Source organism: Variovorax sp. 54, from assembly GCF_002754375.1.
Classification (GTDB): domain Bacteria; phylum Pseudomonadota; class Gammaproteobacteria; order Burkholderiales; family Burkholderiaceae_C; genus Variovorax.
On the sequence record NZ_PEFF01000001.1, the window covers coordinates 2562501 to 2618789 of the forward strand.

Sequence of the window (56289 nt, forward strand, 5' to 3'; positions counted from 1 at the left end):
CTTCGAAGGCGACGGCCGCTGGCGCGAGTACGAGGGCAGCGTGGAAGACTGGCTGATCCAGTCCAAGCGCGCACGCGAGATCGCCGAGCAGCGCCTCGCGTCGGCACCACCACCGGCTCCTGCCGCCGCACCGGCCCCGGCGCCCGCGGCTGCACCCGCCGCCGCCCCCACGGGCGGCCCCCGCAAGAAGCTCTCTTACAAGGAGCAGCGCGAACTCGAAGGCCTGCCCGCACAGATCGACGCCCTCGAAACCGAGCAGAAGCGCATCAGCGAAATGCTCGAACTCGACGGCGGCGCCATCTACGCGAGCGACGCCTCGCGCGCGGTCGAGCTGAGCGAGCGCCACGCCAAGATCGACGACGAGTTGCTCGCCGCGCTGGAGCGCCAGGAAGAACTCGGCGCCGGGCGCTGAGCGGCGTCTTCCTGCGCCGGTTGGCCGCCCGTCCCACCCACGGCGGGCGCCAACTCGGCTATACATGCGGCACCGCCTTCCCCGGCTCCCGGAAAGATCCCGCCGCATGCCTTTTTCTTCTTCCTTCCACGCGTTGGTCCGTCGCAGCGTCGCTCTGCTGGCCCTCCTGGTGCTCGGCGCCTGCGCGCAGCTGCCGAAGGATGTGGACCGCCCCGTCTCAAGCGCGCTCGCCTCGCCCAACGGCACGGCGCTGGCCACACTGCTGCAAGAGCGGCGACAAGCCGACAAGGCCCGCTTCGACTCGGGCTTCCTCTTGCTGGGCGGACCGCAAGCCGCCTACGGCAGCCGGCTGGCGCTGATCGAGAGCGCACAGAAAACGCTGGACCTGCAGTACTACGCCATCCACGCCGACGCCAGCACCGGCCGGCTGGTGCGCGGGCTGCAGGCGGCGGCCGAGCGTGGCGTGCGGGTGCGCATCCTGCTGGACGACTTCCACACCATCGGCCGCGACGCGCTGGTGCTCGGCCTGGCCTTCATCCCCAACATCGAGATGCGCCTGTTCAACCCGCTCGCGGGCTCGCGCGGCACCGGCTTCAACCGCATGCTCAACGCCATCGGCGAGGTCTCGCGCATCCAGCAGCGCATGCACAACAAGCTGTTCCTGGCCGACAACGTGATGGGCGTGACCGGCGGGCGCAACCTGGGCGACGCCTACTTCGGCAATGCCACCACCGGCAACTTCGTCGACGTCGATGTGCTGGCGGCCGGCCCGATCGTGCAGGACCTCTCGCGCAGCTTCGACAGCTACTGGAACAACGAGCGCGCCTACCCCGTGCAGTCGCTGGTCTCGCGCGAAGAGTTCCAGCGCATCCGCGAGCGCGCGCGCCGGGTCGACAAGGAACTCGACGACGAAGCGGCCGAAGCCCGCAACCGCTCGAAGCCTGCGGACGACAAACCCCGGCCTGGCGGGGCGCCCACGGCCGAGCAGCGCGCCCGTGCCTGGGACGAGAAGCCGCTCGACCTGCGCAGCGCCGCCTTCGTCTGGGCCCCGGCCCTGATGCTGGCCGACGCGCCCGGCAAGATCCCGGCCGACAGCGGCCCCGGCGCGATGCGCAACCCCGACCTCGTGGTGAGCCGGCCCGACATGCCCTCGCGCAACGCCGCGGCCCTGGCCGACCTGGCGTCCAGCGCGGACACGGTGGTCGAAGGCCTGCTGCAGCTGATCGGCCAGGCGCGCACCGACCTGCTGATCATCTCGCCCTACTTCGTGCCCGGCCCCGACATGCAGCAGGCCTTTGCCGCCGCGCGCGCGCGGGGCGTGCGCATCCGGGTGCTGACGAATTCACTGGCCTCGAACGACGCCCCCATCGCCCACGTGGGCTACGCGCGCCACCGCAAGGCGCTACTCGCCGCAGGCGTCGAGCTGTACGAGTTGCGCAGCGAACAGACCGACTTCGGCAATGTGTTCGGCTCCTCGGGCGGCAGCGGCGCGGGCAGCGTCAGCGGCGAATCGCGCGCCATGCTGCACTCCAAGGTGCTGGTGATGGACGGCCGGCTGCTGGTGGTCGGCTCCATGAACCTCGACCTGCGCTCGCAATTGCAGAACACCGAGATCGCGCTGCTGATCCGCAGCGGCGAACTCTCGCGCATGGCGGCCGAGCAGATCGAACGCGGCATGCGCGAGCGCTCGTGGCATGTCGCGCTCGAGAAGGGCACGCTGGTGTGGCACGCGCCCGAGGGCAGCGGCCTGCAGGACACGGACACCGAGCCTGACGCGAGCGCCACGCTGCGCTTTTTGCTGCGGCTGTTCGGGCCGCTGGCGCCGGACCAGTTGCTCTGACGGGTCCGGCGAGACCCCGACGGGGTCAGTGCTTGTGCTGGTGCGCACCGCCCGCCGCGGGCGCCGGCGCTGCAGCGGCGCCTTCCGGCGCACCGACCGGCAGCTTCAGCTCCAGCGTCGTCTTCGCGCCCTTGGCGTCCTCGAACTTCAAGGTCATGGGCACGGTCGCGCCCTTGGTCATCGCGCCCTTCAGGTCCATCAGCATCACGTGGTAGCCGCCGGGCTTGAGCTCGACGGTCTTGCCGGCCGGCAGGTCGAGGCCGCCCGTCAGTTCGCGCATGCGCATCGTGTCGCCTTCCATCTTCATTTCGTGCACCTCGGCCACGCCGGCGGCGGGCGTCGAGATGCCGACCAGCTTCGTGCCGGTGGGCGCCGTGAGCTTCATGAAGGCGCCCGTGCCGCTCTGGCCCGGCACCGACTGGCGCACCCAGGCGTCGCGCACGTCGACCGTGGCCACGCCCTGCGCGACCACGTCGAGCTTGGGCGCGGGCGTCTTCAGGCCGGCCGTGGCGGTGCCCGACGCAGGCACTTCGGCCCAATCGACGCTGCCGACGTCGCAGTCCTGGCGCACCTTGAACCACAGCGGGCCCGGCGTGGCGGGCACCTTGCCGCGCAGCACGAACTCGCCGCGCTCGCTGCCGGGCAGCGCGTTCTGCGGCGTCTCTGCGGTCCAGCGCACTTCGCCTTCGGCGCTGCCGGCCTTGGGGGCGTCGAGCTTCCAGCCCTTGCGCGCCTGCGCGTCGGTGAGCACGAAGCCCTTGGGCAGGCGCACCGCGAGGCCGGTGGTGGTCTTGGCGCCTTCGCAGGCGTGGCCGACGCGGAAGGCGGCGTTGTACTCGCTGCCGACGGTGGCGCCGCCCGGGGGCAGGCTCACGTGGGCGCCGGCGGCGCTGGCACCGGCCAGCAGGGCGCAGGCGGCGAGGGTGTGGAAGGTGGGGGTCGAAGGCTTCGTCATGGCGTGTGTCCTTGGGTAGGAAAAGGTGAGGGTCAAAGGTCGAACTTGAGTTCGGCCACGAAGGTGCGTTGCGGGTACGGGTGGAAGGCCCAGTAGGTCCGGTTGTTCAGGTTGTCGATGCCGACGGCGGCGCTCCACTGGCGGTCGATGCGGTAGCGGATGCGCGCGTCGACCACGAAGAACTTCGAGAAGCCCATGAAGGCCATGCCGTTCGGATCGCTGTTGTCGAGCGTGCCGTACTGCCGGCCGCTGTAGCGCGCGCCGACCGTGTAGCTCCACTTGGCGTCGGGCCGGTAGGTGGCGAGCAGCGAGGCGCGCACCTTGGGCACGCGCGGCTGGTCGCGCCCCACGCTGGCCGGGAAGCCGCTGTTGGCGGTGATCTTCGAATCGGTCAGCGTGAGGCTGCCGCTCAGGTCGAGTCCCTGGATGCCCGCGTCGACCGTGTTCAGCGCCACCTCCAGCCCGCGCGTGCGGATGGCGTCGACGTTCTGCACCGTGCTCACGAGGTTGGTGAGCGCCTGGGTGTAGAGCGCGTCTTTCGTGTGCTCGAAGAACAGCGTGGTGCGCAGCACGCCGTCGAGCCCCCAGCGCTTGAGGTCGCGCTCGGCGCTCAGCTCGGCGGTCCATGAACGCTCGGGGCGCAGGTTCGGGTTGGTGTTGACGATGCGGCTGCCCTCGATCGAGCCCTGGTAGAGCTCGCTCACGGTGGGCATGCGCACGGCGCGGCCGGTCGAGGCCTTGAAGAGCCAGTCGGGCGTGGCCTGCCAGGCGACGGCCGCCTTGGGCGAGACAAAGCTGTTCTTGCGTGGCGCGAAGTCGAGCAGCTTCGCCGCGTTGCCGAGCTGGCCGCCGTACGCCTCCCAGCGCTCGTGGCGCAGGCCCAGCGTGGTCTTCCAGTCTTTGGCGAAGCGCCAGGTGTCCTGCACGTACAGCGAGCGCAGCCGCGTGTTGCCGTTGAAGGCGGAGAACGGCGACACGGCCGGCCCGCCGATCCAGTCGCGCGTGGTGCCGATGGCGCTGCGCAGCCGCGCCGTGTCTTGCTGGACACCGAAATCGACCACGTGCGCGCCCACGCCCTCGGCCGAGCCGGTGGGCCGCCAGGTGCCCGCGGCCTTGAAGGTGTGCCAGCCGGCGCCGCCCATGTCGGTGGTGCGGCCGGGGCCGCCGTAGAAAGTGCCCGGCAAAGGCGCGGTCGGCGTGCGCGAGGTGTCCTTGGCGTAGTCGAACAGGCTCGCCGCCACTTCCCAGTCGAACACGCCGCCCGTGTGGCTCTTCACCGAGAGGCCGTGCATGTAGTGCGTGAGCGCCGTCTCGGTCGGTGCGAAGGCGGCGGCCGGCGCATCGAGGGTGTAGGTGCGCCCGCCGAGGTTCACGCGCCCGCCGTACACGGGCTGCCCGAAGGCGTCGCGAAGGTAGGTGTCGGTGCTGCCGTGCGTGGTGTTGTGCCAGGCGCCCAGCGTGTAGGTCGCGCGCACGGTGGGCGAGAAGTCGTAGGCCAGCTTGAGCTTGGCCTGTTCCTGGGTGGTGTCGTAGGCGGTGGTGCCGCCGAGCAGCCACCACGGCTGGTTCGACGGGTTCAGCCCGAGCACCGCGCCGGTGACGGGCGTGCCCGCAGTGCCGACAGTGCCCGCACTCACGAGCCGGTTGGCGAACGACAGCGCCTGCCCCTTGCTGTGGGTGCGCGAGGCGCCGAGCCACCACGACCAGTCGCCGCTGCGGCTGCCCAGCGACAGGTCGAGCTGCTGGCCGCCCGGCGACGAATGGCTGTTGTACAGATCGAAGTTCGAGGCAAAGCCGCTGAGCTTGACGTGCGCCTCGAGCTGCATGGGCATGCGCGTCACGTAATCGACCACCGCGCCCACCGAGTTGCCCGGGTAGGCGGCCGAGAACGGACCGTAGAGCACGTCGACGCGCTCGATCTCGTCGGGCGACACCATGCCCCAGCGCGGCGCGAAGGTGGCGCCGTTGCCCAGCGGGTTCGACAGCATGATGCCGTCGGCGTAGACCATCGCGCGGGCGCTGTTGCCCGTGCCCGAGGCGCGGGTGGCGAGCACCGCGTGGTTGAAATCGCCGATGTAACGCTTGCGCACCAGCAGGCTCGGCAGGTACTTGAGCGCGTCTTCGGCGTCGGTCGCGTTGACCGTCTCGGCGATCTGCTCGGCGGTCACGCCTTCGATGGTGGTCGGGATCTGCGTCGGCAGCGAGGTCGGCCGGCCACCGCTGATGGTGACGGTGCCGAGCGCGCGACCCGGGGCCGTCGCCTCAGGCGGCGATGGCTGCTGCTGCGCCCACGCGGGCGCGCCGAGAGGAAATGCCATGGCGATCGCCAGGGCGCGGGAATGCTTTTTCAAGGGGAACCGACTCCACGAACTTCAAGCCAGGAAGGCCGCCTGTGGGCACCCCGGGGGCGCAGACAGACGGCGATGGTTGGATCGCTCAGGCGAAGTACGGGGGCCCGCGCGCCGGCAGAGGCGCGGCCGTGGCCACGGCATGGCGCGCGGCGGGAATCGGTTGGAGCACGCGCCCCAGCGGCAGGGGCGCATCGAACGCGGCCGCCACGGGCGGCGGGGGCGGTGCGCCGGTCAGCACGCACAGCGGGCAGTCCATGTGCGTGGCGCCCATGTCCTGCACACCGTCTTCGGTGTGCACCACCACCTTGATGGTGCCGGCGCCGGAACACACCAGTTCCATCGCCTGCGGATGCACCACCGGCGACGCCACTGCCACGCCCAGCGACAGCACGAACCACAACAGCACCCACCGGCCGAGACGGCCGATCAGGCGGGGGTGGGGGCGCAGCGCGTGCATGGCGGTCGCGATTATCGGCGCACTTTGGGGTTGGTGGCCTTGGGGGCGGCACGGGGGGCGGCCTTACCGCCCTTGGGTGCGGCTGCGGCTTTGGACGCCGGCTTGGCCCCGCCCTTCGCGGTCGCCTTCTGGCCCGTGCCCTTGGCCGCCTTCTGCCCCTTGACGTTCTTGCCGCCACGCACGGCCTTGCGGGCCGGCGGCTCGGGCGCCGCGAGTGGCGGCATCGGCAACGCCATCTGTGCCTGCGCCTCGGTGAGCACCGGCGTCACGGTGAAGCCGCGCGCCGCCATCAGCGTGGGCAGCCCCTGCGCGCCGACCATGTGCAGCGCGCCGACCGCGGCGAACGCGCTGCGCCCGCCCGCATGCAGGCGCTCGATGCCGTCGGCCAGGCCGGGGTTGCGGTCGTCGAGCAGACGCTTCATGAGGCGCTGCTCGGCCGGCGTGTTCAGGCATTCGCACCACTCGGGGTACCGCGCCAGCCGGGCCGCGTCGCTGCGCGCCCAGATGTCGGCCAGCGTCTTGAGCTGGCCACGCAGCCGGCCCGATTCCAGCTCGTCGAGCATGGCGTCGATCTGCTCGGCCTCTTCGGCTTCGGAGCCGCCGGTGAGCCAGCGCAGCTGGTCGGCAGCGTTCTCGAGCGCGACGATCGGCTTGTTGCTGTTGCGGGCCGAGACGGCCAGTGTTTCGTCGACGCCGAACTCCGCGTACAGGCCGTCGGCGCGCGCCGCCAGCGCGGTCAGCGCCGTGACCTGCAGGATGGGCGGCAGCCTCGCGGTCGAACCCGGCGGCACGCAGGCCTCGGCGTTCTGGCGCTCGAGCCGGCGGGCGCGTTCGCCGCTGAGCACGCGCGCCACCGCGGCCGGGTCGGCGGGCTGGCTCAGAGCGCGCACCGTGGCGTCGTCGCGCGAGTCGAGCTCCAGCGCGAGCGTGTCGCTCTGCGCCATCGCCTTCTGCACGGTCGGGCCGGGGCGCACCCATTCGCCGCGCCCTAGGTGCAGGGTGCCGTAGAGCCACGAGGTGCGGCCGTCGCGCTCGATGCGCCACAGCAAGCCACGGTCGACGCCGTTGCGCAGGCCGATGCCGGGCTTCTCGAGGCTCGCGATGGCCGAGGGCGGGCAGGCGGCGGCATGCGCCGTGACCGTGAACACGGCGATGAAACAACCACCGACACCGGCCAGGGCCTGGCGGGTCAGACGTGCAAGAAGGCGCTGGGGCGCCGGCCGGTCGGTGCCGCGCGACAGCAGGCGCAGCGGTGCGACGAGGGCTCGGAGTATCCGCAAGGCGAGCTCCATGATTGAAAGAAAGTCCGGCATTCTCACAGCACCGCTGCCCATAATCCAAAACCATGCAAAGCATCTTTCACCTTGCCATTCACGTGCGCGACCTGGACGGCGCCCGCCGCTTCTACGGCGACGTGCTCGGTTGCGCCGAAGGCCGCAGCACCGACACCTGGGTCGACTTCGACTTCTTCGGCCACCAGCTCTCGTTGCATCGGGGCGAACCCTTCGCCACCACCCGCACCGGCCGCGTCGGCGATGCGATGGTGCCCATGCCGCACTTCGGCATCGTGCTCGCGCTGCCCGACTGGCAGGCCCTGGCCGGTCGCCTCGAGGCCGCCGGCACCGAGTTCGTGCTGAAGCCGCAGGTGCGCTTCGAAGGCCAGCCGGGCGAGCAGTGGACGATGTTCTTCTGCGACCCCTTCGGCAACCCGATCGAGGTCAAGGGCTTCCGTTCGCTCGACACGCTTTACGACAAGTGACCCTGCGCCCGCGCGTTCCCGCTTTTCGGGCGCCCCGGGCGGCCGCGCCCCTCCTCGGTCTGGCAGCGATCACGCTGGCCGCGCTGCTGGGTACCCCGACGGTCCACGCGCAGCAGGAGTGCGAGCTCAACGGCCAGCGCGTGAGCCCGGCCGACGGCAACAGCACCGCCGGAAAAACCGGCCTGATGCGCTGCAAGGACCGCGGCACCGGCGAACTCCAGCGCGAGCAGCAGGTGCAGAACGGCGTCTTCATGGGCCTGGTGCGCTTCTACGAGAAGGGCAAGCTCGCGCGCGAGCACACCGTCAACGCCAAGGGCAACATGCAGGGCCGCGCGCGCGAGTTCGCGCCCGGCGGCCAGGTGCTGCGCGACGCCACGTACGACGACGGCCAGGAGCGCGGCCTCGTGCGCAGCTTCTACCCCGGCGGCCAGTTGCGGCGCGCCATCTTCTACCCCGACCGCGGCAGCGAGCGCGCCATGGTCGAGTTCACCGAGCGCGGCCAGATGTCGATGCTGCGCTGCGCCGAGGCGCCCGTGCTGGCGCCGGTGGCCGACGATGCCAGGCTGTGCGGCTTCACGGGCGGGCCGTCGAACGTCGACCTGTTCGACGCGCGCGGCACCCTGCGCTCGAAGCTCTCGTACCAGGCGGGCAAGCGCGTGCGCACGCAGGAGTTCTACGACAACGGCAAGCCGTCGGTGCTCGACGAGACCAGCGGCAACCGCCGCGTCGAGCGCAGTTTTTCGTCAGAAGGCGTGAAGCGACGCGAAACCGCGTGGCTGCTGGTCGGCCGCTCGTCGATCCGCCAGCGCGAGCAGGAGTTTTCCGATCGCGGGTCGCTGGTGCGCGACCAGCGCTGGAACGCCTCGGGCGAGCCCGTGAGCGACGACAGCTTTCACCTCAACGGCCAGCCGCGCAGCAAGGCCGTCTACAGCGGCGCCGGCAGCGAGCGCACGGTCGAAGTGACCGAGTTCTACGACAGCGGCCAGCGCGCCGCACAGGGCCGCTACCTCGCGCCAGGACGCGGCCGGCAGGTGCCCGTGGGCACGCACCAGCGCTTCAATGAAAAGGGCGAGCTGCTGGCCGAGTCGAGCTTCGACGACAAGGGCCGCGTGACGCGCGAACGCAGCTGGGACGAAAACGGCGAGCTGCAGCGCGACGACGAAGTCTTCGAAGACGGCTCCAGAAAAGCGTTCACCCGCTAAGGCGAACGCTTCGGCGGCATCAGTCCAGCTTGATGCCGGCCTGCTTGATGATCGGGCCCCAGCGCTTCGATTCCGCGCGCGACAGCGCCGCGAACTGCGCCGGCGTGCCGGGCATCGCTTCCATGCCGAAGTCGTCGAAACGCTTTTGCACGGCCGGCGTGCTGAAGGCCTTGTTCAGGTCGCTGTTGAGCTTGTTCACCACGGCGGCGGGCAGGCCGGCCGGGCCGAGGATGCCCTGGAACGCGAACACCTCGGTGTTGGGCACGCCCACTTCGGCCAGCGTCGGCACGTCGGGCAGGCGCTTGCTGCGCGCGCCCGAGCCGATGGCCAGCACGCGCACCTTGTTGCCCTGCATGATCGGCAGGCCCGAGGCCAGGTCCAGGAACATGCACGGCACCTGGCCGCCCATCACGTCGGCCATGGCCGGCGCCGCGCCGCGGTACGGAATGTGGGTGATGAAGGTGCCGGTGCGCGCCTTGAACATTTCCATCGCCAGGTGGTGCGGCGAGCCGTTGCCCGGCGACGCGTAGTTGACCTTGCCTGGGTTGGCCTTCACGTAGGCCAGGAACTCCTTGAAGGTCTTGGCCGGGAAGTCCGGGTGCACGACCAGCGCGAGCGGGAACTTGCCGATGGCGCCGATGTAGGTGAAGTCTTTCTCGGGGTTGAACGGCAGCTTGCCGAACAGGTGCTCGTTGAAGGCCAGCACGGCGTTGTCGGCCGAGAGCACCGTGTAGCCGTCGGGCTTGCTCTTGGCGACCAGGTCGGCGCCGATGTTGGTCGACGCGCCGGGGCGGTTGTCGACCACGATCTGCTGGCCCAGCGTCTGGCGCATGGCCTCGGCCAGCACGCGTGCGATCACGTCGGTGCCGCCGCCCGCGGGGTACGGCACGACCCACTTGATGAGCTGCGCGGGGTAGTCCTGGGCGTGGGCGAAGGGAGCAGCGGCCACGGCGGCGCCGGAAGCGAGCGTGGCGAGAAGGGTGCGGCGATCCATGAGATCAATCTCCATGTTGTTGTTCGGAAGCGGACAGCGATGGTACGGGCAGCGCGCACAACGCGTCGGCCAGCGCGGCGCGGCAGCGCGACTCGTCGCCGACCTGCTCGAACAGCAGCAGCGCGAGCCGCGCGAGGAACAGCGATTCGCGTTCGGCGCCGGCCTCGGTGATGGCGCGCGCGCACTCGGCGTACAGGCGGTCGCGGGCGTCGGGGTGGAGCGAGGGGGCGGTGGTCGTCATGCGGAAATGTCCTGTGAAGTGGTGACGGCGGCGCGCGCCAGCGCGGCGGGCAACGCGCCGGCCGAGAGGCGGTGCCAGCGCGCGGCCACGTGGCCGTCGGGGCGCAGCAGGTAGACCGCACCGTCTTGTGCGCCGAGCGCCGCGAAGACGGCGGGGGACGCCTGCGCATCGGCGCCTTCGGTGCCCAGGCTGCCGATGGTGCGCACCGCGAAAGGCAAGGCCCCTTGCTGCGCCTGCGCGATGTCAGCGACGGGCAGCGACACCATGTCCGGCCGCAGCACCAGCAGCGTGAACACGGGGCCGATCCAGTCGGTCAGGTGACCTTGCGCGAGCGGTTGCTCGGGCATCGCCTCGCCCGGCAGCGGCCCGGCGGGCAATGCATCGCCTTCGCTCGACAGCGCCGAATCGTCATAGCGCACGGCCTGCGTCTGGCGCGGGTTGATGAGCTGCGCGATGCCGCGGTGCGCCTCGGACAGCGACAGTGCCGCCTCGCGCAGCAGGTCGAAGCCGCGCGAAGGCGGCGACATGAACTCCGTGCTGCGCATCGCGGCCTCGGCGTTGATGTGAAAGGCCGCGATGCGCTCCTGCGAGTACGCATCGAGCAGCGCCGCGCCCGACAGGCCCTTCGCCACGCAGGCCAGCTTCCAGGCCAGGTTGTCGGCATCATCGAAGCCCGAGTTGAGCCCGCGCACGCCGAAGATCGGCATCGCGTGCGCCGCGTTGCCCGCGAACACGACACGGCCGTGGCGGTAGCTGTCGAGCGTCATCGCGCCCGCGCGGTACACCGAGGTCCACACCGTCTTCCACGGCAGGTGGCCTTCGCCGATGGCGTCGAGGTGGCGCTGCACGAACTCGGCCACGGCCGCGGGCTGCAGCGCGTCTTCGGTGCTCTGGCCAGCGCGCAATTGGTAGTCGATGCGCCAGATGTCGTCGGGCTGGCGGTGCATCAGCACGGTCGAGCCGGGGTTCCACGGCGGGTCGAACCAGGCGCGGCGCTCGGTCGGGTGGCCGCTGTGCAGCTCGATGTCGATGATCACGTAGCGGCCTTCGTAGCCCGTGCCCTCGAGCGCCAGACCGAGCGACTTGCGCACGAAGCTCTGGCCACCGTCGCAGGCCGCGAGCCACTGGCCGCGCAGGCGGTAGGCGCCTTCGGCATTGCGCACGTCGAGCGTCACGCCCTTGCCGTCCTCGTCCTGCGCGAGCGCCGTGAGCTCGGTGCCCCAGCGGATGTCCACGAGCCCCGGCGTCGCGACGTTGCGGCGTTCGATCTCGTCCAGCAGGTACTGCTCGATGTAGTACTGCTCCAGGTTGATCATCGGCGGCAGCTTCTGCTGCGCGTCCTGCGGCATCTCGAAGCGGAACACCTCGGCCGTCTTGTAGAAGCTGCGCCCGACGCTCCACGGCAGGCCCTTGCCCAGGAAGGCCGGCAGCGCGCCCAGCCGCTCGACGATCTCCAGGCTGCGGCGCGAGATGCAGGCCGCGCGGCTGCCCACGCAGACCGTGTCGTCGGCCTCGAGCACCACGCTGCGCACGCCGTGGTTGGCGAGCCCCAGCGCCAGCGCCATGCCGACCGGGCCGCCGCCGGCGATCACGACGGGGTGGCAGCCGGGCTCCATGCCGTCGGCGTCGAGCGACGGCAGACGGGGTGCGAAGCGCCTGTAGTGGAAGGCGCCGACCGAAGGCGGCAGCGCGGTCGCGGAGGACGGCGGCGGCACGGGGCCGGTGGCGGCGTCGGCGGTACGGGTGGTGGTCATGGAACGGGATTGTCCCGATGCAGCGCCCGCGCCAATGTCATAACTTCGTAGGAGGTATTTACCCTAGCCCCTCCTTCCGAACCCCATGAAACGCTGGCGCCTCCATCCCGCCGCCGACGCGCAGTTGTCGGCCGCCGTCGTCGGCGACGTGCTGGCGGGCATCGGCACGCCGCACCTGGCGGCCAGCTGCCTGGCGGCGATGCACCGCGTGATGCCCGTCACCTTCTGCACCGTGTTCGGCGTCGATGCCACCGGCCGCATCGAGACCGTCTCGGCAGCCAGCAGCTACGGGAACACGGCCGAGCGCACCGCCGAGCGCTACGTGGCGCAGCGCTTCGACCTGCTCGACCCCAACATGGCGTGGCTGGCCGCGCGCAAGCTGCCGAAACGCGCGCAGCTGTGGATGGGCCACCAGCACGGCGACGAGGTGGCCGACCCCGCCTACCGCGCCGCCTGCTACGGCGACGTGGGCATCCGCGAGCGCACCTCGGTGCTGTTGCTGCGCCCGAGCGGCCAGCGCGTGGCCGTGAGCTTCTACCGCAGCCTGGCGCAGCCCGAGTTCGGCGAGACCGACTTCGCCGTCATCGCGGCCCACGCCACGCTGCTGGCCGACGCCGCCAGCGCCCACAGCCGCAGCGCGGCGGCCGTGCACGAGGCGGCCGCGCCCACCCTCGCCTCGCGGCTGCTGACGCTGAGCCTGCGCGAGCGCGAGGTGATCGGCCACCTGATGGCCGGCCGCACCGCGAAGGACACGGCGCGCGCGCTCGGAGTGGAACTGAGCACGGTGCGCACGCATCAGTACCGGGCGTTTCGGCGGTTGGGGATTCGGACGCTGAAGGAGTTGCTGCGGGGCGGCGTGGTGGCTGCCGCCTGACCAGCGCCCTCAACGGCGCTCAGCGGCCCAGCATCGACGCCGCGTGGCGCACGTGCAGTTCGAACACCTGCGTCATCTTTTCAAGCACCCGCACCTCCGCCTCGACAGGCGCATGCGCGCGGTCGATGCCGGCCCGGACTTTCTGCCATGCAGGCAGCAGCGCACGCGCCATCTTGCGCAGCTCTTCGAGCGTTTCCGCCGAACGAAAGCCGCAGTCCTGGCACAGCGCCTCCCAGGAGTGACGGCCGACGGCGTCGAAGGTCTTGTCGTCACCGATGAAAAGCGCCAGCCCGGTGTCGCCATAGGCGCGCACGCACAGCAGGTCGTAGAACGGCGCGAGACGAAAGCCCTGGTCGTCGACGATCACCGACACGTTCTTCGCGTGCGCGTCGGCATTGCCGATCAGGAAATTGAACATGACCCAACGCTGGAACTGCAGCAGGTCGGCACCCCGCACGCGCAGCCCGCGCAGCGCCTCAACCAGCAACGGCAAACTCACGAGCCCGCCGCTTCGTTCGTACTTCCAGGCGGGGCCGTGTCCGAGCAGCTGGCAGCCGTCGATCTGGTGCAGGCTCACGATGTTGCCGGCGACCAGCACGCGGTCGTATCGCGCGACGACGTAGGCGGCTTCCGGGACGCGCAGCATCCAGACATCGGGCACCGGCAGCTTGAGCACTCGCGCCAGCTGCATGCACGCCAACTCATTGATAGCGCTCGGCCGGTAGCGCGCCTGCCGGGAGTCGGGCTTGAGGATGTGCGTGGTCGGCGACGCGCCCACGCTGTCGCTGAGCCGCATCTGCTTCGCATCGAACCGCAGCCCGATCTTGTCCTGTGCGCCGGGCAACGACATGGTCGCCTCGGCGTTCGACACCAACAGCGGCGTGCGGTCGCGGTCCGCCAGCCGGCGGCTGAGCGCTTCGAACGTCAGCGGCCGGTACTCCTGGGCGGGTGCGGGGCGGGCATCGGCCGGCAACAGCGACAACACCCCGGGCAGTTCAGCCCCCAGGCGCCCCAGCAGCTCGAAGGACGACGCGCCTCGCAGGTGGATGGCACTGACGATGTCCTCGAGCGCTTCGCCTTCCGGGAGCAGGTTCTCGAAGAAGACGCGCACCGCGTTGCCGGTGTACCGGTCAGCGCCCAGCGGAAACTGCGGCGCCAGCACGTGGCGGCCCGGCTGTTCGAGCCACTGTGCGTCGTATTCGAAGAAGTAGTCGGCAGCTGCGTGACCGAACCAGCCCATGGGACGGGCGTTGGCCCAGACGCGCAACCGGATCATTCGGCGTTCCCATCCGGCGAGCCGGCGTCACCGCCGAGGTCTCCCTGCCATCCGTCGAAGCTCGCCTGCAGGCCCAGGCCGGAGCCAAGGAGCAGCAGCTTCAGCAGGGAACAGCGTCCGGGGTCGCTTTCGGCATCGCGGATGAACGAGGTGCTGACACCGCAGACCGCGGCGGCTTGCGCACGGGACAGGCCTTGGCGCCTGCGCTCCGCCTTGAGCCGCAGGGCCAGTTCCGGAAGGCTGTCGGGGGTGAGCTTCATGAATTTGACCTCAAGAGAGCACATTAGCTCACAGAATAGGCAAATTCGTCAAATTTGATCTTTTGAGATCAAATTCCTCAAATGCAGGTTGCGCACCATTTATGCCCCCAAAAGGGCATAAATGATTAAATGTTCAGCAATTTCATGGAAATTGATCCCACAGGATCAATTTCTCAATCCCCAGCGGATTCCTCACCCGCCTTCACCACCGACACCGGCGCCTCCACCGCCCGCCCCGCCGTCGACACGATCTCCTGATCAATCGCGCCGAACAGCGAGCGTCCGTCCAGCCCCTTCATCTCGATGCGAATCGTGTCGCCGAACTTCATGAAGTCGGTGGCGGGTGCGCCGTCCTGGATGGTTTCGATGCAGCGTTTCTCGGCGATGCACGAGTAGCCCTTGGGCCATTCCATGCGGCCGTTCTTCTCGACGCCCTTGTTGCTCACGGTGCCGCTGCCGACGATGCTGCCGGCGCGCACGTTGCGCGTCTTGGCGATGTGGGCGATGAGCTGGCCGAAGTGGAAGGTCATCTCGGGGCCGGCGTCGCACAGGCCGACCTTGCGACCGTTCCAACTGCTTTGCAGCGCCAGGTGCACGCGCCCGTCCTGCCAGGCCGCGCCGATCTCGTCGAGCGTGACGGCCACGGGGCTGAAGGCGGTGGCGGGCTTGCTCTGGAAGAAGCCGAAGCCCTTGGCCAGTTCGGCCGGAATGAGGTTGCGCAGGCTCACGTCGTTGGCCAGCATCACGAGGCGGATGCCGTCCAGGGCCTGGTCGGGCGTGGAACCCATCTTGATGTCGCCGGTGACGACGGCGATCTCGGCCTCGAAGTCGATGCCCATGGCCTCGCTGGGCACGATCACGTCGTCGACCGGGCCCAGGAAGTCGTCGCTGCCGCCCTGGTACATGAGCGGGTCGGTGTAGAAGCTCTCGGGCACTTCGGCATTGCGCGCCTGGCGCACCAGCTCGACGTGGTTCAGGTAGGCCGAGCCGTCGGCCCACTGGTAGGCGCGCGGCAGCGGCGCCATGCACTGGGCGGGGTCGAACGGAAAGGCATGGCGTGCGCGGCCCTGGTTGAGCGCGTCGTACAGGTCCTGCAGCTGCGGGCTCATGAAGCCCCAGTCGTCCAGCACCTGCTGCAGCCGGTGGGCGATGCCGGTGGCGTAGTGGGCGAGCGTGAGGTCGCGCGAGACGACGACCAACTGGCCGTCGCGCGAGCCGTCCTTCAGGGTGGCGAGTTTCATGATGCGGGCGTGAGCTAAGGGAGCAGGGGCGCCGCGCGGCGCCCACTAAACTGGTTGAACGGGCGGCAGTGTACCGAGAGGTCTTCGTGAACCTCGGCGCCGCGGCCCACTCCACACACCCATGTCGACGCACGTCGCGCCCCCACCGCTGTCCCTCGGCCTGCCCGGACGCCCGTCCTGGCGCGCGCTCGCGGGGCTGACGCTGGCGGTGGCGCTGGCGCACCTGTTGCTGCTCGGACTGGCACCGATGGCCATCGGGCCGGAGCCCTCGCCGCTGGCGAGCAAGTTCATCACGCGCACGATCGTGATCGCGCCGCCCGCAGCGGAGGCCCCCGCGGCACCGGCCGCCGCGCCGGTCGCGGCCAAGCCGCCGCCGCCGGCCAAGCCCCGGCGCCCGCGCGAGGCGTCGGTGCCCCGGCCCAAGCCCGCTCCCACGCCGGTGCCCGACGCATCGACACAGACGCCTCCCGCCGAAACGCCCGACCAGACAGCGCAAGCCGCTACAGATTCAGGAGCAACAGCCCCCGAAACACCCGCCAGCGCCCCGGCCGCCGCCACGGGAAACACGCCCGGTGGCACGCAGAGCGGTACGACCACGGCCGGCAGCGGCGCCTCGGGCACCATCGCCGGCACCCAGGCGCTGCGGATTCCGGGCTCGGTCACGCTCGATTTCGAGGCCACGGGCCAGAAAGGCGCCTCGCCGCAACGCGGCGTGTTCGGCGAGCTGGTCTGGCTGCAGGACGGCAGCCGCTACGACGGGCGGCTCACGCTCAAGGCTGTGTTCTTCACCCTGCTGAACTGGCACAGCACCGGCAAGATCGGCCCCTCGGGCCTGGAGCCCGAGCGCTACTCGGAAAGCCGCAAGGCCGAGGTCGCCTCGCATTTCGCGCGCGACCAGGGGCAGATCATCTTCAGCAACAACGCGCCGTCGGTGCCCCTGCAGCCCGGCGCGCAGGACCGCATGAGCGTCATGATGCAACTGGGCGGCCTGCTGGCGGCCAGCCCAGCGCGGTATCCGGCGGGCACCCGGATCTCGGTGCAGACCGTGGGCGTGCGCGACGCCGAGGTCTGGGTCTTCGAGGTCGGCGACGAGGAAACGCTGAGCCTCCCGGCCGGCGAATTCACCACACGCAAGCTCACCCGCACGCCCCGCAAGGAATTCGACCGGAAACTGGAACTCTGGCTGGCGCCCCGGTACGGCTATCTGCCCGTGCGCATCCGGCAAACCGAGGCAAATGGTGATTTTGCTGACGCCCAATTGCGCAAACCCCTACCCCAGACGCCCGCGAATTGAGGCAAAAAGGCTCACATATCAACAGCGCGACGACAACTGTTCTTGAAACTGGCGCGTTGATTGCTATCTAACCCCCCATGAACGCCATCGACATCCTCACAGGGCCCGCCATGAACATGCTTTACGACTCCGAGTCCTTCGTCGTCGTGCACGTGCAGCCGAATGACGGCGACGAGCCCCGCACGAAGCCCAACGGCCCCGTGCTGGAGCGTCACGGCTTCGAGATCGTGGACAAGCGATCGGGCAAGGAGGTCTACCTCGACGGCTCCTGGGCCGAACTGTTCCAGCAGCAGATCGCCGCGTGGCAGCTCAACACGCCCACGCAGGAAGAGGTCGAGGACACGCTCGAGGGCTACGCCGAACTGGCGCACACGCCGGTGCTGGTGCACTGAGCGGGCCTGACCCTCCCGAACGAAACAAGCGCCCCGCGGGGCGCTTTTTCTTTGCCTGTCTCCCGGGCCCTCAGCGCTCGGTCCAGCGGTACATCGGCCCCACGATCAGCAGCACCGCCACCAGCCGGCACACCTGGAACGCCGTGACCACCGGCACGCCCAGTTGCAGCACCTTGGCCGTGATCGACATCTCGGCGATGCCGCCGGGCGAGGTGCCCAGGATCATCGTGGCCGGGTGCAGCCCCGTCGCCCACGCCAGCAGCCAGGCCGCGCCGGCGCACAGCACCAGCATGCCGACCGTGCCCAACGCCACCGAACCGAGCCAGCGCGGCGCCGTGTGCAAAAACTCGCGGCTGAAGCGCACGCCCAGGCTCACGGCAATCACCAGCTGCGCGGTGTTCGACAGCCAGGTCGGCACCGCCGACAGCGACTGCCCCGCGACCGTGAAACCCATCGCCACCAGCAGCGGCCCCATGAACCACGGATTCGTGCGGCCCAGCGCCCGCATCACCAGCCCGCCCACGCCGGTGGCCAGCACCAGCACGGCCAGCCCGGCCGGGTTCACCTCGCGCACGCCGGGCGGGTTGATCTCCAGGCCGTGCAGCCCGCTCCACTGCATCGCGAACGGGATCGTCACCGTCACCACCATCAGCCGCAGGCTGTGCGCGGCGGCCACGAGGTCGGTGCGCGCGCCGGCCGATTCGGCCAGCAGCGTCATCTCGGAGGCGCCGCCGATGGCGCCTGCGAAGTAAGTCGTGGCTCTCATGGATTTCGCCGGCACGTGCGGCATGCGCGCCGCATGCACGCGGTGCAGCCAGCGGCCGAAGACCCAGCCCAGCAGCAGCGCCCAGCCGATGGCCAGCAGGATCGCCCACCACACGCCAGCGACCAGCGTCACCACCTGCGGCGTGAAATACAGGCCCAGCGCGGTGCCGATGGCCCATTGCCCCATGTTGCGCAGCGGCGTGTGGCTCGCGGTCGGCAAGCCGGCGATCGAGGCCAGCGACACCGCGAACAGCGGGCCGATCATCCAGGGCAGCGGGGTGTGCAGCGCGACACAGGCGAGCGCGGCGGCCAGCGCCAGCAGCAGCGTGGCCAGCACGCGGAAGAGAAATCGGAACGACACGGGCAGGAACAAACGACGTCAAACGGCGGAAAAGGACGACAGCCCGGTGCAGGGCGCCGGGCATAGTATGGCGGGATGCTTCCTCGCCCTTCCCGCGCTTCCCGGCTCTTCGCGCCGCTGATGGCCGCCGTCCTGCTCGCCGGCTGCGCCGCGCTGTCCGCCGAGGCGCCCATCGCGCGCCGTGTCGCGGCCCTCCTGCCGGCCAATGCCCTGCTGCTCGGCGAGCAGCACGACGCCCCCGAACACCACGCACTCGAGCGCGAGACCGTGCAGGCCCTGGCCGAGCGCGGGCAGCTCGCCGCCCTGGCGCTCGAGATGGCCGAGGAAGGCCGCAGCAGCACCCGCCTGCCCGCCACCGCGACCGAGGCCCAGGTGCAGACCGCCCTCGGCTGGAACGGCAAGGCCTGGCCCTGGACGCGCTACGGCCCCTCCGTGATGGCGGCCGTGCGCGCCGGCGTGCCGGTGGTCGGCGCCAACCTGCAGCGCGCGCACATGAAGGACGCGATGGCCGACGTCTCGCTCGACGTGCAGCTCAACGGCGAGGCCTACGCCGCGCAGCAGGAGGCCGTGCGCGAAGGCCATTGCAAGCTGCTGCCCGAATCGCAGATCGGCCCGATGACGCGCATCCAGGTCGGGCGTGACCGCGCCATGGCGCAGGCACTGGTGAAGGCCCGCCAACCAGGCAAGACGGTGGTGTTGATCGCCGGTGCGGGCCACGTCACCAAGGTGCTGGGCGTGCCGCAGCACCTGCCGACCGACGTGTCGGTGAAGACCGTCCACCTGCAGGCCGGCGGTTCGGCCGAAGACGACACCGCCGCCTACGACGCCACCTGGCGCACGCCGTCGCTGCCGCCGGTGGACTACTGCGCGGGCGTGCTCAAGCGAACTTCTTGATCGAATCCGCCAGCGTGTTGACCAGCGTGTCGATGTGCTGCTTCTCCACGATGTAGGGCGGCGCGATCACCAGCACGTCGCCCGCGGCCCGCACCAGCGCGCCCTTGTGGAAGCAGTCGAGGAACACGTCGTACGCCCGCTTGCCCGGTGAGCCGGCAATGGGCGCCAGCTCCACCGCCGCCGCCAGGCCCAGGCTGCGGATGCCGATCACGTTCGGCAGGCCCTTGAAGGTGCTGTGGAAGGCATCGCCCAGCACCTTGCCCATGTCGCCGGCGCGCGCGAACAGGTTTTCTTCCTTGTAGAGGTCGAGCGTGGCCACCGCCGCCGCGCAGGCCACCGGGTGGCCCGAGTAGGTGTAGCCGTGGAAGAACTCGACCACGTGCTCGGGCGCGTCGGTCTTCATCATTGCGTCGTAGAGCTTGTCGCGGCAGATCACGCCGCCCAGCGGAATCACGCCGTTGGTCACGCACTTGGCGAAGTTCAGCATGTCGGGCACGACGCCGAAGAAGTCGGACGCGAAGTTGGTGCCCATGCGCCCGAAGCCGGTGATGACCTCGTCGAAAATCAGCAGGATGCCGTGCTTGTCGCAGATCTCGCGCAGGCGCTTCAGGTAGCCCTGCGGCCCCAGGTACCAGCCGGCCGAACCGGCCACCGGCTCCACGATGATCGCGGCGATGTTGCTCGGGTCGTGCAGCGGCAGGATGCGGGTTTCGAGTTCGACCAGCGGGTCTTCGGCCCACACCGGCTCCTGGTTGTGGATGTAGGCATGGTTCACCGGGTCGTGAATGAAGCGCATGTGGTCCACGCGCGGCAAAAAGGCCGAGCCGAACACCTTGCGGTTGCCCGGAATGCCGCCCACCGACATGCCGCCGAAGCCCACGCCGTGATAGCCCTTCTCGCGACCGATGAACACGTTGCGGTGGCCTTCGCCGCGCGCACGGTGGTAGGCCAGCGCCACCTTCATGGAGGTGTCAGCGGCCTCGGAGCCCGAGTTGCAGAACAGCACCTTGTTCAGGTCGCCCGGGGCCAGCGCGGCGATCATCTCGGCCGCCTTGAAGGCCTTGTCGTTGCTGACCTGGAAGGCGGTGGCGTAGTCGAGCGTGTCCAGCTGCTTCTTGATCGCCTCGTTGATCGGCTTGCGGTTGTGGCCCGCGCCCACGCACCACAGCGACGAGATGCCGTCGACGACCTTCTTGCCGTCGTGCGTGGTGAACGTCATGCCGTCGGCCGCCACGAAAACCCGCGGGTCTTTCTTGAAATGGCGGTTGGGCGTGAAGGGCAACCATTGGTTGTCCATGTTGAAGTCCTGGAAGGCCATGTCTCGCTCCTGCGGTTTGTGGAGAGGGAAAATCGCGATTCTGGCACCCCTGCCACAATTACGCCCCTGATGACGACCCCAACGCCCGCCTACATCCTGAACCTCTCCTGTCCCGACCGGACGGGCATCGTGCACGCCGTCTCGGGCTTCCTGCTCGAGCGCGGCGCCAACATCGAAGAGGCCGCCCAATACAACGACCACGGCACCGGCCTGTTCTTCATGCGCGTGCGCTTCGCCTGCGGTGATCACAGCGAAGCCGTGCTGCGCGAAGAGTTGAAGACCTTCGCCACCGGCTTCGGCATGAGCCTGCAACTGCACGCCGCCGCCCAGCCGATGAAGACCGTGATCCTGGTCAGCAAGGAAGGCCACTGCCTGAACGACCTGCTGTTCCGCTGGAAGAGCGGCCTGCTGTCGATCGACGTGCGCGCCATCATCTCGAACCACCGCGACTTCTACCAGCTGGCCGCCAGCTACAACGTGCCCTTCCACCACATTCCGGTGACGGGCGCGACCAAGGCGCAGGCCGAGGCCAGGCAGCTGGAGATCATCGAGGCCGAAGGCGCCGAACTCGTGGTGCTCGCGCGCTACATGCAGATCCTGAGCAACGACCTGTGCAAGAGCCTGGCCGGCCGCGCAATCAACATCCACCACTCGTTCCTGCCCAGCTTCAAGGGCGCCAAGCCCTACTACCAGGCGCACGACCGCGGCGTGAAGCTGATCGGCGCCACCGCCCACTACGTGACGGCCGACCTCGACGAAGGCCCGATCATCGAGCAGGACGTGGCCCGCGCCGACCACACCGACACGGTCGAAGACCTCACGGCCCGCGGCCGCGACACCGAGAGCCAGGTGCTGGCCCGCGCCGTGAAGTGGCACAGCGAACACCGCGTGCTGCTGAACGGCCACCGCACGGTCGTCTTCCGCTAACCAACCCTCCTCACCGCCGCTCCCAGATGCGCCTGCAGCTTCCGCTTTTCGCCCTCGCTGCCGCTCTGGCAGCGCCCGCCACCTTCGCCCAGGACGCACGCGTCGGCGGCGCCCCGCTGGCGCCCGACGCGCTGTTCGCGCGCGTGTCACCCAGCGTCTGGGTCGTGCAGGCCAGCGACGCCCAGGGCAAGCTCCTGGCCACCGGCAGCGCGGTCGCGACCGGCCCGGGCACGGCCGTCACCAGCTGCAAGCTGCTGGCCAAGGCGAGTGCCGTGACGCTGCGCCGCGACAACGTGAGCTATGGCGCCGCGCTGGAACTCCCCGACGTCGAACGCGACCTGTGCCAGCTGCGCGTCGCCAACCTCGCGTCGCCGACCCTGGGCGTCGTGCCCGCGGGCGCGCTGCAGGTCGGGATACCGCTGTACGTCATCGGCGCGCCACGCGGTCGCGAACTGACGCTCGGCATTTCCATGCTCGGCGGCGTGCGCCGCAATGCCGCGGGCGCGCTCGAATCGCTGCAACTGGCCACGCCGACCGAAGCGGGCCTCGCCGGTGCCGGCCTGTTCGATGCGCAAGGTCGCCTGGCGGGACTCGTCGCGGGCTCGGCCCCGGCGACCCTCGCCCTGCCGGCCGCGTGGATCGCAGAGCTGCCGACGCGCGGCCAACGCGCCATCGAGCGCCTCGCCGCCCAGCCGGCTCCAGCGTCGCTGCAACGCCCGAACCTCGTGGAGTACCAGCTGCACGACCGCCTCACCAACACCTACCGCAAGGTGATCTACCGCGCGGACACGGCCACCGCCGGCGACGACCGCCTCAGCTTCAACAACGGCGGCTGGGTCGAGAAACCCGGAGGCGAGGTGATCGGCGTCACGACGGCCGTGGCCGGCGAGTTCGACAGCGTCATGCCGCCGGGCGGCTGGGCCCGGCCGAGCCTGGAACCCGACGCGGCCTGGGCCTCCGAGTACGACGCCACCATGGGCGGCACGCGGATCAAGATGGACCTGCGCGCCAGCGTGGTGGACGACGCCGCCATGCTGCCGTTCGACGGCCGCGAGCTCAAGGTGGTGAAGATCGACTACCGCGGCCACACCCAGCGCTTCGCGAACGCGGGCGCCTGGAGCGGCAACCAGTACGGGACCTACCGCGCCAGCGTGTGGTTCTCGCGGGAGCTGGGCCGCGTCGTCCGCTTCGAAGTGCAGACGCGCGGCGGTGCGAGCGGCGGCGCGTTCCAGGTCAGCGAAGTGCTCGAGCTGGTGAGCATCCGCTAGCCCGGCAGCGCGCCGCGCGCACTCCCTGTCAATCAATTGCGGTACGGGTTGTCCGGGCGCCGGTCCTGGCGGTTCGGCACACCGTCGCCATCGCGGTCCCAGCGGCCGCGGTTGTATTCCCAGCGGCCATGGTTCTCGCGCCATTCCGGCGCGCGGTAGGCATAGCCCGGGCGGGCGCGCATGTACGCGCCGCGCACCCACACATGGCGACCGCCACGCCACTCGTAGTGACCCGGCGACCACACGTAGCCGCGACGCGGCGGCGGCACGCGCTCGTAGCGCGGCGCGGGCGGCGGCCCCTGGATGGTGATCACCGCCTGTGCCTGCGCGGCCGTGGGAACGGTCAGGGCGCCCACCGACAGCAGCGAGGCGGCACCGATGGAAAGAGCGACTGCGAGTGTTTTCATGAGAAAGCCCTCATGTTGTTGGAGGAGCCTTCATGCTGCCGGGACCGTGTGAAGCGCCTGTAAGCGCCGCGCGAAATCTTGTGTAGAGCTGTTTCGCCGGATGGCCGCGCTTTATTCCTGCAGTTCGCGCAGGTCGATGGCCGCTGCCATGGCGGCGTGGCCGGCGCGGCTGGGATGCAGGTGATCGCCGCTGTCGAATGTGGGATTCAGCTGACGCGGTGCGGCGGGGTCGCGCAGCACGGCATCGAAGTCGATCACGCCGTCCACGTCCTGGCGGCTGCGCACCCAGCGGTTCACGGCCTCGCGCATGGCCTCGTTGGCGTCGGTGCCGTAGAGCGTGTTGCCGAAGGGCGGCACGGTGCCCAGCAGCACCTTCACGCCCTTGGCGCGCGCCTGCTTGACGAGCTGCCCCAGGCCCTCGGTGATGCGCTCGGCCGTGGGCACGTCGTGCGGCGGCACCTTCAGGCCGGGGATGCCCGCGAAGATGGCGCGGCCGATGTCGTTGGTGCCCAGCAGTACGATCACGTGCGTCACGCCGCTCTGGCCCAGCGCGTCGCGCGCGAAGCGCGACAGGCCGTCGGGACCGATGCCGTCCACCAGCAGCCGGTTGCCGCCGATGCCGGCGTTGATCACCGACACCGCGTGCGCAGCCTGCGGGCTGTCGCGCAGCCGCGTGGCGAGCATGTCGGGGTACGAACCATCGCCCGACTCGCCACCGCCCGCGGTGATCGAATCGCCGAACGCCACCACGGTGCGCACGGGCTTCGTGGTGAGCACGTCGAGCCCGGTCACGATGTGGCTCATCGGCAGCGCCGTCGGTTTCGGCAGCCGGGGCGACGCCACGACGTTGCCGTGGGCCAGCCAGCCCGTGTCGGTGGACTGCAGGTACATCGTGGCGAACGGTGTCGCGCGGTCGAGAAAGAGGCTCACGGCCACGGCCTGACCCGCCGCGACGTTCAGCGCCACGCCGTCGCTCCAGGCTTCCGCCCCCGGCGCCACGGTGACGCTGGCACGGCCGCCGAAACGCAGCGTGCGCAACGAGGCCGGCGAGACGGCGTCGCCGCCCGTGCCCAGTGCCACGGTGGCGGCGGCGATGCGCAGCGGCGCCTTGCCGAAGCGGTTGGACACCCGCACGCGGATGCGCTCGCCGTCGAGCGTCGGGCGCATCATCTGGCGCAGGGTCTGGCCGCGGAAGACATGGTCGCCCGGCCCGCCGATGGCGGCCGTGGCGGGGTTCGCATCCAGCTCGGCGAAATCGAGCGGCGCCACGGCCCAACTCGCGACCCAACGGGCCTCGGCCGGCTGCCGCGCGGGCGGTTCGAGCTTCTCCGCCCACACCGCCTGCACACCCACGAGCAGCACCGCAAGGCCGAGAACGACCAACCAGTGTGCGGGGGAGACAGCGGCGTCGCGCAGACGCGCGCGCCAGCGGGCAGAAGGGTTCATGCGTGCAAAGCGGCCCAGTGTACGGAGCCGCCTTGCCCGCGCAGGTGACGAGGTCTAACCCTGGGTTACCAGGTGTCGACGTACGCCGAGACCGCTTCGGCCGGCCGCGTCGCCGACGCCAGCCCGCGCACCAGCCAGCTGCGCGTGTCGGCCGGATCGATCACGGCATCGATCTCCAGCGTCTGCGCCATGTGGATCGCCTCGCCGTTGGCGTACTGCTGCGCCACCAGCTGCTTGAACAGCGCATCGCGTTCCGCGCCTTCGGGCGCGGCCGCGAGTTCCTTGCGAAAACCCAGTCGCACCGCACCTTCGAGGCCCATCGCGCCGAACTCGCCGGTGGGCCAGGCCACGGTGAACACGGGCGCGTCGAAGCCGCCGGCGGTCATGGCCTGCGCGCCCAGGCCGTAGCCCTTGCGCAGCACCACCGCGAAGAAGGGCACGCGCAGGTGCGAGGCCACCATGAACATGCGGCACACGTGGCGCACCTGCGCCTGCGCCTCGATCTCGGGCCCGACCATGAAGCCGGGCGTGTCGCACAACGACACGATCGGTAACCCGTGGGCATTGCACAGTTGCATGAAGCGTGCGGATTTGTCGGCCGCCTCCACGTCGATCGCGCCGCCCAGGTGGTGCGGGTTGTTCGCCATGAGGCCGACCGGCTTGCCTTCGATGCGCGCCAGCGCCGTGACGATGCCCGCACCGAAGCCCGCGCGCAGTTCGAGCAGCGAGCCCGTGTCGGCCACGCCGCGCATCGCGGCGCGCACGTCGTACACGCGCAGCCGGTTCTCGGGCACCACGTGGCGCAGCGTGCGCGGGTCGGCGCACTGCCAGTCGCTCACCGGGCCCTGGAAGTACGACAGGTACTGCTTGGCCGCAGCGACTGCAGCGGCTTCGTCTTCCACGAGGATGTCGATCACGCCGTTGCGCGACTGCACGCTGCTCGGCCCGATCTGCTCGGGCGCGAAGGTGCCCAGGCCGCCGCCTTCGATCATCGCGGGGCCGCTCATTCCGATGTTGCTGCCCTTGGTGGCGATGATCACGTCGGCGCAGCCCAGCAGCGCCGCGTTGCCCGCGAAGCAGCGCCCGTGCACGATGCCGACCACCGGCACCTTGCCCGAGAGCGCCGCAAACTGGCTGAAGGTGTGGTTGTTCAGGCCCGCGACGATCGGCATGTCGGTGTCGCCCGGCCGCCCGCCGCCGCCTTCGGCAAACAGCACCACCGGCAGCCTGAGCTGGTGCGCCACCGCGAGCAGGCGGTCGGTCTTGTGGTGGTTGCGCATGCCCTGCGTGCCGGCCAGCACGGTGTAGTCGTAGGCCAGCACGGCGCAGCGCGATTTCTCCGGGCCGAACTGCTTTGCGTTGATGCTGCCCAGCCCCGTCACCATGCCGTCGGCCGGCGTGTTGGCGATGAGGTCTTCGAGCGAGCGGCGGCGCGTCTGCGCGGCGATGGCGAGCGCGCCGTACTCGATGAAGCTGCCGGGGTCTTCGGCCGTGTCGCACAGGTCGGCGATGTTCTCGCGCGCGGTGCGCCCGCCCTGCGCATGGCGCTTGTCGACGGCGGCCTTGCGGTTGATATCGAGCGTGGGCGCATGGCGGTCGATGACCTTCTGCAGGTCGGGGCGGACCGCGTCGAGGTCGTGCGCGATGCGCGCCTGTGCCTCGACGCCCTGCGCATCGACGGCCTCCAGCCGCACCAGCGACTGGCCTTCGACGAGGTAGTCGCCGGGCGCGGCCAGCAGCGCGAGCACGCGGCCGGCCACGGGCGCGTGCAGCAGGTGCTCCATCTTCATGGCTTCGAGCACGCCGAGCTGCGCGCCGGCGGGCAGCACGTCGCCCACCGCGACTTCGAACTGCACCAGCTTCGCGGGCATCGGCGCCTTGACGGTGAGGCCGTCGTCTTCGTCCTCTTCCTGCACCGGTGCGCTCGCGGCGGCAGGTGCGGTCACCTTCTTCGTGTGCTTTTCAAACGCCTTCGCATCGGCGAGCAGGTCGCCCAGGTGCGCTTCGACAAAGCGCGTGTGCACGGCCTGCGTCGCGAACTCGGGCCGCGCGGCAATGGCGCACAGCAGCGGCAGGTTGGTGGCGATGCCGTCGATGTGGCATTCGTCGAGCGCGCGCAGCGAGCGGCGCAGCGCGTCCGCGAAACGCGGCGACGGCGAATGCACGATGAGCTTGGCCAGCAGCGTGTCGTAGTGCGGCGAGGGCGCGAGGCCCGCATAGCCGTGCGTGTCGACGCGCACGCCGGGGCCGGCCGGCAGGTCGAAGCGCGCGAGCGTGCCGCCCGCGGGGCGCGCGTTGCCTTGCGCATCGAGCGTCTCGGCGTTGATGCGCCACTGCACCGCGAAGCCGCGCTGCGGCGCCGTGCGGTCGGCCTCCACGCCGAGTGCGTTCAAGGTTTCGCCCGAGGCGACGGCGAGCTGCAGCTGCACGAGGTCGAGCCCCGTCACCGCCTCGGTCACCGTGTGCTCGACCTGCAGGCGCGGGTTCGCTTCGATGAAGACGAAAGGCAGGGTGGCCGATGCGGCATCGACCAGGAATTCGAACGTGCCAAGGCCGCGATAGCCCACGGCTTTCGCCATGCGCAGCGCCGCCTGCGTGACCTGCGCGCGCAGTGGCTCGGGCAGCGACGGGCTGGGCGCGATTTCCACCAGCTTCTGGAAGCGGCGCTGCAGCGTGCACTCGCGCTCGCCGAGGCTGGCCACGGCGCTGCCGTCGCCGAGCACCTGCACTTCGATGTGCCGCGCATTGCGCATCAGGCGCTCGACGTACACGCCTTCGATGCCGAACGCCGCCTTGGCTTCGGACATGCAGCGCGCGTGCGCCTCGGGCAGCTCGTCGGCCGTGAGCACGGCGCGCATGCCGCGCCCGCCGCCGCCGCCGATGGCCTTGACCATCACGCCCGCGCCCTGCGCGTGCTGCTCGGCGAAGAAGGCCTGCGCTTGCGCGAGCGTCACCGCGCCCGCGCTGCCGGGCATCACGGGCACATCGCATTGCGAGGCGAGTTCACGCGCACGGGCTTTGTCGCCGAACAGGCCGAGCTGCTCGGGCGTCGGGCCGATGAAGACCAGGCCTGCATCGGCGCAGGCCTGTGCGAAGTCGGCACGCTCGCTGAGGAAGCCGTAGCCGGGATGCACCGCATCGCAGCCTTGCGCCTTCGCCACGGCGATCAACGCCGCCACGTCGAGGTAGGCCGAGGGGCCGGTCGCATCGAGCGCCACCGCCACATCGGCCAGTTGCACGTGCAGCGCGGTGGCGTCGTCGCGCGCATGCACCGCCACGCTGGCGATACCCAGGTCGCGCAGCGCACGCACCAGGCGCACGGCGATCTCGCCGCGGTTGGCAATCAGAACTTTGGAAAACACGCAGTCAGCCTTTCTTTCAGGTCTTGTCTTTGAGCAGGCGGCGCAGCACCTTGCCCGCGCCGGTGGTCGGCAATGCGTCGATGAAGCTCACGGCGCGCGGCGCCTTGTAGCTCGCCATGTTCTCGCGCGCCCAGGCCACGAGCGCATCGGCCTCGAGCGCGGCGCCGGGCTTGCGCACGATGAAGGCCTTCACGACCTCGCCCTTCTCGGGATCGGGCTGCGCAATGACGGCCGCCTGCGCCACCGCCGGGTGCTTGATGAGGATGGTCTCGACCTCTTCGGGGAACACGCTGTAGCCCGAGACCTTGATCATTTCCTTGAAGCGGCCGATGAAGGTGAGGTAGCCGTCGGCGTCGAGCTTGCCCATGTCGCCCGTGTGCACCCAGCCGTTGCGCAAGGTGGCGGCCGTGGCCTCGGGTTTGTTCCAGTAGCCCTTGAACGAGCCGGCGCTGGTGAGCACGATTTCGCCGACTTCGCCCGTGGGCATGTCGGCCTGGGTGTCGGTGTCGATGATGCGGATGGTCACGCCCGGCACCGGTACGCCCTGTGTGCCCCAGCGCGGCGCTTCGTGCGGCGTGTAGGTGTCGCAGGTGTGGGTTTCGCTCAGGCCGTAGGCGGCCTCGAACGAGCTGCAGTGGTTCGCGTGCGAGCGCCACTGCGCGGCCAGCGGTTCGGTGAAGGCGATGCCGAAGCTGGTCACGGGGTTCATCTTCAGGCTAGCCAGGTCGAAGCGGGCGATGTCGGGCACCTGCATGCAGGCCACGTTCATCGGCGCGATGCTGTACCACCAGCTGACGTTGTAGCGGTCGATGGCTTGCAGCACGGTGCGCGGGTCGAAGCGGTGCAGCAGCACCGAGGCGGCGCCGCTGAGCACGGGCACGTTGACGCCCATCAGCATGCCGGCGATGTGATACAGCGGTGCGATCGACAGCAGCACGTCGTCCGGCCCCACGCCGTTGCAGTCGGCCGCGGCGCGCGTCTTGAAGAGCGCGTTGCCGTAGCTGAGCATCGCGCCCTTGGGCAGGCCGGTGGTGCCCGAGGTGTAGGTCATGAGCGCGATGTCGTCCATGTCGATGGCGACGGGCTGCGGCGTGGCGCCGCTGCGCATCACGGCGAGAAAGTCTTCGCAGCCTTCGGGCACGCTGCGTTCGGCCGTGCGCTCCGCGGCGAGTTCGGCGGGCAGGTCGAGCGTGGGCTCGGCGGGCAGCAGGTCGGCGTAGTGCACCACGAACACATGCGCGAGCGCGCTCTCGGCCTGCACCTTGCGCACCACCGGCAGGAGCGGTGCGGCCGCGACGATCACGCGCGCCTTCAGGTCGTTGACCTGGTAGGCCAGCTCGTGCTCCTTGTTGAGCGGCCCGCTCGGGCAGACGATGGCGCCGATCTTCTGGATGCCGAAGTGCGCCACCAGGTACTGCGGGCAGTTGTTGAGGAACAGCACCACGGGCTCGCCCTTGGCCACGCCCAGGGCCTGCAGGCGCGCGGCGAAGGCGTCGCTCGCGCGGTCGAGCTCGGCCCAGCTCAGGGCCTGGCCGTACCAGACGCAGGCGGCGGCGTCGCCGCGCGTGCGTGCGTGGTCGCGCAGGTAGGCGTGCAGCGGCTGCTGCACGCGCGGCGGCAGCTCTTTCAGACGTGCGGGGGTGGCGGGCGTTGTCTCCATGGCGTCACTTTCTCAGGGTTATCGATAGCCGCCTGCAAAGGGCCGGCGCTTGCCAATGCGGCATCGTGCACGAACAATCCTACCCATGGGTATAACTTCCGCGACACCGAACAAACCCTCTGCCACGCACGCGGCACAACCGCACCTGCCGCAGGGCACGGGCCGCCAGCGCGCGGCCACGCAGGGCACCGACCTGCAGCGCGAGCGCATCCTGCAGGCGGCGGCGCAGCTCTTTGCCGCGCAGGGCTATGCCAACACGACCATGGCGCAGATCGTGCGCGATCTGGGCGTGACCAAGCCCTTCGTGTACTACTACTTCCGCGACAAGCAGGAGATTTTCGAGACGCTGTCGTGGCGCCCCGCGGTCGACTGCTTCACCGCGCTCGACTTCGCCGCCACCGACCCGCGCCGCGCGAGCGAGAAGGTGATGGAAGGCATCGAGGGGCTGATCCGCGCCACCATCGCGCACCACCCGGTGGCCTTCTTCGCGTACCGCGAGCCGCAGGTGTACCGCCCCGAATACCTCGAAGCACAGAAGAAGCTCGCGCACCACTTCTACGACCTGCTGTGCCCGCTGCTCGAAGAAGCCCGGCGCGACGGCGACCTCGACTTCGACGAAACCAAGATCACCGCGCTCGCAGCCTGCAGCCTGCCGGGCTTTCTCTACAGCTGGTACCGCCCGGGCGGGCGCCTGTCGCCCGACGAGGTGGTGGCGCAGCTCACGAAGCTGGCCAGCCGCGTGATCGGGCTGCGCGCGAAGCACTGATTCCGTCTTTCACACACCCTCCGGAGACACCTCATGAAGCTCACGCATGCGCCCCTGGCGCGGATCGCCCTTGCCTCCCTGTTTGCCATCGCCGGCACCGCGGTACAGGCGCAGCAGCCGACCTACAAGATCGCTTACATCGATCCGTTGTCGGGGCCGTTTGCCAACGTGGGCGAGCTGATGCTGATGCACACGCAGTACGCCATCGAGGACATCAACGCCAAGGGCGGCGTGCTCGGCGGCATGAAGCTGCAGCTGCTGCAGTTCGACAGCAAGCTCTCGGCGCAGGAAAGCCAGAGCGCGCTGCAGGCGGCCATTGACCAGGGCGCGAAAGCGATCGTCACGGGCGGCTCGGGCTCGTCGGTGGTGACAGCGCTGGTGCTGGCCGTGGCGCGCTGGAACCAGCGCAACCCGGGCAAGGAACTGATCGTGCTGAACCACTCGTCGATCGACCCCGAGATGACCGGCAAGGGCTGCAGCTTCTGGCACTTCCAGACCGAGGCCAACACGGCGATGAAGATGAAGGCGCTGGCCAACTACATCAAGAAGACGCCGGACGTGAAGAAGGTCTACCTGCTCAACCAGGACTACGCCCACGGCAAGCAGTGGGCGAGCTACGGCCGCCAGCTGGTGGGCCTGGCGCGCCCCGACATCCAGTTCGTCGGCGAGACGCTGCACCCCATCGGCCGCGTGAAAGACTTCGCGCCCTACATCGCGAACATCAAGCAAAGCGGCGCCGACTCGGTCATCACCGGCAACTGGGGCCAGGACATGACGCTGCTGCTGAAGGCCGCGGGCGACGCGGGCTACAACCTGCGCTACTTCAACCACAGCGCGGGCTCGGTGCCCGGCACGGTCACCGCCGTGTCGCAGGCCAAGACGGGGCAACTGACCTGGGTGGCCGAATGGCACCCGGGCCAGGCCGACACGCCGAAGGTCGATGCGCTCGCCAAGGCCTACAAGGCCAAGACCGGCAAGGACTTCCTCGCGCCGCGCATCGACCTCACGCCGCGCCTGCTGGCCGCGGCCATCGCCAAGGCCGGCAGCGCCGACACGGTGAAGGTGGCACGCGCCCTCGAAGACCTGAGCTTCGACTCGGTGGTGGGCCCGGTGCGCATGCGCGGCGAAGACCACCAGCTGCTGCTTCCGCAGGTGGTGAACACCATCGCGCCGGTGGATGGCAAGACCGTGAAGACGGGCTGGGAAGGCACCAACTACGGCTTCCGCACCGATGCGGTCTATACCGGGAACGAGCTGGCGCAAGGGACCGACTGCAAGATGGTCCGGCCCTGATTGAGTGCTTTCGGGGGACGTGCCCAGGCCACCGGGTACTTCCCTCCGCGAATGTCCCCCGGGCTGCGCCCTCCTCCTTGATTTCGCTGCGGGGAGCACCCAGTGCCCTGTGCACGAGGGCACGCTCTGCGCTTGCGGCCGATCAACAGCCACGGTGAATGACGATCACGCTGATGGGGTGCCTTGCGCAGCGAAATCAAGGGGGAGGCCGCAGGCCGGAGGACATTCGCGGAGCAAGGTGCCCCGTCGGCGTGATCGCGCCCTGAACTGACTGTGTGAACGCCCCCGACGCCTCCTAAGGGAAACCCCGTCCTGCCCACCCCCTGTGCCATCGGGATACTCCGGATTCGCATCCCGGACATCCGAAGCGGGTCCCTACGCAGGCACAAGAAGGCACACATGGCAGGAAAGAACTCGCTCCATCCGATCCCCCATCCGGCGAAGAAACCCTTCGTCGGCAATCTGCTGTCCATCGGCTCCGACTCGCCGGTGCTCGACATGTGGAAGATCGCGCAGGACCTCGGCGGCATCTACTGGCTCGACATGCCGGGCATGCCGGTGATCGTGGTGTCGTCGCCCGCGCTGGTCGACGAGCTCTGCGAAGAGCCGCGTTTCGACAAGAGCACGCGCGGCGCACTGCGCCGGTTGCGGGCGGCGTCGCACGGCCTCTTCACCTCCGACACGCACGAAGAGACCTGGTCGAAGCCGCACAACATCCTCCTGGCCAACTTCAGCCAGCGCGCGATGCAGGCCTACCACCCGATGATGCTGGACATTGCAGGGCAGCTGGTCACCAAGTGGGAGCGCCTCAATTTCGACGAAGAGGTGGACGTGGTGCGCGACATGACCGCGCTCACGCTCGACACCATCGGCCTGTGCGGCTTCGGCTACCGCTTCAACTCGTTCTACCGCGAGGGCTTCCATCCTTTCGTCGATGCGATGGTTCGCACGCTGGAGACGGTGCAGAACCGGCGCGGCCTGCCGCTCGAGGAGCTGATGCTCAAGAAGGAGCTGGCGCAGCAGCGCAAGGACATCCGCTACATGCACAAGATGGTGGAAGACATCATCGAGGAGCGGCGCGCGAGCGGTGCCGACATCGCCACCAAGCCCGACCTGCTGAGCTACATGATCGCGGGCGTGGACAAGAAGAGCGGCGAGAAGCTCACCGACAAGATGATCCGCGACGAGTGCATCGAGTTCCTCATCGCGGGGCACGAGACCACCAGCGGCCTGCTGTCGTTCGCCATCTATTTCCTGCTGAACAACCCCGAGGCCATGGCCAAGGCGCAGGCCGAGGTCGACAGCGTGTTCGGCGGCGACACCACGCAAAAGCCCACCTACGCGCAGGTCAACCGGCTGCAGTACGTGATGCAGGTGCTGAAGGAATCGCTGCGCCTGTACCCGACCGCACCCGCGATCTCGATGCGTGCCAAGGAAGACACGACGATCGGCGGCCAGTACACGATCAAGAAGAACAACATGGTCATCATGCATGCGCTGGCGCTGCACCGTGACAAGGGCATCTGGGGCGAGAACGCCGACCAGTTCAACCCCGACCACTTCAGCCGCGAGGCCGAGCGCGAGCGGCCCGTGAATGCCTTCAAGCCCTTCGGCAACGGGCAGCGCGCCTGCATCGGCCGCCAGTTCGCATTGCAAGAGGCGGTGCTCACTCTGGGCATGATCCTGCAGCGCTTCAACCTGGTCGATCACACGGGCTACAAGCTCAAGATCAAGGAAGCGCTGACGATCAAGCCCGAGAACTTCAAGATCAAGGCGCTGCTGCGCGACCCGGCCTCGCGCCCGCGTGGCAACGCGGAGGCAGCGGCTGCGCCCGATGCGCCGGTCAAGCCCGCCGTGCGCAAGCCGCAGACCGCGCGCCACGGCACCTCGCTGCTGGTGCTGCAAGGCTCCAACCTCGGCACGGCCGAAGACCTGGCGCGCCAGCTGGCCGAGGCCGGCGAGCTGCGCGGCTTCTCGACCCAGCTCGCCTCGCTCGACGACTACGCCGAGCGGCTGCCGGCCAGCGGCGCGGTGGCGATCGTCTGCGCCTCGTACAACGGCGTGGCGCCCGACAACGCGGCGGAGTTTCATCGCTGGCTCGACAAGGCCGACGACGCGCTCAACGGCGTGCGCTTCAGCGTGTTCGGCTGCGGCAACACCGACTGGGCCGCCACCTACCAGGCCGTGCCGCGCCGCATCGACGAACGGCTTGAAGCCTTGGGCGCCGACCGCGTGCACGCACGCGGCGAAGGCGATGCGCGCGAGGACATGGACGGCGCCTTCCAGGACTGGAGCGACGCGCTGTGGCCCGCACTGGTGAAGGCCTTCGACATCAAGAACGGCGCCGACACGCCGGCCGAGGCCGAGCCGCTGTACACGCTCGAAGAGCTGCCACCGCCGCAGAAGAACGCACTGGTCGATGCGCTCGGCGCCGTGGCGCTGCGCGTGATCGAGAACCGCGAGTTGCAAAGCGCGGGTGCCAACGGCGAGGCCGGACGCTCCACGCGCCACGTCGAGCTGACGCTGCCCGAAGGCGTGAACTACGTGCCCGGCGACCACCTGAGCGTGGTGCCGCGCAACAGCCCCGCGCAGGTCGAGCGCGCGATGGCGCGCTTCGGCTTCGACCGCTCGGCGCACGTGCGGCTGCAGGCCGTGCCGGGTCGCAAGGCGGCGCTGCCGGTGGACCAGGTCATCGCGGTCGATCGTCTGCTCGGCGACTACGTCGAGCTGCAGGACGTGGCCACGCGCAAGCAGATCGCCACGCTCGCGGCGTACACCGAGTGCCCCTTCACCAAGCCGAAGCTCGTCGCGCTGTCAGGCAGCGACGAGGCCTCGCAGGCCGCGTACAAGGCCGAGGTGCTGCACAAGCGCAAGTCGCTGCTGGAACTGCTCGAAGAACACCGCGCCTGCCAGGTGCCGTTCGCGGTGTTCCTGGAAATGCTGTCGCCGCTGTCGCCGCGCTACTACTCGATCTCGTCCTCGCCGACGATGACGCCGGGGCGCTGCAGCGTGACGGTGGGCGTGGTGAGCGCACCCGCGATGTCGGGCAACGGCACCTTCGAGGGCGTGTGCTCCAACTTCCTGGCGCGCGCCGAAGCCGGCGACACCGTGCACGGCGTGATCCGCGAGACCACGGCCGAAGGCTTCCGGCTGCCGGACGATGCCAACCGGCCGCTCATCATGGTCGGCCCGGGCACCGGCCTGGCGCCGTTCCGCGGCTTCCTGCAGGCGCGCGCGGCGCAGGTCGAGCGCGGCGAGGCACTGGGCGAAGCGATGCTGTTCTTCGGCTGCCGCCACCCCGAGCAGGACTTCATCTATGCCGAGGAGCTGCAGGCCTGGTCGCACCGCGGCCTGATGAAACTGCACACGGCCTTCTCGCGCGCCGGCGACCGCAAGGTCTACGTGCAGGACCTGATCCGCGAACAGGGCGCGGCCGTGTGGAAGCTGCTCGAAGCCGGTGCCGTGGTGTACGTGTGCGGCGACGGCTCGCGCATGGAGCCCGACGTGCGCCGCACGCTCAGCGACCTCGCGCGCGAGCACGGGCAGGACAGCGCGGCATGGATGGACCGGATGATTGCCGAGCAGCGCTATGTGCTCGACGTGTGGGCCGGGGCCTGAAGAACCCAGTCTGTAGCCCCAAAGAAGAAGACCGGCAATTGCCGGTCTCTTTTTTATGGGGAGTGTTCGCCTCAGGTCAGGCGGTGCGATCCGGGTCCGGGTACACCAGCGGCCCGAGCATGCCGCGGTTGAACGGCTTCCACTCGCCCTCGGGTTGCGCCAGCCGGTCGGCCACCGCATAGAGCACGGCCGGGTGCGCGCCGAGCCCCAGGTGGCTTGCCACCACCTCGATGTTCTCGGACTGCGGGCCGGTCTTCTCGAGGCTGCAGCGCCACGCGACGACGCCGTCGGTGCGGCTGAAGATCGAGGTCGTGGGCACGGGCGGCGTGGGTTCGACGAACTTCATGCGGCGCGGGTCGTGCGAGCTCTGGCCGCTCACGCCTTCGTACACGCGCCAGGCGTTGGTGGCGCGCGGGCTGCCCGAGAACGGGCTGCCCAGCGTGATCACGTTGCGGATGAGGTCCTTCTGCGCCGAGGCCAGCAGCCGCGCGTAGACGCCGCCCAGGCTCCAGCCGATCACGCTGACCTTCTGGCCGCTCTTGTCGGCCAGGGTCTTGAGCAGGTCGACCATGCCGTCTTCGACGCCGGCGCGCGGGCCCAGGTTGCGGCCCTGGCCCCAGCCATGGGCGTCGTAGCCGCGGCTGCACAGGTAGCGGCGCAGCAGCAGCGTGGACACGTCGCTGGCCACTAGGCCCGGCAGCACGAGCACGGGGTGCCCGTCGCCGCGTGGCGCGAGCTGCAGCAAGGGCCACATGGCGAGGCCGGCGCCGGTTTCCCAGAGGGCGCGCGCTTCGGCCAGCAAGAGCAGGCGCGACGGCGGGGCGATGGGTTCGTGGGTGGCGGTGGTCATGAGGGCGGCTTCCTTTCTGTTCTTTCTTCTGTAGGACGAAGATGGGGGTGCGAAGTTGCATTCCCCGTCGGACGACAGCTTCATTTATCCGAGGTATTTGCCCCTCAGGTAATCAAGATAAGCCCTCGATTCGCTGGAAACATACGGAGAAACCAGCGTGAGTGTGTAGAAAGCCGCCAACCCGGGGTCGGCTTGCGCCAGGGCGTCGCGTCCGGGCACCAGCCGTTCGAACGAGAGCCAGCAGGTGGTGGTGAAGACCATCTGCAGCGCGAGGATGCGCGCCTGCTCGGCGCTGGTCTCGATCACGCCCGACGCCACCAGCCCTTCGCACAGCGTCTGGGCCGCCAGCAGGTTCTGCGCGGTCATGGCCTGGGCGCGCTGTCCCAGGGCCGGGTACTCGCTGGCCAGGAAGGCCATGTCGCGGTAGATGAAGCGGTATTCGTCGATGGCCTCGAAGCGCAGGTGCAATGCGAGCCACAGGTCGTCGATGGCGGCAATGGAAGCCGACGAGCCGTTGAGCACTTCGAGCCGCTGCTCGAAGCGCCGGAACAGCCATTCGACGATGAGCTGCTTGGCCTTGAAGTGGTAGTGCAGGTTGCCCGGGCTCATGCCGAGCTCGGCCGCGATCTTGTGCGTGGACACGGCCGGAAGACCTTCCGCGTTGAACAGCGCGAGGCTGGTCTGCAGGATGCGATCGCGCGTGGTGTTGGAGCTGGCCACAAGCGGCGTGGTGCGTGCGTTGTGTGCCGCTCAGCGCTTGCCGCTGGAGCTGCCTGAACTGGACGGTTTCTCGAGTTTCGCGAGGCGTTCGCGCAACTGCGTCACCTCGTCGCGCAGCGCCTGCACCTCGTCGGCGCTGGGCATGCCCAGGCGTTGCAGGGCGGTGGCGACACGCTGGTCGAACACGTCCTCGAACTTGCGAATGCCGAAGGTGTCGAGGCTGGGGAAGCCGCGCGTCAGCGCCGCTTTCGCTCCCACCGCGTCGGCCTTGCCCTGCCCGATGCCGAGCAGGCCTTCGATCACGTTGGCCTGGCGCTTGGCGACGTCGTTGCGCACGTTGTCCAGCGCCTTGAGGCCGGCGCGCAGCAGCGCTTCGGCCTTGTTGGTGCCCGCAGCAGCAGTGTCTGCAGGCGGTGTTTTCGCAGCCGGCGCCGCCTTGCGGGGCGCGGCTTTCTTCTTGGCCGCCGGAGCCTTCTTCGCAGGCGCCGCCCTCTTCTTCAACTTTGCAGTGTCATCGGGACGGGTCGCCATGCGGTGGTGCTCCAGGGGCGGTAGAAATGAAAAGGGCGCGGTCAGCGCCCCGGGATCAGGCCGCCTTGCGGGCAGCGCGGCGAACCGGCTTCTTGGCCGCAGCGACCTTGGCCTTCACGGTGCGCACGGGGGCGGCAGCTTCTTCGGTGCCGCTCACACGGGCTTCGATCTGCTTGGTGCCGGCGACGATGCGGTCAGCGATTTGCACCGACACGGTGGCGAAGGGCTGGTTCACGGTCGACAGGGCGTTGAGCACGGTGGTGGCAGCGGGCGATTCGATCTGCGCGACGCGGTTGGCGACGGTTTCGATGCCGCTGGTGGTGCCGGCGGCGACGCGGTCCATCGCGTTCACGATGCGGCTGGTGTCGATGTCCAGGCGGTTCGACAGGAAACCATGCACCTTCTCTTGCGCGCCGATCAGGTTGGCCTTGATCTGTTCGCTCACCAGCGGAATCTGGCGGTTGCCCAGGAACTCGCTGTAACGCGAAGCGGCACCGCCCAGCAGGCGCTGCACGCCGGTGCGGTAGGCACCGACCAGGGTCTTGCCGGCGTCGTTGTACTGGCCGACGACGTGGATGGCGGCGGAAGCGATGTTGGTTTGCGTGGACATGTGAGATTTCCTTGAAGTTGATGGGCTCGCGGGGAATCGCGATGGGCCAATCATCTTCCGCAAGGCCTAGGCCTGGAAAACTAGAACGGTCGGAAAACTAGTCCAACTGCCCCAATTTTTTGCCCAGGCCGGGCCCGCCTGTCGATCATGCCGCAGCGGCGCGGGGCGATGCGGCGGCCTTGCGGGCCGCAGGCCGGGGCGCAGCCTTCTTCGCTGCAGCCTTCTTCGCAGGGGCTTTCTTCGCTGCCGCCTTCACTGGTGCGGCCTTGGCGGGCGCCTTCTTCTTGGCTGCGACAGCCTTCACCGGTGCCTTCTTGCGCGCGGCCGGCTTGCGGGCAGGAGCTGCGGCCTTGGCTTCTTCTTTCTCTTCCGGCGCAGGCGCGGCCACGGGCTTGGGCGCAGCCGTCGCGCCGGCGGCGGACGGGTGCTTCTCGGTGAGCGCCATCAGCAGCTTGTGCTCGGCCAGCAGGTAGTCGCCGATCTCGGTGATGTCGGGCACGGCGCGGCGGCAGGCGATCAGGCCGTAGTCCATGCGGCCGTTGTAGCTCTGCACCGTGACGTTGAGCGCCGTGCCGTGGCTGGCGATCGACACGGGGTAGTAGCAGGTGACCAGCGCGCCCGCGAAGTACATCGGGAACGGTGCGCCCGCCACGTTCGAGACGGCCACGTTGGCCGCCGGCGGCAGCAGGTTGACGATGCCCGAACGGCCCACCATCGAGGCAATGCCCGACATCAGCCAGGGCGCGGCAAAGGTCGGGAAGTCGTCCAGGATCACCGCCTTGAAGCGGTTCATCGTCGACTTGGAGCTGTTCGACGAAGTGTTGATCGCCTTCAGCCGCTGCACCGGGTCGGTGATGTCGGTGGCCAGGCTCACGAGGATCATGCTGGCCTGGTTGTTGGCCGTCTGGTCGCCGGCCTCGCGCAGGCTCACCGGCACACCGGCCACCAGCGGCTTGGCCGGCAGCTCGTTGTTGTCGGCCAGGTAGTGGCGCAGTGCGCCGGCCACGGTGCCCAGCACCACGTCGTTGAGCGTCACGCCGAAGTGCTTGGCGATGTACTTGGTCTCGGCCAGCGAGATGGTGCGGCCCGCGAAGGTGCGCTGGTTGGTGATCGACACGTTGAGCGAGGTGCGCGGCGCGAAGAGGTTGAACTTCTTCGGCGCGGCGGCCGCGGCCTTGTCGGCCGCCTTCTCGTCGGGCTTGGCCAGGCCGCCGATGGCGCGTGCGATGGCCGGCGCCATCTTGAAGAGCTTGACGTACTGCTGCGCCGTGTTGCGCAGCGCGGCGGTGGCGAGCTCGGCCATGCCCAGCTGGTAGCCGCTGCTGCGCGGACGCGAACGCGGCGGCTTGATCACACGGCCCGTGGCCTCGAGGTCGAAGATGGCCTTGCCCACTTCGACGCCGGCCTGCCCGTCGATGCCCGCATGGTGCACCTTGGTGTACAGCGCCACCTGGCCGCTCTGCAGGCCGTCGATGATGAAGAACTCCCACATCGGGCGGCTGCGGTCGATGAGCGTGGAATGCAACCGTGCCACGTACTGCTGCAGCTGGCGGTTGGTGCCGGGCTTGGGCAGCGTGATGTGGCGCACGTGGTAGTCGATGTCGATGTCGTCGTCGTCCACCCACACGGGGTTGGACATGTCGAAGGGCATCAGCGCGAGCTTGCGCGTGAACACGTCGGCCAGGTGGATGCGGCTGGCCATGAACGCCTTGGCGTCTTCGTAGAAGTCGCCCTTGTAGCCCTTGGGCAGATCCAGCACGTTGAGCGAGCCCACGTGCATCGGCATCTCGGGGGTTTCCAGGTGCAGGAAGGTGGCATCAAGACCGCTCAGGTGTTTCATGTGTGGTTCTCCTCGTTGGGGCAAGCGCCGTTCGGCAGGATACCGTGGGCATGGCGTTCGTGGCCTTCGCTTCTTCAGTGTTTCCACCGGGGGAAGGCACGCGCGAGACAGGGGTTTGTCCCAAGCTCTGAGGGGATGCGCGTCCACTTGTAATGAAAAAATCGACGTGCCTTACAGGCCGCAACCAGGCCGCAACACCTGCTCACAGGCCGCCGCAGTCACGGGGGCTTCGTACACTGTGCCGCATGACCTCTGCGCACGACAACGACGACAACCTCTGGCTCGAAGACATCGACGGCGAAGCCGCTCTGGACTGGGCTCGCCAGCAGAATGCACGCACCGTTCACACCCATGCGCAGTCGCCCGACTTCCAGGCGATCGAGCAGGGCCTGCTCGAGGTGCTCGACTCGGATGCGCGCATTCCGATGGTCAGCAAGATCGGTGCGCTGTACTACAACTTCTGGCGCGACAAGGCGCACCCCAAGGGCCTGTGGCGCCGCACCACGCTCGCCGAATACCGCACGCCCGAGCCCGACTGGGAGACCGTGCTCGACCTCGACGCACTGGCCGCCGAAGACGGCGAGAACTGGGTCTGGCACGGCGCCGACTGCCTGGAGCCTGCCTACGAACGCTGCCTGATCTCGCTGTCGCGCGGCGGTGCCGATGCCGACGTGGTGCGCGAGTTCGACCTCGTGAGCATGACGTTCGTCGAAGGCGGCTTCGCGCTGCCCGAGGCGAAGAACCACGTCACCTGGAAAGACATCGACCACCTCTACGTGGGCACCGATTTCGGCCCCGGCTCGATGACCAGCTCGAGCTACCCGCGCCTGGTGAAGGAGTGGCGGCGCGGCACGCCGCTGGCCGAAGCCGTCACCGTGTACGAGGGCGCGCACGAAGACATGTCGGTGAGCGCCTGGAGCGACCACACGCCCGGCTTCGAACGCGACTTCGTCTCGCGCCAGATCGACTTCTACGACAGCGAGACCTGGCTGCGCGCGCCCGACGGCACGCTGGCCAAGCTCGACGTGCCCGACGACGCCAACACCGGCGTCACGCGCGAGTGGTTGCTGATCGAGCCGCGCGAAGACTGGACCGTGGCCGGCCGCACCTACACCGCCGGCTCGCTGCTGGCCGCGCGCTTCGACGACTACATGGCCGGCGCGCGCGAGCTCACGCTGCTGTTCGAACCCGACGACACGACCGCGCTCGACGACTACTCATGGACGCGCCACCACCTCATCCTCAACGTGATGCACGACGTGGTGAACCGGCTCGAGGTGCTCACGCCGCCGGCGGACGGCCTCGGCGAGTGGGCGCGCGACAGCCTGGGCGGCGCGCCCGCGCTCTCGTGCGTGGCGGCCGGCGGCATCGACGAGACCGAGAACGACGACTATTTCCTGACCGTGAGCGGCTTCCTGCAGCCGACCACGCTGTACATCGGCACCCTCGGCCAGGGCGAGCCGCAGCCGCTGAAGCACAGCCCCGGCTTCTTCGACGCCTCGCGCTTTCGCGTGAGCCAGCATTTCGCGACCTCGGCGGACGGCACGCGCGTGCCCTACTTCGAAGTCGCCGCCAAGGACCTCGTGGCCGACGGCACCAACCCCACGCTGCAGTACGCCTACGGCGGGTTCGAGATCTCGCTGGAGCCGAGCTACAGCGGCGGCATCGGCCGTTCCTGGCTGGAACGTGGCGGCGTCTACGTGGTGGCGAACATCCGCGGCGGCGGCGAGTACGGCCCGCGCTGGCACCAGGCCGCGCTGCAGGAGAACCGCCTGCGCACCTGCGAAGACTTCGCGGCCGTGTCGCAAGACCTGTTCGCACGCGGCATCACCTCGCCCGCGCACCTGGGCGCCATGGGCGGCAGCAACGGCGGCCTGCTCATGGGCAACATGCTCACGCTGTACCCGCAGCTGTACGGCGCCATCGTGAGCGAGGTGGCGCTGCTCGACATGAAGCGCTACACGCAGCTGTCGGCCGGCGCCTCGTGGATCGCGGAGTACGGCGACCCGGAACAGCCCGACGAGTGGGCATTCATCCAGACCTTCTCGCCCTACGAGAACGCCAAGGCCGGCACGCCCTACCCGCCGGCGCTTTTCACCACCTCCACGCGCGACGACCGCGTGGGGCCCGTGCATGCGCGCAAGATGCACGCGAAGCTGCTCGCGCTCGGGCACGACAGCAGCTTCTACGAAAACATGGAAGGCGGCCACAGCGCCGCCGCGGACAACAAGGCGTCCGCCTTCATGGATGCGCTCGGCTACGCCTACCTCTGGCACCACATCGGGAGACCGACATGAACAGCAGCACCGCCGCCACCCTCGAACTGATCGGTGCACCGACCGACATCGGCGCCAGCGTGCGCGGTGCGGGCATGGGGCCCGACGCGCTGCGTGTGGCCGGCCTGGCCGAAGCGCTGGCGGGCCAGGGCTTCACGGTGCTCGACCGCGGCAACCTCGCGGGCCCGGCCACGCCGTGGGCGCCACCCGCCAACGGGCTGCGCCACCTCACCGAAGTGATCGCGTGGAACCGCTCGGTGTACGCCGCCGTCGACACCGCGTTGGGCGCCGGCCACGTGCCGGTGATGCTGGGCGGCGACCACTGCCTGGCGATCGGCTCGATCAGCGCCGTGGCCTGGCACGCACGCCAGCGCGGCAAGAAGCTGCGCGTGCTGTGGCTCGATGCGCACTCCGACGTCAACACCGAGACCACGAGCCCCAGCGGCAACCTGCACGGCATGCCGGTGTCGTGCCTGCTGGGCCACGGGCCCGCGGGCCTCACGGGCTGGAGCGGCGAACCCGCGGCGCTGGCGCACGACGCGATCCGCTTCATCGGCATCCGCAGCGTGGACGACGACGAGAAAAAAGCGATCCGCACGCTCGACCTGACCGTGTTCGACATGCGCCACATCGACGAGAACGGCATGCGCACCACCATGACCGAGGCGCTGCAGGACGTGGACGAAGACACCCACCTGCACGTGAGCTTCGACCTCGACTGCCTCGACCCGGCCGACGCGCCCGGCGTGGGCACGGGCGTGCGCGGCGGGCCGACCTACCGCGAGATGCAGCTGTGCATGGAAATGATCGCCGACACCGGCCGGCTCGGCTCGGTCGACGTGGTGGAACTCAACCCCGCGCTCGACGTGCGCAACCAGACGGCCGAGGTGGCGGTGGAGCTGATCGAGAGCCTGTTCGGCAAGTCCACGCTGGTGCGCTGAGCGCGCCGCCGGTTCAGCCGCGGTTCGGCGACGGCGACACGGGGAAGGTCGTTGCAGCGGGGCGCGCAGACGGCTTCGGTGTCTCGTCCCCCGGCGCAGCATCGGCGGGCATGTCCGGCCCGCCGCCCTGCAGGAAGCGCTCGACCAGCGTGAAGAAGCGGTCGTAGAAACGTTCGTCGGACAGCGTCTCGCTCGCCACCTTGACCATCGCCTCGTTGCTGCCGCCGAAAGGCAGCGAGAGCGAGCCGATGGCGCCCACGCCCAGGCTGGCCGAGTTGCTGCCCTTCTTCAGTCCGTAGCGGTCTTGCAATGCGGTCGCAAAGGCCACGGTGCTGCGTCCGGACGAGGCACTGCCCGCACCCAATTCGCGTGCGCAGACCACGCGGAACTCGACCTCGACGTGGGTCTCGGGCGCGGGCTGGAAGCTCTTGCGCGCGGTCACCAGGTCGGCGTTGGCGGCCGTGACCATGTAGCCCTGGCTCAGCAACGCGCGGCGCGCGGCCTCGCAGGTCTGGGCCTCGCTGGCGGCGTAGTTGCGCGTGTGGGTGGTGGTGGAGTCGAAGTCTTCGGGCTCGAAGGCCTGTCGCGTGCCCAAGGTGCCGCAGCCGGCCAGCACGAGCACCGACAGCAGGCTCGGGAACAGAAACGCCGGCACGCGGGCCGGCGAAGAGAAGATGAAAGCAGCAGAAGAGGTGGGCGGCATGGCAGGGCGGGAAGGACACCGGATGCTAACCACCCGGCGGCTTCGCTTCGAGCCCCCAGCAGGCCGGGGGTTCCCGAAAGGCCCTGAAAGCCCCAGCGCCGACTTCAGGGCATCAGGGGTACAGACCGCGTTCCTGGCGCGCCATCAGGATGCGCTCGCAGGCCACCGCATACGTGGCCGTGCGCAGCGAGATCTTGTGCTTGTCGGCCGTGTCCCAGATCTGGTTGAGCGCGTTCATCATGATGCGGTCCAGGCGCACGTTGATCTCGTCCTCGTCCCAGAAGAAGGACGAGAAGTCCTGCACCCATTCGAAGTACGAGACCGTCACGCCGCCGGCGTTGCAGATCACGTCGGGCACGACCAGCACGCCGCGCTCGGCCAGGATGTCGTCGGCCTCGGGCACCGTCGGGCCGTTGGCGCCTTCGAGCACCAGCTTGGCGGTGGTCTTCTTGGCGCGTTCGGCGGTGATCTGGCCTTCGAGCGCGGCCGGGATCAGGATGTCGCAGGCGACGTCCCAGAAGTCTTCGTTCGGCACGATGTCGCCGCCGGCCTTGAAGCCGACCACGCCGTCGGTGCGCGAGATGGGCACGAGCTGGGCCAGATCGAGGCCGTTGGTGTTCACGATGGTGCCGGTGTGGTCCTGCACCGCGACGATCTTGGCGCCGGCCTCCACGAAGAGTTCGGCCGCGACCGAGCCCACGTTGCCGAAGCCCTGCACCGCGATGCGCGCGCCACGCAGGTCCAGGCCCAGGCGGCGGGCCGCTTCACGGCCGGTGACGAACACGCCGCGGCCGGTGGCCTTCACGCGGCCCAGCGAACCGCCCAGGTGCAGCGGCTTGCCCGTGACGACGCCGGTGGCGGTGCCGCCGGTGTTCATCGAGTAGGTGTCCATCATCCACGCCATGATCTGCGCGTTGGTGTTCACGTCGGGCGCGGGGATGTCGGTGTGCGGGCCGATGATGATGCCGATCTCGCTGGTGTAGCGGCGCGTGACCTTCTCGAGCTCCTGCAGCGAGAGCTTCTTCGGATCGACGCGGATGCCGCCCTTGGCACCGCCGTACGGCAGGTTGACGGCCGCGGTCTTGATGGTCATCCAGGCCGACAGCGCCATCACTTCTTCGAGCGTGACGTCGGGGTGGAAGCGCACGCCGCCCTTGCCCGGGCCGCGGCTCATGTTGTGCTGCACGCGGTAGCCCTCGAAGTGGGCGATGGTGCCGTTGTCCATCTCGATCGGCACGTCGACGATCAGCGCACGCTTGGGGCGCTTGAGGGTTTCGACCCAGCGCGCCAGCGGGCCGAGGTACGGCACGACACGATCGACCTGCGACAGGTAGGTGCCCCAGGGGCTGTTGGCCGTCGGATTGACGAAGGAGAGTTTCTCGTTCATGAAAGATCCCTTGGTTGGAATGGATGGGCGCAACGATATGCCGACTGCGGGCGGTGCGCCATGGCTTATGCATGCCGCGATGGCGGTTATGCAAGAGAAGTTGGAAGGCCCCTTGCGCTGCCGCAAGACGCGGCCCGAAGCAGGTGGATACGCACATGACAAAACCGTCATCCAGAAGTTATCGACCGCGTGGATGCGCTTCGTACAGTCGTTCTCACCAACCAAGCAACCACCTCAAGGAGTGAACGAACATGAAGCTGTCTTCCACCACCCGCCTGCTGAACACCGCCGCCGTCGCCGCCCTGCTCGGCCTCGTGGCCGCGCCGAGCTTTGCCGGCAACTACGCCGAAGGCGATCCGCGCCCCGCCCCCTTCGCGTCGTCGACGACGCGCGCCGCCGTGACGGCCGACGCCCAGCAATGGCTGAAGACCGCGCCCACGCAGGGCTACAACGAGAACATGGGCCAGGAGCCGGTCGTCGTCTCGGCCAACAGCCGCGCCGCCGTGGCCGCCGACACCCAACTGTGGATCCGCTCGGGCCTGGCCGCCCAGCAGTCGGGCGAAGCGGGCGCCGACATGTCGCGCCCCGGCTACCGCGAAGCGCAGGCCGCGTACACCAAGCTGCGCGAAGGCCCGGCCTACGGCGCGCTGGTCGACCAGCTCTCGGGCCGCCAGGCTGCCGCACCCGGCGCGCCCACGGTGCGTTGAATGCGGTAACCCACGGCTTTCGGTAGGCCAAATGACCACAAAAGGGTAGTCCAACGGCATTTCCTTGGTTCTATCTCCTATGGCCGTGGCAAATAGGCCGCATTTTTTGCAGTCGATCGATGTGTGCGCCGGATAATTCTCGAATGCTTGATCTGGACCGCATCGATCTGCGCCTGCTGAAGATCCTTCAGGAAGACGGGCGCATCACCAACCTCAAGCTGGCGGAGGCCGTCGCGCTCTCCCCCACGGCGGTGCTGGCGCGCGTGCAGCGCCTCACGCGCGATGGTTTCATCCTGGGCTACGAAGCCCGCCTCGACCCTTACAAGCTGGGGCGGGGCTTCACCGTCTTCGTCGAGGTGCTACTCGACCGCACCACCGCCAATGTGTTCGACCAGTTCAAGGCCGCCGTGCAGGTGCGCGACGAGATCATGGAATGCCACATGGTCGCCGGCGGCTTCGACTACCTCCTCAAGACCCGCATGGCCGACATGGCCGCCTACCGCGAGTTCGCCGGCACCGTGCTGTGGCAGCTGCCCGGGGTGCGCGAGACGCGCACGTATGCGGTGATGGAAGAGGTGAAGAGCAGCGCGCGGTTGCCGCTCGGGGTCTGAGCCGGCGCCCATCGAGGGCGTTTTTGCCGGCGCAATTGCATGCGACAATTTAATTTTGTCGACAATATGTCGTCCCGCATCGCGTGGATGGCACGCCCCCGAAGAAGCACACCATGGAAAACGAGCCTGGAAAAACGCTGTCCCAGACCATCTCGGACCGCCTGGCCGAGGAAATCGTGCTGCGCCGTTTCCAGCCCGGCGAACGCCTAGACGAACAGACGATCGCGACGCGCTTCGGCGTCTCGCGCAGCCCGGTGCGCGATGCGCTGCGCCAGCTGGCCTCGACACGGCTGATCGAGCACCTGCCGCGCCGCGGCTTCTCGGTGGCGACGATGGCGCCCGCCGACCTCGACGGCCTCTTCGAAGCCTCCGGCGAACTGGAAGCCCTGTGCGCCAAGCTGTGCGCGTTGCGCGCCGCGCCGTCGGAACGCAAGCGCATCGAGTTCGTTCACCAGCAGGCCGGGCGCGCCGCCGCCGAGGGCGACGCGAAAGCCTACGCCGCGCTGAACGAGGAATTTCACGCGCTGATCTACGCCGGCGCCCGCAACAAGACGCTGCAAGACCTCGCACTGAGCCTGCGGCAGCGCCTCGCGCCCTTCCGCTCGCAAGGCTTCTTCACGACAGAGAACCGCCTGCAGCATTCCCATGTCGAGCACGAAGCCCTCGTTGCCGCCCTGCTGGCGCACGACGGTGACGCCGCCGCCGCCGCCATGCACAGCCATGCGGCCAACTCGGCGATGAACGTGCTGCAGCACTTCGACGGCAGCGCCTCCCGCACCCCGTCTTCCAGCGCCGCCGCCTGACGCGGCCGCCGCGCCCCTTCCCTCCCTCCCGTTCCGCTGCCCGCCCCGGCCCGCCGTTCCCGGCGCAGGCCGGCCGCGGCGCGCGCCTGCACGCCCGTTTCAGGTGCATCGCGACAAATCCTTGACTCTCATGAACACCAAAACATAAAATTGCACACAATTCGCAGACACTGAATGCAAAATACCTGTCGCGGATTCCAATCCACCTACAAAGAGGAGTCAATCGAATGTCTTGGATCGCGCTCGCCACTTACCGCCGCGCCGGCGGGCTTGCCCCCGCCCTGGTGATCGACAGCCAGCTGTACGACCTGGAGGCGGCCCGCGCGGCCGGCCTGCCGCCGCTGCCCGAAGCCTGGGTCACGCAAGGCGTCGAAGCCATGCTGCGCGACTGGGCGAACGCCCAGGCCTGGCTGCGCGACGCCACGCCCATCGCCGCCGCGCTGGCCGCCTCGGGCGCGATCCGGCCGGTGGCCGACGGCGCCGCGGCCGTGGCTGCGCCCTTCGTGCCGAGCCGCATCTTCTGCGCCGCCTCGAACTACGCCTCGCACGCCAACGAAATGGGCACCGTGCTGGCGGCCAAGTCGCAGAGCAAGCCGTACATGTTCCTGAAGCTCTCGAACACGGTGATCGGCAACGGCGAGACGATCCAGATGCCGCCCGAGACCAGCAAGCTCGACTGGGAGGTCGAACTCGCCGCCGTGATCGGCAAGCGCTGCCGCCGCATCTCGGTCGAGGACGCGCTCGACGCCGTGGCCTGCTACACGATCGTCAACGACATCTCGGCGCGCGACCTCAACATCCGCGGCGACTACCCGTTCAAGCACGACTGGTTCCAGGGCAAGTGCCACGACACCTTCGCACCCATCGGCCCGTGGCTGGTGCCCGCCTGGCAGATCCCCGACCCGCAGGCCGTGCAGATGCGCCTGGACGTGAACGACGAGCCCATGCAGCAGGACAGCACGGCCAACATGATCTGGACGGTGCGCGAGCAGATCGCCTACCTGTCGACCATCGTCACGCTGGAACCCGGCGACGTGATCGCCACCGGCACGCCGACTGGCGTGGGCATGGGTCGGGGTATCTACCTGAAGCCGGGCGACCGGCTGGTGGCGAGCATCGAGGGCATCGGACGGCTGGCCAATCAAGTGCAGGCAGAGCGCGTCTGAGCGCCGGCACGGCGGGGCCACGGCCCCGTTCTTTCGCATCACAACAAGGTATGGAGACAACGACATGCAACCCACCCGCAGAGGATTCGCCGCGATCGCGCGCGCACTGACCGGCCTCGCCTTCAGCGCGATGCTGGCCGGCGCACCCCCCGCGTTCGCCCAGGAGAAGGTCACCTACAACATGGCCTGGCTGCCGCAGGGCAGCTCGGTGGGCGTGATCGTCGCGCAGGCGCAGGGCTACTTCCGCGAGCTGGGCCTGGACACCGCCATCGTGCGCGGCTACGGCGGCAACCGCACCGCCAACGAGCTCGACCAGGGGCAGTTCGAGTTCGGCTACGTCGACCCGATCAGCCTGGTGCTCAACCGCGCCAACGGCGGCAAGATCCGCATGATCGGCGCCATCAACACGCGCTGGCCCGCCGGCATCTGCTTCGACACCAAGCGCCACCAGCCCAAGACGCCCGCCGACATGAAGGGCCTGCGGCTGGGCGGCGGCTCGGCCTCGCCGGTGCACAACGTCGTGCCCGCCTGGCTGGAGCTGAACCGCCAGCCCAAGGAGAGCATCCGCCTGCTGCGCATGGACCCCGCCGTGGTCGACGCCTCGCTGATCGAAGGCAAGGTCGACCTGGCCGAATGCTGGCGCGGGAGCAACCGCGCCGTCACCCAGAAGCAGGCCCAGGCCGCGGGCGTGACGCTGGGCTGGATCGAGTACAGCGACTTCGGACTGGACGCCTACGGCAGCGGCTTCGCGGCCAGCGAAGACCTGATCAGGAAGCGACCGGAGGTGGTGAAGAAGTTCCTGCGCGCCTCGTACCGCGGCTACGAGTTCGCCATGGCCAACCCCGAGCAGGCGGCCGACCTCATGGTGAAGATGTTCCCCACCACCGACCGCGCCGTGGCGCTGGCGCAGATCAAGGACATGAACGACCTGCTGGTCGACCCGGCAGCCAAGGCCAAGGGGCTGGGCCACCTGCGCGATGACCGCATGCGCGCCACCGTGCAGTTCGTCGACAAGGCCTTCGGCCTGGGCGGCAAGGTGAAGCCGCAGGACGCGTACAGCAACGACCTGCTCGCACCATGAGCGCGGGAGCAACACCGATGGTTCAACGCCCCCGTCCCCAGCGCCTTGGGCACGTCGTGCTCAACGTGCGCGACCTCAAGGCCTCCGTGCGCTTCTACACCGAGATCGTCGGGCTGGAGGTGTCCGACTACATCGAGGACCAGATGGCTTTCCTGCGCTGCGGGAACGACCACCACGACCTGGCGCTGGCGCAGATTGCGCCCGGCGATCCGCAGCATGCGGCCACCTACACGCCGGGGCGGCCCGGGCTGGAGCACTTCGCCTACCAGCTCGGCTCGCTGGCCGAGATCGAGGACGCCGCGCGCTACCTGCAGGCGCAGGGCATCGACATCGTGCGCGGCATCGGCAAGCACGGGCCCGGCGAGAACCTGTTCCTCGTGTTCAAGGACCCCGACGGCAACTACTGCGAGTTCTACGCGGAGATGGTGCAGATCACGCCCGCGCAACCCTACACGCCCCGCGTCTGGAAGAACGACCTCGCGGCCTTCGACCAGTGGCACTTCGACCGGTTCGTGGTGCCGCCGCCCGAGTGGGGGCCGCGCACGGCCGAAGACGAAGGCGACAACAGCGACAACCCGAAGCGCTGAACGCCCACCCCGCGACAAGACACGACACACATAAAAAATCCGGAGACAAGACACATGCACCCCGCCCCTTCCTCGCGCGCCGAATCGTGGCGCCGCTTCACCGACCCCGCCCTGCTGTTCCTCGCGCTGGGCCTGCTGTGGGAGAAATCGGTCGACGTGTTCGGCATCAAGCGCTACCTGCTGCCGCCGCTGTCGCAGGTGCTCGACAGCCTGTGGACCAACCGCATGGCGCTGCTCGTGCAGTCGTGGGTCACGACGCAGGAGGTGCTGGCCGGCTTCGCGCTGGCGGCCATCGGCGGCGTGCTGCTCGGGCTCGCGATCCACGCCATCCCGGTGGTGCGGCGGTCGCTGTACCCGCTCATCGTGGTGTTCCAGGGCCTGCCCAAGATCGCGCTGGCGCCGCTCATGGTGATCTGGTTCGGCTACGGCGACACCTCCAAGGTGCTGATGGCCTTTCTCTTCGCCTTCTTCCCGGTGGTGATCGCCACCATGGGCGGGCTGGCGGGCACGCCGGCGCATCTGGTGGAGCACTTCCGCGCCATCCGTGCCTCGTCCTGGACCACCTTCCGCCGCCTCTACGTGCCCTCGGCGCTGCCGTCGATCATGGACGGCCTGCGCTCGGCCATGCCGCTGGCCGTGATCGGCGCGATCGTGGGCGAGTTCGTCGGCTCCGAGCGCGGGCTCGGCCACCTCATCCTCGAAGCCAACGCCAACGCGCGCACCGACTACCTGTTTGCCGCGCTGGTGGTGATCTCGGTGGTCGCCGGCCTGCTGTACCTGCTGGTCGAACTGGCCGCCAAGCGCATCTGGTGGCGCGGGCTCTGAGCCCCTTCCTTTTCTCTTTCGCCTTTTCCAAAGATTTCAACTCAGGAGACATCCCCATGGCCAAACTGCGTCACATCGCCCTTGCCGTTCCCGATCCCCAGAAGGCGGCCAAGTTCTACAGCGAGGTCTTCGACCTCACCATCGTCGAGCCCACGCATTCGCCCATCGCCGATGGCGTGTACCTCACGGACGGCACCATCTGCCTGGCGCTGCTGAACTACAAGACCGACGAGGCCGCCGGCCTCGAAAAAGGCAAGGACTGGATCGGCACGCACCACTTCGGCTTCTGGGTCGACGACCTCGACGCACAGCGCAAGGCCATCGAAGACCACGGCGGCACCTTCTTCATGGACCTGCCGCACGACAAGAAGAGCCTGTACTACGAGATGAAATTCCGCGACCTCGACGGCGTGGTCTTCGACATCTCCGAAGGCGGCTGGGTGGGGGCCCGCAAGTGAAGCCTGGGACTGTGGCCACCGGCGAGGCGACGGTGCGCGCCCCCGGTGCCATCGACACGGCGATCGGCGTCAGCCGCGTGGCGAAGACCTTCGACGCGCGCCACAGCGTGCGCGCGCTGGAGCAGGTCGACTTCACAGTGCAGCGCGGCGAGTTCGTCTCGATCCTGGGGCCGAGCGGCTGCGGCAAGAGCACCTTGCTGCGCATCGTGGCCGGGCTCATACAGCCCGACGCCGGCGGCGAGGTGCGCGTGCTCGACCACCTGCAGACGCGGATGTCCGACGACGTGGGCGTGGTGTTCCAGACCCACAACATGCTGCCGTGGGAGACCGTGGAAGCCAACATCCGCCTCGCGGCCGAGGTGCGCAAGCTGCCGAAGAAGGACATCGACGAACGCGTGGAAGCGCTGCTGCCGATCCTCAAGCTGGAGAAGTTCCGCCGCAACTATCCGCACGAACTCTCGGGCGGCATGCGCCAGCGCGCCGCGCTCGGACAGATCCTCGTGATGCGGCCCCAGGTGCTGCTGCTCGACGAGCCCTTCGGGGCGCTCGACGCGCTCACGCGCGACCAGCTCAACGTCGAGCTGCTGCGCCTGTGGCAGGAGATGCGCCAGACGGTGATCCTCATCACCCACAGCATCTCGGAGGCCGTCTTTCTTTCGGACCGCGTGCTCGTGATGTCCGAGCGGCCGGGCCGCATCGTCGAGGACATCCGCATCGACCTGCCGCGCCCGCGCGACCCGCGCACCACCAAGGAAGCGGCCGCCTTCGGCCACTACGTGGTGCAGCTGGGCCATCTGATGGGCGTCGACTGACGTCGCCCCTCGCCCCCTTTTTCTTCCGGAGCTTTCTGCCTTGAACCTCTCGAAATTCCACGGCGTCGTGCCCGCCATGGCCACGCCTTTCACCGCCGACCACCGGCTCGACGAAGCCCGCGTCGGCGAGCTGATCGACAGCTACATCCGCGCCGGCGTGCACGGCATCTCGGTCGCCGGCAGCCAGGGCGAGTTCTTCGCCCTGGACACCGACGAGCACATCCGGCTGCTGGAGCTGTCGATGCGCGCCATCGACGGCCGCGTGCCGCTGTACGCGGGCACCGGCGGCGCCACCACGCGCCAGGCCATGGCGCTCACGCAGGCGGCCGAAGCCCTGGGCGCCGACCTGGCGCTGGTGATCACGCCGTATTTCGTGCAGCCCACGCAGGACGAGCTGGTGGCCCACTACACCGCCGTGGCACGCGCGACGAAGCTGCCTGTGATGCTCTACAACAACCCGCCGCGCACCAGCGTCAACGTGCTGCCCGCCACGCTCGCACGCTGCATGCAGGCGGCCGACAACATCGTGGGCATGAAGGACTCGGGCGGCGACCTCACGCAGTCCATCGAGTACCTGCTGACCGCGCCGCGCCCCGCGCTGCTGTTCTCGGGCCGCGACACCATCGCGCTGTCGATGATGTTCCACGGCGCGCAGGGCACCATCTCGCCCGCCGCCAATGTGTTCCCCGAGCTCATGGTGCGCCTGTACGACGCGCTGCGCGCCGGCCGCCACGACGAGGCGCTGCGCCTGTCGAACGTGTTCGCGCCGCTGCGTGCGGCCTGGGCCTGGGGCTCGTTCCCGGTCGTCATCAAGGAGGCCATGACCCTCGCGGGTCGCAGCGCCGGGCCGACGCGCCCGCCCGTGGCCGGGCTGTCCGAGAAGGTGCGCGCCGACCTGCAGGCCGTGGTCGCCCGCATCGCCGAGAGCGCGTAGCCCGCATGCCGGCGAACCCCACCGACGGCGAGCGCCGCTACAACGCGCGCCTGGCCGTCCCGCACTACCAGCGCATCTTCGACGGCTGGGCGCGCGCGTCCGCCGCGGTGCGTGCCGGCGCGCCGGGTCGGCTCGACCTGGCCTACGGGCCGGACCCAGCCGAACGGCTCGACCTGTTCCTGCCCGCAGGCCGCCCGCGCGGCACGCTGATGTACATCCACGGCGGCTACTGGCGCTCGCTCGACAAGAGCGACGCCTCGCTGGTCGCACCGCCCTTCACCGCCGCCGGCTATGCGGTGGCGGTGGTCAACTACGCGCTGTGCCCCGCAGTGAGCGTGGAGACCATCGTCGCGCAGATGCGCAGCGCGGCAGCCTGGCTCGCCGCGCACCACGCGCAGTGGGACGCACCGCCCGGGCGCCTGTTCGCCTGCGGGCATTCGGCCGGCGGGCACCTGGCAGCGATGCTGCTGGCCACGGCACCCGAGGTGAAAGCCGCCGTCTGCATCAGCGCGCTGTACGACCTGCGCCCACTGCTCGACGTGCCGTCGGTGATGGAAGCCACGCGCTTCACGCCGCTCAGCGCGGCGGCCCTGAGCCCCGCCCTGTTGCGACCGGTCGCCAGCGCGCCCTTGCTCACCGCGCTGGGCAGCGAGGAGAACGCCGGCTTTCACGAACAAAGCGGGATCATTCGGCGCCAGTGGCACGGCGTGCACGCCGGCCACATCGACTGCCCCGGCCACGCTCACTTCTCGATCCTCGACGCACTGACGCAAGCCGACGGCGCCATCGCGACCGCGGCGCTTCGCCTGATGCGGTCCTTCGACGACACACCTTCCCCATGATTCCAGACAGCGCCCTCGACACCCTTTTTCGCCAGGCCCGTTCGCACAACGGCTGGCTGCCCCGACCGGTCAGCGAAGCGCAACTGCGCCAGATCCACGAGCTCGTGAAATGGGGGCCGACCTCGGCCAACTGCTCGCCGATGCGCGTGGTCTTCGTGCGCACCGACGAAGGCCGCGAACGCCTGCGCCCCCTGCTCTCGCCCGGCAATGTCGACAAGACCATGACGGCGCCCGTCACCGCGATCCTCGGTTTCGACACGGCCTTCTACCGCGAGCTGCCACGGCTCTTTCCGCACCGGCCCGCGATGCAGGACGACTTCACCGGGCCCGACAAGGAGGCGCACGCGCTGCGCACGGCCTTTCGCAACGCGAGCCTGCAGGCCGGCTACTTCATGCTCGCGGCACGCGCCATCGGGCTGGACTGCGGGCCGATGTCGGGCTTTGACGCCGCAGGCATGGATGCGGCGTTCTGGCACGGCACCTCGGTGCGCACGAACTTCCTGTGCAACCTCGGCCACGGCGACCCTGCCCAGCTGTTCGACCGCCACCCGAGGCTTGCGTTCGAAGAAGCCTGCCGCTTCGCCTGAGGGTCGCACGATGCTTGTCGATGCGACGTTGATCGCCGCAGCCTTCGTGGCGGGCGCCCTGAACGCGGTGGCCGGGGGCGGCAGCTTCCTCACGCTTCCGGCCCTGGTGTTCGCCGGCGTGCCCGCCGTCAGCGCCAACGCCACGGGCACGCTCGCGCTGCTGCCCGGTTACCTGTCGGCGGCCTGGGGCTTGCGCGGCGACACCCAACCGCCGCCCGGGCTGTCCATGCGGACGCTCGTGGTGCTCTCGCTGATCGGTGGCAGCACCGGCGCGCTGCTGCTCCTGTTGACGCCCGATGCCACCTTCCGCCGCGTCGTGCCCTGGCTGCTGCTGCTCGCCACCTTGCTGTTCGTGCTGGCACCGCGCCTCACGGCCTCGCGCCAGTCGGGCGCGCACCGGCCGGCGGTCGCGATGGTCTCGGTGCTCGCCGTCACGGTCTACGGCGGCTACTTCAACGGCGGGCTGGGCATCCTGCTGCTGGCACTGTTCGGCTTGCTCGGCCAGACCCGCCTGCTGGCTGCCAACGGGCTCAAGAACCAGGTGTCGGCGCTGCTCACGCTGATCGCGGTCGCCCTCTATGCCTGGGGCGGCCTCATTGCCTGGCGCGAGGCCGCGATCATGGCGGGCGCCGCGCTGCTCGGCGGCTACCTCGGTGCCCGGGGCGCGCGGCGCCTGCCGCCTGCCTGGCTGCGCGCGGGCATCGTCGCCACGGGGCTGACGATGAGCCTGCTGTTCTTTCTTCGCTCATCGTGAAGGCCCGATGGACGCTGCGCCAACGCGTTCACACGCCGATGCGCTTGAAGGTGTTCGACCGCAGCAGCCCGATGAAGGCCTGGCTCGCGCGGCTGGCACGGTAGGTCGTCCCGAAAGCCAGGCAGGCACGGAACACGAGCGCCGGTTCGAAAGGCACGCTGGCCAGGCCCTGGTTGTGGAACTTGTGCGCCACGATGGGATTTGTGATCGCGATACCCGCGCCGGCCAGCGCCATTTCGCATTGCGTGAGGCTGTAGGGCGTGCTGATCGCAGGCTGCCAAGGCACGCCGGCTTCGACGAAACTGCGCATCATCTCGGCGCATGTGGGAGCCGGCGGAGAAAGCGCGATGACGGCTTCGCCCGCAAGATCGGCAGGGACCAGAACCGCTCGCCGCGCCAGACGATGGCTGACCGGCATGGCGCAGACAGCGGGCACCTCGTAGAAGCTCGAGGCCGTCAGCCCGGCAAGATCGACCTCGTCGCTGAGCACCGCGAAGTCCACCTTCCCCGCCAACAGCGCGTCGCGAATGCTGCGTGAACTCTCCACCATCAAGGTGAGGCGGATCGTGGGAAAGCTCTGCCTGAACTGTCCCACCGTGTCCGGCAGCACTGCGGTGGCAAGCGCATGGAGGCATGCCACCGTCAATTCGCCCTTCGCCGGCGAGCGCAATGCGTCGAGGCGCGCGCCGACGCGCTCCATGGCGCCGAACACCTCGTCGATGTCGCCCACCAAAGCCTGCGCGGCCTCCGTCGCGGCAACGCGGCCATGACGCCGGGTGAGCAACTCCACACCGCAGTCGCGCTGCAGTTGCGACAGCGTCTGCGTCACCGACGGCTGACTGATGTGCAAAGCCTGCGCCGCCCGGCTCAGCGAGCC

General features: G+C 69.2%; 52 protein-coding genes (2 of these 52 running past the window's edge). 28 read left to right on the forward strand and 24 right to left on the reverse strand.

Translation table 11 applies throughout. The features are described from left to right. Positions 1–412, forward strand: partial view of an ATP-binding cassette domain-containing protein gene (locus CLU95_RS11750; RefSeq protein WP_099793271.1) — the final stretch only. Its footprint begins 1496 nt before the window's first position; only the last 412 of its 1908 coding nucleotides appear in the window; its start codon lies beyond the left edge, outside the window; the stop codon is at positions 410–412. Between the two features lie 106 nt (positions 413–518). Further along, positions 519–2252 (forward strand): phospholipase D family protein, encoded by a 1734-nt coding sequence (locus CLU95_RS11755; protein ID WP_099793273.1) that lies wholly within the window; start codon positions 519–521, stop codon positions 2250–2252. A 25-nt stretch (positions 2253–2277) separates the two neighbouring features. On the opposite strand, the gene CLU95_RS11760 is transcribed toward CLU95_RS11755, so the two are convergent. The 4 genes from CLU95_RS11760 to CLU95_RS11775 form a co-directional block, all read right to left on the reverse strand. Further along, entirely contained in the window at positions 2278–3207 is a 930-nt protein-coding gene (locus tag CLU95_RS11760) for a copper chaperone PCu(A)C (RefSeq protein ID WP_099793275.1), read from the reverse strand. Positions 3208–3239: 32 nt separating this feature from the next. Beyond that, complete coding sequence (locus CLU95_RS11765; RefSeq protein ID WP_099793277.1) at positions 3240–5525, reverse strand: TonB-dependent receptor; 2286 nt, start codon at positions 5523–5525, stop codon at positions 3240–3242. Between the two features lie 118 nt (positions 5526–5643). Then, positions 5644–6015, reverse strand: coding sequence for a DUF2946 family protein (locus CLU95_RS11770; RefSeq protein ID WP_099793279.1), 372 nt, complete (start codon positions 6013–6015; stop codon positions 5644–5646). A gap of 11 nt (positions 6016–6026) precedes the next feature. Continuing rightward, the gene (locus CLU95_RS11775) at positions 6027–7295 is read right to left on the reverse strand and encodes a TraB/GumN family protein (protein ID WP_099797241.1); all 1269 of its coding nucleotides are present in this window, start codon (positions 7293–7295) and stop codon (positions 6027–6029) included. 65 nt (positions 7296–7360) lie between these two features. Between CLU95_RS11775 and CLU95_RS11780 the strand changes: the two genes are divergently transcribed. Both CLU95_RS11780 and CLU95_RS11785 read left to right on the forward strand, forming a co-directional pair. After that, positions 7361–7774: a VOC family protein gene (locus CLU95_RS11780; RefSeq protein WP_099793281.1), complete on the forward strand. Its 414-nt coding sequence runs from the start codon at positions 7361–7363 to the stop codon at positions 7772–7774. Further along, positions 7771–8976: a toxin-antitoxin system YwqK family antitoxin gene (locus CLU95_RS11785; protein WP_257214607.1), complete on the forward strand. Its 1206-nt coding sequence runs from the start codon at positions 7771–7773 to the stop codon at positions 8974–8976. The genes CLU95_RS11780 and CLU95_RS11785 overlap by 4 nt, the downstream gene beginning before the upstream one ends. A 19-nt stretch (positions 8977–8995) precedes the next feature. Here the strand turns inward: CLU95_RS11785 and CLU95_RS11790 are convergent, their stop codons facing one another. Genes CLU95_RS11790 through CLU95_RS11800 form a run of 3 tightly spaced genes read right to left on the reverse strand, consistent with a single transcriptional unit; the run spans position 8996 to position 11965 of the window. Then, positions 8996–9970: a Bug family tripartite tricarboxylate transporter substrate binding protein gene (locus CLU95_RS11790; RefSeq protein WP_099793283.1), complete on the reverse strand. Its 975-nt coding sequence runs from the start codon at positions 9968–9970 to the stop codon at positions 8996–8998. Positions 9971–9974: 4 nt separating this feature from the next. Further along, on the reverse strand, positions 9975–10211 hold the full coding sequence (locus CLU95_RS11795; protein ID WP_099793285.1) for a hypothetical protein: 237 nt from the start codon (positions 10209–10211) through the stop codon (positions 9975–9977). After that, positions 10208–11965 (reverse strand): FAD-dependent monooxygenase, encoded by a 1758-nt coding sequence (locus CLU95_RS11800; RefSeq protein ID WP_099793287.1) that lies wholly within the window; start codon positions 11963–11965, stop codon positions 10208–10210. The genes CLU95_RS11795 and CLU95_RS11800 overlap by 4 nt, the downstream gene beginning before the upstream one ends. Positions 11966–12050: 85 nt before the next feature. Between CLU95_RS11800 and CLU95_RS11805 the strand changes: the two genes are divergently transcribed. Beyond that, entirely contained in the window at positions 12051–12839 is a 789-nt protein-coding gene (locus CLU95_RS11805; protein ID WP_099793289.1) for a helix-turn-helix transcriptional regulator, read from the forward strand. Positions 12840–12858: 19 nt separating this feature from the next. Here CLU95_RS11805 and CLU95_RS11810 read toward each other — a convergent pair whose 3' ends face one another. The 3 genes from CLU95_RS11810 to CLU95_RS11820 all read right to left on the reverse strand — a co-directional run bounded on the left by CLU95_RS11810 (position 12859) and on the right by CLU95_RS11820 (position 15616). Next, positions 12859–14115: a HipA domain-containing protein gene (locus CLU95_RS11810; protein WP_099793291.1), complete on the reverse strand. Its 1257-nt coding sequence runs from the start codon at positions 14113–14115 to the stop codon at positions 12859–12861. Next, positions 14112–14375: a helix-turn-helix domain-containing protein gene (locus CLU95_RS11815; RefSeq protein WP_099793293.1), complete on the reverse strand. Its 264-nt coding sequence runs from the start codon at positions 14373–14375 to the stop codon at positions 14112–14114. Before CLU95_RS11815 ends, CLU95_RS11810 begins: the two co-directional genes overlap by 4 nt. A 173-nt stretch (positions 14376–14548) precedes the next feature. Then, a complete protein-coding gene (locus CLU95_RS11820) occupies positions 14549–15616 on the reverse strand; it encodes a fumarylacetoacetate hydrolase family protein (RefSeq protein ID WP_099793295.1) in 1068 nt (355 codons plus the stop codon). 121 nt (positions 15617–15737) lie between these two features. Here CLU95_RS11820 and CLU95_RS11825 point away from each other — a divergent pair, with 121 nt between their 5' ends. Together CLU95_RS11825 and CLU95_RS11830 are read left to right on the forward strand one after the other, a co-directional pair. Beyond that, entirely contained in the window at positions 15738–16910 is a 1173-nt protein-coding gene (locus CLU95_RS11825; RefSeq protein ID WP_099793297.1) for a DUF3108 domain-containing protein, read from the forward strand. Positions 16911–16987: 77 nt separating this feature from the next. Then, positions 16988–17302 (forward strand): BTH_I0359 family protein, encoded by a 315-nt coding sequence (locus tag CLU95_RS11830; protein WP_099793299.1) that lies wholly within the window; start codon positions 16988–16990, stop codon positions 17300–17302. Positions 17303–17372: 70 nt separating this feature from the next. Here CLU95_RS11830 and CLU95_RS11835 read toward each other — a convergent pair whose 3' ends face one another. Further along, positions 17373–18428, reverse strand: a complete 1056-nt coding sequence (locus tag CLU95_RS11835; RefSeq protein WP_099797244.1) for an AbrB family transcriptional regulator — start codon at positions 18426–18428, stop codon at positions 17373–17375. 120 nt (positions 18429–18548) lie between these two features. Between CLU95_RS11835 and CLU95_RS11840 the strand changes: the two genes are divergently transcribed. Next, positions 18549–19322, forward strand: a complete 774-nt coding sequence (locus tag CLU95_RS11840) for a ChaN family lipoprotein (RefSeq protein WP_257214608.1) — start codon at positions 18549–18551, stop codon at positions 19320–19322. On the opposite strand, the gene CLU95_RS11845 is transcribed toward CLU95_RS11840, so the two are convergent. Beyond that, positions 19306–20640: an aminotransferase class III-fold pyridoxal phosphate-dependent enzyme gene (locus CLU95_RS11845; RefSeq protein WP_099793303.1), complete on the reverse strand. Its 1335-nt coding sequence runs from the start codon at positions 20638–20640 to the stop codon at positions 19306–19308. The genes CLU95_RS11840 and CLU95_RS11845 overlap by 17 nt on opposite strands. Before the next feature lie 69 nt (positions 20641–20709). Here CLU95_RS11845 and purU point away from each other — a divergent pair, with 69 nt between their 5' ends. Continuing rightward, entirely contained in the window at positions 20710–21567 is an 858-nt protein-coding gene (gene purU / locus CLU95_RS11850; protein WP_099793305.1) for a formyltetrahydrofolate deformylase, read from the forward strand. Positions 21568–21593: 26 nt separating this feature from the next. Then, positions 21594–22835, forward strand: coding sequence for a S1 family peptidase (locus CLU95_RS11855; RefSeq protein WP_099793307.1), 1242 nt, complete (start codon positions 21594–21596; stop codon positions 22833–22835). Between the two features lie 32 nt (positions 22836–22867). On the opposite strand, the gene CLU95_RS11860 is transcribed toward CLU95_RS11855, so the two are convergent. The 4 genes from CLU95_RS11860 to CLU95_RS11875 all read right to left on the reverse strand — a co-directional run bounded on the left by CLU95_RS11860 (position 22868) and on the right by CLU95_RS11875 (position 29710). Further along, entirely contained in the window at positions 22868–23242 is a 375-nt protein-coding gene (locus CLU95_RS11860) for a YXWGXW repeat-containing protein (protein WP_099793309.1), read from the reverse strand. Between the two features lie 111 nt (positions 23243–23353). Next, complete coding sequence (locus CLU95_RS11865) at positions 23354–24688, reverse strand: GDSL-type esterase/lipase family protein (RefSeq protein WP_180288583.1); 1335 nt, start codon at positions 24686–24688, stop codon at positions 23354–23356. Between the two features lie 65 nt (positions 24689–24753). After that, complete coding sequence (locus tag CLU95_RS11870) at positions 24754–28050, reverse strand: carboxyl transferase domain-containing protein (RefSeq protein WP_099793313.1); 3297 nt, start codon at positions 28048–28050, stop codon at positions 24754–24756. Between the two features lie 16 nt (positions 28051–28066). Further along, positions 28067–29710 (reverse strand): AMP-binding protein, encoded by a 1644-nt coding sequence (locus tag CLU95_RS11875; protein ID WP_257214609.1) that lies wholly within the window; start codon positions 29708–29710, stop codon positions 28067–28069. Between the two features lie 85 nt (positions 29711–29795). Here CLU95_RS11875 and CLU95_RS11880 point away from each other — a divergent pair, with 85 nt between their 5' ends. The 3 genes from CLU95_RS11880 to CLU95_RS11890 all read left to right on the forward strand — a co-directional run bounded on the left by CLU95_RS11880 (position 29796) and on the right by CLU95_RS11890 (position 35387). Beyond that, a complete protein-coding gene (locus CLU95_RS11880) occupies positions 29796–30476 on the forward strand; it encodes a TetR/AcrR family transcriptional regulator (protein ID WP_099793315.1) in 681 nt (226 codons plus the stop codon). 33 nt (positions 30477–30509) lie between these two features. Then, positions 30510–31769 (forward strand): branched-chain amino acid ABC transporter substrate-binding protein, encoded by a 1260-nt coding sequence (locus CLU95_RS11885; RefSeq protein WP_099793317.1) that lies wholly within the window; start codon positions 30510–30512, stop codon positions 31767–31769. A gap of 399 nt (positions 31770–32168) precedes the next feature. Further along, positions 32169–35387, forward strand: coding sequence for a bifunctional cytochrome P450/NADPH--P450 reductase (locus tag CLU95_RS11890; protein ID WP_099793319.1), 3219 nt, complete (start codon positions 32169–32171; stop codon positions 35385–35387). 76 nt (positions 35388–35463) lie between these two features. Here the strand turns inward: CLU95_RS11890 and CLU95_RS11895 are convergent, their stop codons facing one another. From CLU95_RS11895 to CLU95_RS11915, 5 genes are all read right to left on the reverse strand, one after another. Further along, positions 35464–36237, reverse strand: coding sequence for an esterase/lipase family protein (locus CLU95_RS11895; protein ID WP_099793321.1), 774 nt, complete (start codon positions 36235–36237; stop codon positions 35464–35466). 84 nt (positions 36238–36321) lie between these two features. Then, positions 36322–36957: a TetR/AcrR family transcriptional regulator gene (locus CLU95_RS11900; RefSeq protein WP_070063831.1), complete on the reverse strand. Its 636-nt coding sequence runs from the start codon at positions 36955–36957 to the stop codon at positions 36322–36324. A 30-nt stretch (positions 36958–36987) separates the two neighbouring features. Beyond that, positions 36988–37488: a phasin family protein gene (locus CLU95_RS11905; RefSeq protein WP_099793323.1), complete on the reverse strand. Its 501-nt coding sequence runs from the start codon at positions 37486–37488 to the stop codon at positions 36988–36990. 55 nt (positions 37489–37543) lie between these two features. After that, positions 37544–38098, reverse strand: coding sequence for a hypothetical protein (locus CLU95_RS11910; protein ID WP_099793325.1), 555 nt, complete (start codon positions 38096–38098; stop codon positions 37544–37546). Between the two features lie 145 nt (positions 38099–38243). Then, positions 38244–39938, reverse strand: a complete 1695-nt coding sequence (locus tag CLU95_RS11915) for a WS/DGAT/MGAT family O-acyltransferase (RefSeq protein ID WP_099793327.1) — start codon at positions 39936–39938, stop codon at positions 38244–38246. Positions 39939–40183: 245 nt separating this feature from the next. Here CLU95_RS11915 and CLU95_RS11920 point away from each other — a divergent pair, with 245 nt between their 5' ends. After that, complete coding sequence (locus CLU95_RS11920) at positions 40184–42235, forward strand: prolyl oligopeptidase family serine peptidase (protein WP_099793329.1); 2052 nt, start codon at positions 40184–40186, stop codon at positions 42233–42235. Beyond that, a complete protein-coding gene (rocF, locus tag CLU95_RS11925) occupies positions 42232–43155 on the forward strand; it encodes an arginase (RefSeq protein WP_099793331.1) in 924 nt (307 codons plus the stop codon). Before CLU95_RS11920 ends, rocF begins: the two co-directional genes overlap by 4 nt. 13 nt (positions 43156–43168) lie before the next feature. On the opposite strand, the gene CLU95_RS11930 is transcribed toward rocF, so the two are convergent. Together CLU95_RS11930 and CLU95_RS11935 are read right to left on the reverse strand one after the other, a co-directional pair. Next, positions 43169–43858, reverse strand: a complete 690-nt coding sequence (locus CLU95_RS11930; RefSeq protein ID WP_099793333.1) for a DUF2242 domain-containing protein — start codon at positions 43856–43858, stop codon at positions 43169–43171. A gap of 112 nt (positions 43859–43970) precedes the next feature. Next, entirely contained in the window at positions 43971–45245 is a 1275-nt protein-coding gene (locus tag CLU95_RS11935) for a Glu/Leu/Phe/Val family dehydrogenase (protein WP_099793335.1), read from the reverse strand. Positions 45246–45496: 251 nt separating this feature from the next. Between CLU95_RS11935 and CLU95_RS11940 the strand changes: the two genes are divergently transcribed. The 13 genes from CLU95_RS11940 to CLU95_RS12000 all read left to right on the forward strand — a co-directional run bounded on the left by CLU95_RS11940 (position 45497) and on the right by CLU95_RS12000 (position 55412). Then, on the forward strand, positions 45497–45952 hold the full coding sequence (locus CLU95_RS11940) for a hypothetical protein (protein WP_099793336.1): 456 nt from the start codon (positions 45497–45499) through the stop codon (positions 45950–45952). Positions 45953–46095: 143 nt separating this feature from the next. Continuing rightward, positions 46096–46563, forward strand: a complete 468-nt coding sequence (locus tag CLU95_RS11945) for an Lrp/AsnC ligand binding domain-containing protein (RefSeq protein ID WP_062478450.1) — start codon at positions 46096–46098, stop codon at positions 46561–46563. A gap of 113 nt (positions 46564–46676) precedes the next feature. Further along, a complete protein-coding gene (locus CLU95_RS11950; RefSeq protein WP_099793338.1) occupies positions 46677–47366 on the forward strand; it encodes a GntR family transcriptional regulator in 690 nt (229 codons plus the stop codon). A 227-nt stretch (positions 47367–47593) separates the two neighbouring features. Beyond that, a complete protein-coding gene (locus CLU95_RS11955) occupies positions 47594–48532 on the forward strand; it encodes a fumarylacetoacetate hydrolase family protein (protein WP_099793340.1) in 939 nt (312 codons plus the stop codon). A 64-nt stretch (positions 48533–48596) separates the two neighbouring features. After that, on the forward strand, positions 48597–49613 hold the full coding sequence (locus CLU95_RS11960; protein ID WP_099793342.1) for an ABC transporter substrate-binding protein: 1017 nt from the start codon (positions 48597–48599) through the stop codon (positions 49611–49613). A 17-nt stretch (positions 49614–49630) separates the two neighbouring features. Continuing rightward, the gene (locus CLU95_RS11965) at positions 49631–50200 is read left to right on the forward strand and encodes a VOC family protein (RefSeq protein WP_099793344.1); all 570 of its coding nucleotides are present in this window, start codon (positions 49631–49633) and stop codon (positions 50198–50200) included. A gap of 54 nt (positions 50201–50254) precedes the next feature. Continuing rightward, a complete protein-coding gene (locus tag CLU95_RS11970; RefSeq protein ID WP_099793346.1) occupies positions 50255–51025 on the forward strand; it encodes an ABC transporter permease in 771 nt (256 codons plus the stop codon). A 56-nt stretch (positions 51026–51081) separates the two neighbouring features. After that, positions 51082–51483, forward strand: a complete 402-nt coding sequence (locus CLU95_RS11975; protein WP_070063818.1) for a VOC family protein — start codon at positions 51082–51084, stop codon at positions 51481–51483. Beyond that, complete coding sequence (locus CLU95_RS11980) at positions 51480–52295, forward strand: ABC transporter ATP-binding protein (RefSeq protein WP_235926969.1); 816 nt, start codon at positions 51480–51482, stop codon at positions 52293–52295. The genes CLU95_RS11975 and CLU95_RS11980 overlap by 4 nt, the downstream gene beginning before the upstream one ends. 40 nt (positions 52296–52335) lie before the next feature. Beyond that, entirely contained in the window at positions 52336–53229 is an 894-nt protein-coding gene (gene dapA / locus CLU95_RS11985) for a 4-hydroxy-tetrahydrodipicolinate synthase (protein ID WP_099793348.1), read from the forward strand. A 5-nt stretch (positions 53230–53234) separates the two neighbouring features. Beyond that, complete coding sequence (locus tag CLU95_RS11990) at positions 53235–54071, forward strand: alpha/beta hydrolase (protein WP_099793350.1); 837 nt, start codon at positions 53235–53237, stop codon at positions 54069–54071. Then, a complete protein-coding gene (locus tag CLU95_RS11995) occupies positions 54068–54658 on the forward strand; it encodes a malonic semialdehyde reductase (RefSeq protein WP_099793352.1) in 591 nt (196 codons plus the stop codon). The genes CLU95_RS11990 and CLU95_RS11995 overlap by 4 nt, the downstream gene beginning before the upstream one ends. 10 nt (positions 54659–54668) lie before the next feature. Then, entirely contained in the window at positions 54669–55412 is a 744-nt protein-coding gene (locus CLU95_RS12000; protein ID WP_099793354.1) for a sulfite exporter TauE/SafE family protein, read from the forward strand. Positions 55413–55440: 28 nt separating this feature from the next. On the opposite strand, the gene CLU95_RS12005 is transcribed toward CLU95_RS12000, so the two are convergent. After that, positions 55441–56289: the 3' portion of a LysR family transcriptional regulator gene (locus CLU95_RS12005; protein ID WP_180288584.1), read on the reverse strand. Its footprint extends 39 nt past the window's final position; the window shows 849 of its 888 coding nt (coding positions 40–888); its start codon lies off the right edge, out of view; its stop codon occupies positions 55441–55443.

Excerpts from the sequence above, each read along its gene's own strand:
- CLU95_RS11755 (WP_099793273.1), top strand. The coding sequence starts at position 519 with ATGCCTTTTTCTTCTTCCTTCCACGCGTTGGTCCGTCGCAGCGTCGCT.
- CLU95_RS11760 (WP_099793275.1), bottom strand. The coding sequence starts at position 3,207 with ATGACGAAGCCTTCGACCCCCACCTTCCACACCCTCGCCGCCTGCGCC.
- CLU95_RS11765 (WP_099793277.1), bottom strand. The coding sequence starts at position 5,525 with ATGGCATTTCCTCTCGGCGCGCCCGCGTGGGCGCAGCAGCAGCCATCG.
- CLU95_RS11770 (WP_099793279.1), bottom strand. The coding sequence starts at position 6,015 with ATGCACGCGCTGCGCCCCCACCCCCGCCTGATCGGCCGTCTCGGCCGG.
- CLU95_RS11780 (WP_099793281.1), top strand. The coding sequence starts at position 7,361 with ATGCAAAGCATCTTTCACCTTGCCATTCACGTGCGCGACCTGGACGGC.
- CLU95_RS11790 (WP_099793283.1), bottom strand. The coding sequence starts at position 9,970 with ATGGATCGCCGCACCCTTCTCGCCACGCTCGCTTCCGGCGCCGCCGTG.
- CLU95_RS11795 (WP_099793285.1), bottom strand. The coding sequence starts at position 10,211 with ATGACGACCACCGCCCCCTCGCTCCACCCCGACGCCCGCGACCGCCTG.
- CLU95_RS11800 (WP_099793287.1), bottom strand. The coding sequence starts at position 11,965 with ATGACCACCACCCGTACCGCCGACGCCGCCACCGGCCCCGTGCCGCCG.
- CLU95_RS11805 (WP_099793289.1), top strand. The coding sequence starts at position 12,051 with ATGAAACGCTGGCGCCTCCATCCCGCCGCCGACGCGCAGTTGTCGGCC.
- CLU95_RS11810 (WP_099793291.1), bottom strand. The coding sequence starts at position 14,115 with ATGATCCGGTTGCGCGTCTGGGCCAACGCCCGTCCCATGGGCTGGTTC.
- CLU95_RS11815 (WP_099793293.1), bottom strand. The coding sequence starts at position 14,375 with ATGAAGCTCACCCCCGACAGCCTTCCGGAACTGGCCCTGCGGCTCAAG.
- CLU95_RS11820 (WP_099793295.1), bottom strand. The coding sequence starts at position 15,616 with ATGAAACTCGCCACCCTGAAGGACGGCTCGCGCGACGGCCAGTTGGTC.
- CLU95_RS11825 (WP_099793297.1), top strand. The coding sequence starts at position 15,738 with ATGTCGACGCACGTCGCGCCCCCACCGCTGTCCCTCGGCCTGCCCGGA.
- CLU95_RS11830 (WP_099793299.1), top strand. The coding sequence starts at position 16,988 with ATGAACGCCATCGACATCCTCACAGGGCCCGCCATGAACATGCTTTAC.
- CLU95_RS11840 (WP_257214608.1), top strand. The coding sequence starts at position 18,549 with ATGGCCGCCGTCCTGCTCGCCGGCTGCGCCGCGCTGTCCGCCGAGGCG.
- CLU95_RS11845 (WP_099793303.1), bottom strand. The coding sequence starts at position 20,640 with ATGGCCTTCCAGGACTTCAACATGGACAACCAATGGTTGCCCTTCACG.
- purU (WP_099793305.1), top strand. The coding sequence starts at position 20,710 with ATGACGACCCCAACGCCCGCCTACATCCTGAACCTCTCCTGTCCCGAC.
- CLU95_RS11855 (WP_099793307.1), top strand. The coding sequence starts at position 21,594 with ATGCGCCTGCAGCTTCCGCTTTTCGCCCTCGCTGCCGCTCTGGCAGCG.
- CLU95_RS11860 (WP_099793309.1), bottom strand. The coding sequence starts at position 23,242 with ATGAAAACACTCGCAGTCGCTCTTTCCATCGGTGCCGCCTCGCTGCTG.
- CLU95_RS11865 (WP_180288583.1), bottom strand. The coding sequence starts at position 24,688 with ATGAACCCTTCTGCCCGCTGGCGCGCGCGTCTGCGCGACGCCGCTGTC.
- CLU95_RS11875 (WP_257214609.1), bottom strand. The coding sequence starts at position 29,710 with ATGGAGACAACGCCCGCCACCCCCGCACGTCTGAAAGAGCTGCCGCCG.
- CLU95_RS11880 (WP_099793315.1), top strand. The coding sequence starts at position 29,796 with ATGGGTATAACTTCCGCGACACCGAACAAACCCTCTGCCACGCACGCG.
- CLU95_RS11885 (WP_099793317.1), top strand. The coding sequence starts at position 30,510 with ATGAAGCTCACGCATGCGCCCCTGGCGCGGATCGCCCTTGCCTCCCTG.
- CLU95_RS11890 (WP_099793319.1), top strand. The coding sequence starts at position 32,169 with ATGGCAGGAAAGAACTCGCTCCATCCGATCCCCCATCCGGCGAAGAAA.
- CLU95_RS11895 (WP_099793321.1), bottom strand. The coding sequence starts at position 36,237 with ATGACCACCGCCACCCACGAACCCATCGCCCCGCCGTCGCGCCTGCTC.
- CLU95_RS11905 (WP_099793323.1), bottom strand. The coding sequence starts at position 37,488 with ATGGCGACCCGTCCCGATGACACTGCAAAGTTGAAGAAGAGGGCGGCG.
- CLU95_RS11910 (WP_099793325.1), bottom strand. The coding sequence starts at position 38,098 with ATGTCCACGCAAACCAACATCGCTTCCGCCGCCATCCACGTCGTCGGC.
- CLU95_RS11915 (WP_099793327.1), bottom strand. The coding sequence starts at position 39,938 with ATGAAACACCTGAGCGGTCTTGATGCCACCTTCCTGCACCTGGAAACC.
- CLU95_RS11920 (WP_099793329.1), top strand. The coding sequence starts at position 40,184 with ATGACCTCTGCGCACGACAACGACGACAACCTCTGGCTCGAAGACATC.
- rocF (WP_099793331.1), top strand. The coding sequence starts at position 42,232 with ATGAACAGCAGCACCGCCGCCACCCTCGAACTGATCGGTGCACCGACC.
- CLU95_RS11930 (WP_099793333.1), bottom strand. The coding sequence starts at position 43,858 with ATGCCGCCCACCTCTTCTGCTGCTTTCATCTTCTCTTCGCCGGCCCGC.
- CLU95_RS11935 (WP_099793335.1), bottom strand. The coding sequence starts at position 45,245 with ATGAACGAGAAACTCTCCTTCGTCAATCCGACGGCCAACAGCCCCTGG.
- CLU95_RS11940 (WP_099793336.1), top strand. The coding sequence starts at position 45,497 with ATGAAGCTGTCTTCCACCACCCGCCTGCTGAACACCGCCGCCGTCGCC.
- CLU95_RS11945 (WP_062478450.1), top strand. The coding sequence starts at position 46,096 with ATGCTTGATCTGGACCGCATCGATCTGCGCCTGCTGAAGATCCTTCAG.
- CLU95_RS11950 (WP_099793338.1), top strand. The coding sequence starts at position 46,677 with ATGGAAAACGAGCCTGGAAAAACGCTGTCCCAGACCATCTCGGACCGC.
- CLU95_RS11955 (WP_099793340.1), top strand. The coding sequence starts at position 47,594 with ATGTCTTGGATCGCGCTCGCCACTTACCGCCGCGCCGGCGGGCTTGCC.
- CLU95_RS11960 (WP_099793342.1), top strand. The coding sequence starts at position 48,597 with ATGCAACCCACCCGCAGAGGATTCGCCGCGATCGCGCGCGCACTGACC.
- CLU95_RS11965 (WP_099793344.1), top strand. The coding sequence starts at position 49,631 with ATGGTTCAACGCCCCCGTCCCCAGCGCCTTGGGCACGTCGTGCTCAAC.
- CLU95_RS11970 (WP_099793346.1), top strand. The coding sequence starts at position 50,255 with ATGCACCCCGCCCCTTCCTCGCGCGCCGAATCGTGGCGCCGCTTCACC.
- CLU95_RS11975 (WP_070063818.1), top strand. The coding sequence starts at position 51,082 with ATGGCCAAACTGCGTCACATCGCCCTTGCCGTTCCCGATCCCCAGAAG.
- CLU95_RS11990 (WP_099793350.1), top strand. The coding sequence starts at position 53,235 with ATGCCGGCGAACCCCACCGACGGCGAGCGCCGCTACAACGCGCGCCTG.
- CLU95_RS11995 (WP_099793352.1), top strand. The coding sequence starts at position 54,068 with ATGATTCCAGACAGCGCCCTCGACACCCTTTTTCGCCAGGCCCGTTCG.
- CLU95_RS12000 (WP_099793354.1), top strand. The coding sequence starts at position 54,669 with ATGCTTGTCGATGCGACGTTGATCGCCGCAGCCTTCGTGGCGGGCGCC.